This window comes from Nitrosomonas communis, assembly GCF_024102715.1.
Lineage (GTDB): Bacteria > Pseudomonadota > Gammaproteobacteria > Burkholderiales > Nitrosomonadaceae > Nitrosomonas > Nitrosomonas communis_B.
This window is the reverse complement of the sequence record NZ_JAGFJM010000140.1, coordinates 57672-98873: the sequence shown is the minus strand read 5'-3', so window position 1 is coordinate 98873 and position 41202 is coordinate 57672. Positions and strand designations below refer to the sequence as shown.

General features: G+C 47.9%; 31 protein-coding genes and 2 tRNA genes (1 of these 33 cut by a window edge). 12 read left to right on the top strand and 21 right to left on the bottom strand.

Annotated elements, in window-relative coordinates; translation table 11 throughout:
- The 14 genes from J5I83_RS13820 to ftsY form a co-directional block, all read right to left on the bottom strand.
- A partial coding sequence (locus J5I83_RS13820) for a condensation domain-containing protein (protein WP_304057156.1) occupies positions 1-1756 on the bottom strand: 1756 nt, incomplete at its 3' end.
- Positions 1757-1762: 6 nt separating this feature from the next.
- Positions 1763-5134: an amino acid adenylation domain-containing protein gene (locus tag J5I83_RS13815; RefSeq protein WP_304057153.1), complete on the bottom strand. Its 3372-nt coding sequence runs from the start codon at positions 5132-5134 to the stop codon at positions 1763-1765.
- A gap of 37 nt (positions 5135-5171) precedes the next feature.
- Positions 5172-9764: an SDR family NAD(P)-dependent oxidoreductase gene (locus tag J5I83_RS13810; protein WP_304057150.1), complete on the bottom strand. Its 4593-nt coding sequence runs from the start codon at positions 9762-9764 to the stop codon at positions 5172-5174.
- Positions 9764-15082: a non-ribosomal peptide synthetase gene (locus tag J5I83_RS13805; RefSeq protein ID WP_304057148.1), complete on the bottom strand. Its 5319-nt coding sequence runs from the start codon at positions 15080-15082 to the stop codon at positions 9764-9766. Before J5I83_RS13805 ends, J5I83_RS13810 begins: the two co-directional genes overlap by 1 nt.
- Before the next feature lie 100 nt (positions 15083-15182).
- Positions 15183-15863, bottom strand: a complete 681-nt coding sequence (locus J5I83_RS13800; protein WP_304057161.1) for a 4'-phosphopantetheinyl transferase superfamily protein — start codon at positions 15861-15863, stop codon at positions 15183-15185.
- A complete protein-coding gene (locus J5I83_RS13795) occupies positions 15850-16587 on the bottom strand; it encodes a thioesterase II family protein (RefSeq protein WP_304057146.1) in 738 nt (245 codons plus the stop codon). Before J5I83_RS13795 ends, J5I83_RS13800 begins: the two co-directional genes overlap by 14 nt.
- An 11-nt stretch (positions 16588-16598) precedes the next feature.
- Positions 16599-16814 (bottom strand): MbtH family protein, encoded by a 216-nt coding sequence (locus J5I83_RS13790; RefSeq protein WP_304057143.1) that lies wholly within the window; start codon positions 16812-16814, stop codon positions 16599-16601.
- A 303-nt stretch (positions 16815-17117) separates the two neighbouring features.
- Positions 17118-17627, bottom strand: a complete 510-nt coding sequence (locus J5I83_RS13785) for an RNA polymerase factor sigma-70 (RefSeq protein ID WP_304057141.1) — start codon at positions 17625-17627, stop codon at positions 17118-17120.
- A gap of 100 nt (positions 17628-17727) precedes the next feature.
- Positions 17728-19050: a DUF2325 domain-containing protein gene (locus tag J5I83_RS13780; RefSeq protein WP_304057139.1), complete on the bottom strand. Its 1323-nt coding sequence runs from the start codon at positions 19048-19050 to the stop codon at positions 17728-17730.
- Positions 19051-20218: 1168 nt separating this feature from the next.
- Positions 20219-20311, bottom strand: a tRNA-Ser gene (locus tag J5I83_RS13775).
- Between the two features lie 137 nt (positions 20312-20448).
- Entirely contained in the window at positions 20449-21297 is an 849-nt protein-coding gene (gene rpoH / locus J5I83_RS13770) for an RNA polymerase sigma factor RpoH (protein WP_304057137.1), read from the bottom strand.
- 167 nt (positions 21298-21464) lie between these two features.
- Positions 21465-22373, bottom strand: a complete 909-nt coding sequence (gene ftsX / locus J5I83_RS13765) for a permease-like cell division protein FtsX (RefSeq protein ID WP_304057134.1) — start codon at positions 22371-22373, stop codon at positions 21465-21467.
- A complete protein-coding gene (ftsE, locus tag J5I83_RS13760; protein ID WP_304057130.1) occupies positions 22370-23023 on the bottom strand; it encodes a cell division ATP-binding protein FtsE in 654 nt (217 codons plus the stop codon). The genes ftsX and ftsE overlap by 4 nt, the downstream gene beginning before the upstream one ends.
- Before the next feature lie 38 nt (positions 23024-23061).
- Positions 23062-24045, bottom strand: coding sequence for a signal recognition particle-docking protein FtsY (gene ftsY, locus J5I83_RS13755; protein WP_304057127.1), 984 nt, complete (start codon positions 24043-24045; stop codon positions 23062-23064).
- A 341-nt stretch (positions 24046-24386) separates the two neighbouring features.
- Between ftsY and alr the strand changes: the two genes are divergently transcribed.
- Positions 24387-25505, top strand: coding sequence for an alanine racemase (gene alr / locus J5I83_RS13750; protein ID WP_304057124.1), 1119 nt, complete (start codon positions 24387-24389; stop codon positions 25503-25505).
- Between the two features lie 10 nt (positions 25506-25515).
- Here the strand turns inward: alr and J5I83_RS13745 are convergent, their stop codons facing one another.
- A complete protein-coding gene (locus J5I83_RS13745; RefSeq protein ID WP_304057122.1) occupies positions 25516-26313 on the bottom strand; it encodes a peptidyl-prolyl cis-trans isomerase in 798 nt (265 codons plus the stop codon).
- A gap of 177 nt (positions 26314-26490) precedes the next feature.
- Positions 26491-26796, bottom strand: coding sequence for a YciI family protein (locus tag J5I83_RS13740; RefSeq protein ID WP_304057119.1), 306 nt, complete (start codon positions 26794-26796; stop codon positions 26491-26493).
- Between the two features lie 382 nt (positions 26797-27178).
- On the opposite strand from J5I83_RS13740, the gene J5I83_RS13735 reads away from it, so the two are divergent.
- Complete coding sequence (locus J5I83_RS13735; RefSeq protein WP_304057116.1) at positions 27179-28126, top strand: DnaJ C-terminal domain-containing protein; 948 nt, start codon at positions 27179-27181, stop codon at positions 28124-28126.
- Positions 28127-28471, top strand: coding sequence for a chaperone modulator CbpM (locus tag J5I83_RS13730; RefSeq protein ID WP_304057114.1), 345 nt, complete (start codon positions 28127-28129; stop codon positions 28469-28471).
- Positions 28472-28498: 27 nt separating this feature from the next.
- Here J5I83_RS13730 and J5I83_RS13725 read toward each other — a convergent pair whose 3' ends face one another.
- The 4 genes from J5I83_RS13725 to J5I83_RS13710 form a co-directional block, all read right to left on the bottom strand.
- Positions 28499-29443: an alpha-L-glutamate ligase-like protein gene (locus tag J5I83_RS13725; protein ID WP_304057112.1), complete on the bottom strand. Its 945-nt coding sequence runs from the start codon at positions 29441-29443 to the stop codon at positions 28499-28501.
- Between the two features lie 3 nt (positions 29444-29446).
- A complete protein-coding gene (locus tag J5I83_RS13720; RefSeq protein WP_304057109.1) occupies positions 29447-30973 on the bottom strand; it encodes an inactive transglutaminase family protein in 1527 nt (508 codons plus the stop codon).
- 19 nt (positions 30974-30992) lie between these two features.
- Positions 30993-31562 carry a RimK/LysX family protein gene (locus tag J5I83_RS13715; protein WP_304057158.1) on the bottom strand — a complete coding sequence of 190 codons (570 nt, stop codon included), beginning with the start codon at positions 31560-31562 and terminating at the stop codon, positions 30993-30995.
- A 93-nt stretch (positions 31563-31655) separates the two neighbouring features.
- A tRNA-Gly gene (locus J5I83_RS13710) sits at positions 31656-31729 on the bottom strand.
- A gap of 59 nt (positions 31730-31788) precedes the next feature.
- On the opposite strand from J5I83_RS13710, the gene thiS reads away from it, so the two are divergent.
- The 5 genes from thiS to J5I83_RS13685 all read left to right on the top strand — a co-directional run bounded on the left by thiS (position 31789) and on the right by J5I83_RS13685 (position 35967).
- Complete coding sequence (thiS, locus tag J5I83_RS13705; protein ID WP_304057106.1) at positions 31789-31992, top strand: sulfur carrier protein ThiS; 204 nt, start codon at positions 31789-31791, stop codon at positions 31990-31992.
- A 72-nt stretch (positions 31993-32064) separates the two neighbouring features.
- A complete protein-coding gene (locus J5I83_RS13700) occupies positions 32065-32856 on the top strand; it encodes a thiazole synthase (protein WP_304057103.1) in 792 nt (263 codons plus the stop codon).
- 45 nt (positions 32857-32901) lie between these two features.
- Entirely contained in the window at positions 32902-33579 is a 678-nt protein-coding gene (gene trmB, locus J5I83_RS13695) for a tRNA (guanosine(46)-N7)-methyltransferase TrmB (RefSeq protein ID WP_304057100.1), read from the top strand.
- 290 nt (positions 33580-33869) lie between these two features.
- A complete protein-coding gene (locus J5I83_RS13690; protein ID WP_304057097.1) occupies positions 33870-34400 on the top strand; it encodes a RimK/LysX family protein in 531 nt (176 codons plus the stop codon).
- A gap of 301 nt (positions 34401-34701) precedes the next feature.
- A complete protein-coding gene (locus J5I83_RS13685) occupies positions 34702-35967 on the top strand; it encodes an NAD(P)/FAD-dependent oxidoreductase (protein ID WP_304057094.1) in 1266 nt (421 codons plus the stop codon).
- 38 nt (positions 35968-36005) lie between these two features.
- Here J5I83_RS13685 and J5I83_RS13680 read toward each other — a convergent pair whose 3' ends face one another.
- Complete coding sequence (locus J5I83_RS13680) at positions 36006-37679, bottom strand: DNA mismatch repair protein MutS (RefSeq protein ID WP_304057091.1); 1674 nt, start codon at positions 37677-37679, stop codon at positions 36006-36008.
- A 348-nt stretch (positions 37680-38027) separates the two neighbouring features.
- Between J5I83_RS13680 and J5I83_RS13675 the strand changes: the two genes are divergently transcribed.
- The 4 genes in view from J5I83_RS13675 to J5I83_RS13660 are tightly spaced (each overlapping or abutting the next) and all read left to right on the top strand, a layout consistent with a single transcriptional unit that may run on beyond the window.
- A complete protein-coding gene (locus J5I83_RS13675; protein ID WP_304057089.1) occupies positions 38028-39182 on the top strand; it encodes an efflux RND transporter periplasmic adaptor subunit in 1155 nt (384 codons plus the stop codon).
- Positions 39179-39850 carry an ABC transporter ATP-binding protein gene (locus tag J5I83_RS13670; protein WP_304057086.1) on the top strand — a complete coding sequence of 224 codons (672 nt, stop codon included), beginning with the start codon at positions 39179-39181 and terminating at the stop codon, positions 39848-39850. The genes J5I83_RS13675 and J5I83_RS13670 overlap by 4 nt, the downstream gene beginning before the upstream one ends.
- On the top strand, positions 39847-41049 hold the full coding sequence (locus J5I83_RS13665) for an ABC transporter permease (protein ID WP_304057083.1): 1203 nt from the start codon (positions 39847-39849) through the stop codon (positions 41047-41049). Before J5I83_RS13670 ends, J5I83_RS13665 begins: the two co-directional genes overlap by 4 nt.
- Positions 41050-41202 carry the start of an ABC transporter permease gene (locus tag J5I83_RS13660; RefSeq protein ID WP_304057081.1) on the top strand. It continues 1047 nt past the right edge of the window, so the window shows 153 of its 1200 coding nt (coding positions 1-153); its start codon is at positions 41050-41052; its stop codon lies beyond the right edge, outside the window.

The following is a 41202-nucleotide window of genomic DNA, read 5'->3' as shown; positions in this document are numbered from 1 at the left end:
ACGCGCCGCCTGCCTTGAGAGTGGCAAGCAGCCCCACGATCATGTCGATCGAGCGCTCCAGCGCGATCCCCACCCGGCTTTCGGATTGAATGCCCAATGCGATCAGCCGGTGCGCCAGCCGGTTTGCGCGCCGGTTCAATTGCGCATAGCTGAGTTCCGTGTCGCCAAAAATTAAGGCCGTTGCGTTCGGTCGCAGCATCGCCTGTTGTTCGATTAGGCGATGTACCGGCTCTACCGAAGTATAACGTTGCTCATTGACGCCCCAGGCCTTGAGCTGGTCCCATTCTTTTTCGTTCATGAAAGCTACATCACCCAGGCACTGCCCGGGCCGATCTACCAGTTGCGCCAATTGCTCCAGCAAACGCAGATAATGTTCACTCATGCGCACGATGGTCTGTGGCTCGAACAGTTCGGCTGCATAGGTAAAACGTGCTTCCACCCGGCCGTCTGGCCGCTCCACGGTATCCAGTGTCAGCTCGAACTGCGCGCCTTGTTCGCCGAGTTCGTATTCCTCCACTGTCAATCCCGGCAGTTGCACCAATGTGTGATCATCTTCACGCAAATGATTGAACATCACCTGGAACAATGGATTCAGGTTCAGGTTGCGCTCCGGCTGGAGCGCTTCGACCAGTTGCTCAAAGGGCAGATCTTGATAAGTTTGCGCCCCCAGGGCGGCATCCCGGGTTTGCGCGAGTAGCCGCTCCAGCGGCATGCGCCCGTCGACCCGGTTACACAATACTTGCGTATTGACGAAGAATCCCACCAGGTTTTCGATTTCCACGCGCTGGCGGTTGGCGATTGGCACACCCACCCGTATCTCGCTTTGCCCGGTGTAACGGTATAACAACGCCTGAAAACCTGTCAGCAGCCCCATGAACAGCGTAACGCCATGTGCCTGCATCTGCCGCTGCATGCGCACCATCAGCGTCGATGGCAGGATAAAGTCGTGATGAGCCGCACGGTAACTGCCTGTGGATGAGCGAGGATGATCGGTCGGCAATTGCAATACAGGGTGAGTTTCACCCAGCTGGCTACGCCAGTAGGCCAGTTGTCGCTCTTTCTCGCCTGCTTCCAGAAAGGAGCGCTGCCAGATCGCATAATCCACATATTGAATCGAAAGCGGTGGCAAAGCTATCTGCTGCCCTTCACTAAGCGCACGGTAACAGGCGGCGAATTCGTCGATGATAATGCGGTTGGACCAGGCATCCGAGATAATGTGGTGCATTACCACCACCAGATGATGTTCTTCCGGTTCGACCTGCAGCAGAACTACGCGCAATAAGGGTCCTTGGGTGAGATCGAAGGGCGTGGTATGAATGCGGATCGCTTCTTCCCGCACACGGGCTGCGCGCTGTGCTGCCGGCACAGTACGCAAATCGATCACGGTCAGTTTAAATCGCCCTGCCGCTTCGATGATTTGCTCGGGCAGACCTTGTACATTGGCACGGAACACCGTGCGCAGTGCTTCATGCCGCGCCACCAGTATCTGAAAGCTCTCTTCCAGCGCCGCCCGGTTCAGCCTACCCCGTAACCACAAAGCACCGCCTAAGTGATAGGCCGTGCTCTGGGGATCCAGTTGCCATAAGAACCAGTGACGCTGCTGCGCGTAAGAGAGAATATGACGCTTCTCAACCGGCTGTTGAACGATGGGCAGAAGCGAGAAATCGATGCCTCGCTCCTTCAGTGCACTGAGAAATACCTTTTGTTTCTCGGGGGAAAGTGTGGCAAACCGTTCGGCAATATCCTGTTTGTTCAATTCTGATTAATTCTCCAATAAATCGAGTAATTCAGCCATTTCCGATAACTCACTCTGTTCCCTGATTTGCCTGGAAACTGACATGTATTCTTCCTGGATCACTATCGCGATGGCTTTCAATACAGGCTGTTCAAAAAATAGCCGCAGGGGGACGGAAATGGATTGGCTAAGCTGCAATTTTTGTTGAACTTGCAAAACGGCAAGAGAATGTCCGCCCAATTCGAAGAAATTGTCGTTGCGCCCCACCCGGCCCATACCCAGCACTTCTGCCCAGATATTGGCGAGGACTTGCTCCACTTCCCCTTCGGGCGCGGCATAGTCGCCTTCGCTGACAAATTCCGGTTCCGGTAAACGGCCACGGTCCACTTTGCCGTTCGCATTCAGGGGCAGGCTGTCCAGCACCACGGTCGCCGCGGGCAGCATGTAATCGGGCAAGCTCTGCGCGAGCGCTTCCCGCAATGCAGCGGGTGTCACCACATGATCCGCGTGCAGCGAGACATACGCCACCAGTCTGATGCCGTTCGTCCCTTCCCTGGCGACCACCACCGCTTCCCGCACGGCCGGCTGCTGCAGCAGTTGCGTTTCGATTTCGCCCAGTTCGATGCGGAAACCCCGGATCTTGACCTGGTGATCCACCCGTCCGAGATATTCGATCTGCCCATCCTCCCGCCATCTGGCCAGGTCACCAGTACGGTAGAGCCGCCCGCCCTGACTGTCGAATGGATCGGCGATAAAGCGCTGCGCAGTCAGTCCAGGCCGGTTCAGGTAGCCGCGTGCGAGCAGTTCGCCACCGATATACAGTTCGCCCGCGATGCTGGGCGCCACCGGCATCAGATTGGCGTCAAGCAGATAAATATGGCGGGCAGGCAGCGGCTTGCCGATGGTGACGACCGGTTCCTGCTGATCGCCTTGCGCTGCTTCGCCACAATCGGCTACCGTTGCGGTTACGATCGCTTCGGTCGGCCCATAGGTGTTCAGCAAAGCCACTCCCGATAGGCCTGCCTGCCGCCAGGCCTTGATGCCTTCGGGTGACATGGCTTCGCCCCCGGCGTGCATTTGGCGTAACGCACCGTAGTCACGCGGCCCCTGCCGGGCAAAATCCTGTACCAGCAAGAACCAATAGGCGGTGGTCAGATCGGCCACGGTGATCTGTTTGGCGATCAGTTCCTGGTAGAACGTCTCGCTGTCCCATAGCGCCGGACCGCGCAAGACGATTGCGGCGCCCACGCATAAAGGCGGGAAAAGCTGCTCGATAAAGCCATCGAAATTGATGGTGGAAAATTGCAACATGCGATCGGCGCTGCCCAGTTTGAAGAATTCAACGGCGATCAATGCATGTTCCACCAAGGCATGATGCGCCACCGCCACCCCTTTGGGTTGACCGGTGGAGCCGGAGGTATAGATGATATAGGCGAGATGCTCGCCGTGTACCGCAACCACCGGATTGTCCTCGGGCCAGTCGCTCACATCCAGCGTGTCCAGCAGCAGCACGTTGCCATGGGCAGGACGTGGAATATGCGATTCGATTGCCTGCTGCGTCAGCAGCAATTCGATGCCGCTGTCCGTCACCATGTGCTGCAACCGTTCACGTGGATAATCCGGGTCGAGCGGCACATAGGCACCGCCCGCCTTGAGAATGGCGAGCAGTCCTACGATCATGTCGAGCGAGCGCTCTACCGCTATCCCTACCCGGCTTTCAGGCTTGATCCCTAATGTGATCAGCCGGTGCGCCAACTGGTTCGCGCGCCGGTTCAGTTCTGCATAGCTCAGTTCCGTGTTGCCAAAAATCAGTGCTGTCGCCTCCGGGCGCAGCATCGCCTGCTGTTCGATCAGACGGTGCACCGGTTCCACCGAGGCATAGCGTTGTTCGTTGACGCCCCAGACCTTGAGCTGAGCCTGCTCTGTTTCACTCAGGAGAGTAATGTCACCCAAGCAACGTGCAGGCTGATCTGCCAGTTGCGCCAATTGTTCTAGCAAACGAAGATAATGCTCGCCCATGCGCACGATGGTCTGCGGCTCGAACAACTCGGCTGCATAGGTGAAACGTGCTTCGACCCAGCCATCTGGCCGTTCCACGGTATCCAACGACAGCTCGAACTGCGCGCCTTGTTCGCCAAACGCGTATTCCTCCACTGTCAAGCCCGGCAGTTGCCCCAGTGCACGATAGTCTTCGCGCAGATGATTGAACATCACCTGGAATAATGGATTCAGATTCAGATTGCGCTCCGGCTGGAGCGCTTCGACCAGCTGCTCAAATGGCAGATCCTGATAAGCTTGCGCACCCAAAGCGGTATCCCGGGTTTGCTCGAGCAGCCGCTCCAGCGGCATGCGTCCGTCGATCCGGTTACACAATACTTGCGTATTCACCAGACAACCAACCAGATTTTCAGTTTCTACCCGATGACGGTTGGCGACCGGCACGCCTACCCGAATGTCGCTTTGGCCGGTATAGCGGTACAACAATGCTTGGATGCCCGCCAATAACCCCTTGAACAGCGTCATACCCCGCGTTTGCATCTGCCGTTGCAGATGCTCAATTAACGAGGATGGCAGAATAAAGTCATAGTAAGCGGCACGATAGTTGCTCGTCGATGGACGGGGATGATCGGTCGGCAATTGCAATACAGGGTGGGTTTCACCCAACTGGCTACGCCAGTAGGCCAGTTGCCGTTCTTTCTCGCCTGCCTCCAGAAAGGAGCGCTGCCAGTTCGCATAATCCGCATATTGAATCGAAAGTGGCGGCAGTGCTATCGGCTGCCCTTCGCTAAGCGCACGGTAACAGGCAGCGAATTCGTCAATGATGATGCGGTTGGACCAGGCATCCGAGATGATGTGGTGCATCACCACTACTAGATAATGCTCTTCCGGCGCCACCCGGAGCAGGGCCACACGTAATAATGGACCTTGAGTGAGATCGAATGGCGTAGCGTGGATACGGTTTACTTCCTCCTGTACACGGGTTGCACGCTGTGCTTCCGGCACATCGCTCAGATCGGTCACCGTCAGTCTGAATCGCCCTGCCGGTTCGATAATCTGCTCGGACAGACCTTGCGCATTGGCGCGGAACACAGTGCGCAACGATTCATGCCGTGCCACCAGCATCTGAAAACTCTCTTCCAGCGCTTGTTCATTTAGTTTACCTATCAGCCGCAAGGTACCGCCTAAATGGTAAGCGGTACTGTGCGGATCCAGTTGCCATAAAAACCAGTGCCGCTGCTGCGCATAGGACAAATAGGTGCGCTCATTCGCTGTCCGGCGTGGAATAACGGAAGTCTGCTGCAGCGGATTGCTAGCGGCCTGCAGCCGTTGCGCAAGCCGCTGCCGTTGCTCTGGCGTAAGACGAGCCCGCCGCTGCGTAAGATCGATATTGTTTGTCATAAAGATACGCCGTTCATGTTTCAGTGTAGTCAACTGTCTAAGTACATTCTATTTCGTCGAGCAGCTTTGTTTCGACCAATGCCGCCAAACCAGCGATGGTAGGCGATCGGAAAAAATCGGCTGGATGCAGCTCAACTGAGAAACGGGTGCAAACCCTGGAAAGCAGTTGTATTCCCAGCAGCGAATCACCGCCCAATTCGAATAAATTATCGTCCACACCAATGGCATCTATGCCTAACAAGCTCTGCCAAATTTCGGCGATGTTCTCTTCCAGCTCGTTTTCAGGTGATTTAAATGCTGTCGGCAAGGCAGGCCGCGGAAATCTTGCTGCCTTGACGGGTGCCGTAAAGGTGAAGGGTTGCGCCACCAGATCTTGCTGGGTTTGACTCAGCCGGGTAGGCAAATCAATCGTAGAGACGATTACTTGAGGATAATGCGGACCGTTCACGATCCGCTCGAATACTTCCGCACCCGCTTGCGGTGTAATCCCTACGCCTTCCGGCATATCCATGTTTGCTGCCATGCCGACTTCACGCCAGCTATCCCAATTGACTGAGATGACAGGATAGGCCGACTCGCGATAGGCAGCACGCGCGACCGCATCCAGGTAAGCATTGGCAGCACAGTAATCAACTTTACTGAGTCCACCTGCGATCGTGGCCAGCGATGAACATAGCAGTATGAAATCGAGCGGATCATCTTTGAATACCGCTTGCAATGCGCGCATTCCGCTTACTTTGGGCGCAAAAACGCGTGCCATTACTTCTTCTGTTTTGGTCGCGATCAAACCGCTGCTGACTTCTCCCGCGGCATGAACCACACCATCAATGGTGCCAAACAATTGCCGCGCCAGCGAAACGGCTGCTTTTAATTCACCCTGCTTGGCTATATCCGCATTCACGACCAGAACTTCGGCCCCCAATGCTTCCAGCTGCCTGATTTTCTCCAGCTTACGGCCCAATGCGCTGTCTTTGCCGCTCCCTGACAGAATCTCCGGCCAGCGTTCGCGTGCAGGCACAGGAGAACGCCCCAGCAGCACGAGCTTCGCCTGTTGAGTGCGGGCCAAATGTTCCGCCAGTGTCAGACCGACGCCGCCTAATCCGCCAGTGATCAAATAAACCCCGCCTGATTTGAGGCGATTCTTTACGATTGTGGAGTGTTGCATTGGTTCGAAATATTGAACCCAGCGGTGAGGACCCCGGTATGCAACTACAGTTGTTGCAGAATCCGATTGCGACTCGGCCAGAATCTGCCTGGCCAGCCGTAACCGGGCCATACTATCTCCCACCTGCAGGTCGATATCAATCAGATGGCAAGCAACGTTTGAATATTCCTGCGGAATGACTTTGTATGGTCCGTAGAGCAAAGCTTTATCCGGACATAACGTTTCATTACCCGTGACATCCTCCATTTGATTCGTCACCATGGTAATGCTGATTTTTTTAACTGAAGGAACAAGCGCCTGGGTAGCCTCCAATGCTCTTGCGAGATAGAACAGGCTGTAAAAATCACTTGCCAGATTGTCTGTCTGTGAGACAGCTTTATCTTCCGTACTCAGGCTCCAAAGATGGAAAATATGGCCGACTGTGTTACCGTCGTCACGGATGCTATGCAGCAATTGATGGAAATCATGCGGATTGTCAGAGCAAAGCTGGTAACGGTGCGCATTGATCCGCCGGAAAGCAGCGCCTGAGGAAACTACAATAGGTTCAACCCCAAACAAGCGCAAATGTTCGATCAATGCAGCACCGGCTACCTGCTCATCGCTGAAAATCAGATAAGCATCGACTGCTTCCGGAAAAAAGCTTTCAAGGCTGATTTGCTCAGCGCGCCGCCACGACGGCAGGTAAAACCAATCATTTATTGACGACAGATCGGTCTGTTTTGCTTCCTTTGCACGCGCTGCGAAAGAGGCACCCGTTTTGGCAGCGTCCTGCCCGTCATCAGCTTTAATCCAGTAGGACTGGCGCTCGAACGGATAGGTCGGCAATGGCACGCGATGGCGGCGTTCATGCGCATAAAAATGCTGCCAATCGATAGTCAACCCGTTTAACCAAAGCTTGCCTAGGCTGAGCGATAGGTGCTTCTGCGCCGAATGGCTTTTGCCGGGATGGGGTAAGGATGACAGGATGAGTTGCTCTGGCTTTGCCGAAGGATGGCGTTGCGCCAGCGTCGTCAGGGTTTCTCCGGGCCCTACTTCCAACAAGATTTGTGCAGGATCATGCAACAAAACATGCAAACCATCATTGAAGCGCACTGTTTCGCGCACATGCCGCCCCCAGTAGTGCGCATCCGTCGCTTCCTGCGGCGTTATCCACTCACCACTCAAATTAGAGAAAAACGGAATCTTGGGTGGATGCAGCTTACTCTTGGCAATTTGCTCAACAAATGCAGGGAGCATCGGCTCTGCCATCCGGGAATGAAAGGCGTGTGAAACATGCAGCCGCCGGTATCCCACTTGATCATTCGCCAGCTTTTTCTCAACCGCCTCGATCGCCGCAAGCGGGCCGGATAACACACAAAGCACCGGTCCATTGACGGCTGCCAGATCACAATCCTCGAACTGATAGGAGGCAAGTTCCGCTTCGGACAGCATGACGGCCAACATGGTGCCCGTCTCCATTTGTTGTAACAAGCGCCCACGCAAGGCCACCAAGCGCAAGGCATCCTCCAGAGAAAACACCCCTGCCAGACAAGCCGCCACATATTCCCCTACACTGTGACCGATCATCGAGGCGGGCTGGATACCCCACGCTATCCATAGTTGCGCCAGTGCATATTCGATGACGAACAATGCAGGCTGCGTGACTTCGGTCTGCTCGAGTCGCGCTGAAGCCGCTGAGCGATTGGCTTCATCCGCGCCCGGATAAAGAATCGTGAGAAGATCGAAAGCAAGGTGTGGCTGTAATAATCGCAGACAATGGTCGAATTCCTGACGGAAAATGGGTTCGCGCTGATAAAGATCGCGCGCCATGTCGATATGCTGCGCACCTTGCCCTGGAAACATAAAAGTTACGGGACGATTCTCGGCTGCTATCTGCTGAATCAGGAAGCGATCGCTTTCCCGGTTTTGCAATAGTGTCATGGCATCTTCGTGATCATGACAGAGCGCAATCGCCCGATGAGAAAACTGTTTTCTGCCTACCTGCAGGGTATAAGCCACATCCGCTAATGGTTGCTCTGGATGGGCGGTAAGGTGTTGTTGCAATCGTTCCACCGCGTGCTCCAGCGCTGCTTGACTGCGTGCTGATAGCATCAATAGTTGCCAGTCACGTGCAGGTCCAGAAGATTCATTTGAAGGTGCTTCCTCGACGATCATGTGCACATTCGTGCCACCGATACCGAACGAGCTGACGCCCGCACGCCGTGGTGTTGAACTCTCTGGCCAAATCTTGCATTCGGTGTTGACGTAAAAGGGACTGGAAGCAAAATTGATCTGGGGATTAGGCTGCTCAAAATTTAAACTCGGCGGCAGCATACGATATTTCAAGGAAAGAGCCGTCTTGATCAGACCGGCGACGCCAGCAGCCGCATCGAGGTGCCCTACATTGGTCTTGACCGAGCCGACACCACAAAAACCACGCCGATCCGTACTCTCACGGAATGCTTGCGTCAAAGCGGCAATCTCGATCGGATCGCCGAGCGTGGTGCCGGTTCCATGCGCTTCAATATAGCTGATCGTGTCGGCAGAAATACCGGCGATCGCCTGGGCAGCCAGGATGACCTCCGCCTGCCCCTCTATACTCGGGGCGGTGTAACCCGCTTTGGCCGAACCATCATTATTGATCGCCGATCCCTTGATGACTGCATGAATGGTATCCCCGTCTGCCAATGCATCCGCCAGCCGCTTCAATACCACGATACCGACGCCGCTGCCAATCACCGTGCCCGCTGCCTTGGCGTCAAAAGCCCGGCAATGCCCATCGGGGGAAAGAATGGCGCCAGGCTGGTAGTAATAGCCATCTTCGTGCAGAAGATTAACCCACGCGCCGCCGGCAATGGCCATATCGGCCTCATGATTAAGCAGAGCGCGGCAAGCGACATGCGTCGCCGCAAGCGAGGTAGAACAGGCGGTTTGCACGGTCATGCCCGGGCCGCGTAAATCGAGCTTATACGCGACCGTCGTCGTCATCGAGTCCTTATTGTTGCCGTTCATGAGTCCCTGCAGCGAAGAAATATCCTGTTTGTCCATGCTGCGTCCGCCGGACAGCAGATTCAGCAGTAAATAGGTATTCACGCCGCAGCCAGCATAGACACCGATGGGATCGGCATAGCGCGAAGGATCGTAACCCGCATCTTCTAAGGCTTGCCATGCCACTTCAAGAAAGAGCCGGTGCTGTGGATCGGTTTCCGCCGCTTCACGCGGGGTATAACCAAAAAAAGAGGCATCAAAGCGATCGACGTCCTCCAGCCTTGCAACGGCCTTAATGTAGCAAGGATCATTCAGCGCTTCACTGGGCACACCACGCGCGCGCAGCGTATCGTCGCTCAGGAAAGCAATCGATTCGACCCCCTCTTGCAGATTGTGCCAAAAGGACGCGATATCATTCGCACCGGGAAAACGGCACGCCATTCCGATAATCGCGATATCGATATTTGTACTTTCCTGCATGTCATCCACCTTATCCATCAATGTATCCTCTCTTGTTTTCGTTGAATGAATGTGCTGCGCTGCCGCTGCGCACGTGCCCGGTGACGTGATAAGGAAGCTGCGTTCTTGTCACCTTGATTGCCTTGATTCAAAAATTTGGCCAGACTGGCGACAGTGGTGTATTTAAACAAATCGACTATGGCAATCTGTCTATTAAAACAGGCTTCCAGTTTTTGCTTGATTTTGATCAACAGCAGCGAATGCCCTCCCAGATCAAAAAAGTTATTGTGCAAGCCAACTTGCGGGATCTCGAGGGTTTCGGCCCAAATTTCTGCAATGGTTTGCTCTATTGCATTAACAGGCGGAGCGTAATCGGGCTGATCAAATTGTTCTGGGAGTGGCAGCGCTTTCCGGTCCAGCTTGCCGTTCGGATTGAGCGGCAGCCCATCCAGGAAAATAAATTGACTGGGGATCATATAGTCAGGCAATGCAGCAGCCAGTGCAGTTTTTAACAATGACGCGCTCAGTTGTGTACCGCGATGGGGGACGACATAGGCCAATAGACGAAGGCCATGACGCCCCTCTTGAGCGATCACGGCAGCTTCACGCACTCCTACCAAGGCAAGCAGACGTGCTTCGATCTCACCCAGTTCGATACGGAAGCCACGTAGTTTGACCTGATCATCCAGGCGGCCAAGGTATTCGAGCTGTCCATCGCCGCGCCAGCGTACTAAATCACCCGTCCGGTAAAGGCGCCCACCCGCCGCATTAAAAGGATCAGCTACAAAGCGCTCGCTGGTCAACGCCGGGCGATCGAGATAGCCGCGTGCCAATCCCGCTCCCCCGATATAGAGTTCACCGGCTGTACCCGCAGGGACCAGGTTGAGTTCACTATCAAGCACATAAAGAGTGCGTGCGCCCACGGGCCGGCCAATCGGGGCAAACTCACCCATGGTTTGCATCCAGCCCTCTTCATCGACTTGACTAGGCAAATTAACCCATGCCGTCGGTGTAATCACCGTTTCAGTCGGACCATAGGCGTTCACTAGCCTGGCATGTTGGAACAGTGTCCTGGCAGCGGTTACGTCGGCGGCATACCACGCTTCTCCCCCGACAATGCAAGTCCGGATCCATTGCTGATCGCGCTCGATCTGCGGCAATAACATACGCAAATAAGCCGGAGGAAGATGCAGAACCGTGATCTTGTGGTATTCGATCAGCTCAACAAAACCCTCACCCGCCAGATCATGAGTCGAAGAAAGCACCAATGTCGCCCCCTCGGTCAAAGGTGAAATCCACTGTTCTGCAGCGGCATCAAAATTCATGGAAAAAAACATCAATTCACGATCGCTTGGCCGGATATCATAGATTTTCTTGATAGCAACCACATGCATGGTTAACGGGCCATGCGCAACCGCTACCCCTTTGGGCCGGCCAGTCGATCCCGAGGTGTAAATCACATAGGCGAGATTGTCGCTGTCTAGTGCAATGTCAGGATTCACCTCGCTTGACGTGCTCAGATCGAGCGCATCGAGTTCCAAGACTTGGGTACTTTTGCAGGCAGGTAATTTCGCGCGCAAATGGGACTGCGTCAACAACAGACGAGTACCACTGTCTTCGATCATGTATGCCAGGCGTTCGCTAGGATAGTCCGGATCGAGCGGCACGTAACCGGCGCCAGCCTTCAGAATAGCGAGAAGCCCTACGATCAATTCTACGGAATTGCGCTCGATCGCGATTCCCACACGCATTTCGGGTTTGACGCCCAAACTGATGAGTCGATAGGCAAGGCGGTTCGCCCGGCGATTGAGTTCTGCATAGCTCAGCTCGATATTCTCTGAGATCACCGCTATCATGTGCGGGCAAGCCTCTGCCTGACGTTCTATCAGACGATGCACCGGTTGATCGATCGAATCGATTTGCCTAGAGCTGCCCCATGCTGTGAGCTGCCGCTTATCGGTTGCATCCAGCAGATCAATATCACCAATCGCCATGCTGGACTGCATTGCCAATTCATGCAAAATCCGCAAATAGTGGTGCGCCAGACGTTCGATAAAGGAAGCAGCAAACAAGTTGGTGGCGTATATGATGCTGGCGGTCACCTGTCCATCGGGTGATTCGACCGTTTCGAGCCTCAATTCCAATTGAGCTGCTTGCTCAGGAAGCGTGTAGTCGGTAACCGCCAAACCGGTGGATTGCTGCAGGTTACGGTAATCTTTCTGTAAATGATTGAGAGTAGTTTGAAAAAGGGGGTTATGGCGCAAATCCCGCTGCGGATGCAGCGTTTCGACCAATTGTTCGAAAGGCAAATCCTGGTGTGCCTGTGCATTGATCGCATCTTCCCGCATCCGGTCCAGAAGCTCAACAAGCAACAGGCGGCCATGCAATTGACCCTGCATAACCTGGGTATTGATGAAAAAGCCGATCAAATCAGTCGTTTCAATACGGTGGCGATTGGCGATGGGCACGCCCACCCGGATAGTCGATTGGCCGGTATGGCGGAACAGCAATGTCTGAAACGCCGTTAGCAACGTCATAAACAGTGTTGCGCCGCAATCAATCGCTAGCTGATGTAGCTTTTCCAATATCACCTGTGGCAGATCGAAACTATAGCGTGCCGCGGGGTAGCTCGTGGCGGGCTGCCGCACTCGATCGGTTGGCAACATCAAAACCGGATGTGATTCACCCAGATATTTTTGCCAGTAAGCGAGCTGCTTTTCCTTTACACCCGCTTCGAGCCACTTTTGTTGCCAGACTGTGTAATCCGCATACTGGATGGGTAAAGACGCGAGCTGGGCAGATTTTCCTTTTATATAGGACTGATAATAAGCCGCAAACTCATTCAGCAAGATTTGCATGGAAACACCATCGGCGATGATATGGTGCATAACGATGACGAGGATGTTTTTCTGCTCTCCCATCCGGATCAACGCCACGCGCAGCAAAGGACCTTGCGTCAAATCAAAGGACGCCGAAACGATACGTTGTGCTTCTGCAGCAGCTCGTTCTTCGCGCTGCGAAATATCCCAGCTCAGTAAATCAATATCCGTTATTGTTAAGGATGATGCCGGTTGTATCACTTGCTCGACCGTGCCTGCGTCATTGACACGAAATAGCGTACGCAGCGATTCATGCCGTTCAATCAATGCCTGGAAGCTTGCATGAAACGCTTGTCTATCCAACATGCCCGACAAACGCAAGGCATGCTGGATGTGATAAGCGGTACTGTCAGGATCGAGTTGCCAAAGAAACCACAGACGTTGTTGGCCATAAGATAATGGCAGCGCATTAACGGCTTCCCGCATTGGTACAAGACGATAGGCGCCGGCCTCTGGCAAAACTTCCTTCAATGACAACAAGCGTTTGATTTCCTGCGCACACTCACACAACCGCGGGTACTGAAACAAGCTGCGTGGCAGAAAGGAAACGCGCCAACGATCGGCAATGTGCGCCACAACTTGTACCGCTTTCAGCGAATTGCCGCCGATGGCAAAAAAGTGGTCTTCACGCCTGAATCCCCTGCGCTGCAACACGGCCTCCCAGATGGCTGCCACTGCACGCTCAGTTTCATCTGCGAACATCCCCGAAAGCAACTTGCTGCCACCATGAACAAAATGACCATATTCGTAAATGGCGTAAGCATCGAGTGTGCGTTCGCGCCAACCTTGGCGACAGGCAGCGCGTTGCAACTTGCCGCTCGATGTCTTGGGCAGCGCGCCCGGATTCAACAGCACTACTACGGATAAGGATTCATGGCAATTGGCGCTGACTGCTTCACTGAGCGCTGTCACTAACGCCTCAGCGGGAACGAGTTTCTGCATGTTGCGAGATACTTCGACCGCAACACCGATTCCTTCACCATCTAACTGCTCGACCGCAAATGCCGCTACCCGGCCTTTACGCACGGCTTCCACTTCTTCCTCAATGATCAGCTCGATATCCTGGGGATAGATATTTTGCCCTCGAATAATAATGAGATCTTTGAGCCGCCCCATGATGTACAACTGCCGCGCATGAATAAAACCAAGATCGCCAGTGCGTAACCAACGTGTGCTTTCATGCTCGACAAAGGCTTCTGCGGTTTCCTGCGGACGCTGCCAGTAGCCTTTCGCAAGACTGGCTCCATCGGTCCAGATTTCACCGACGCAACCATCCGCCAAAGGAATCCGTTTTTCAGGATCGACGATTTTTACCGCATGATTGGACGCAGGAAAACCACAGGCGACGATCGGTATGCCCTGTGCCACCATTTCTGCTTGCCCTTGCGCCAGTTTCTCGGCGGAAAACGCTTGCGCTTTCATTCCCTCTCCGCGCACGCCACCGGTCACGAATAGCGTCGCTTCAGCCAAACCATAGCAGGGATAAATGGTGCCGGCGGGAAAGCCAACCGCACTGAAACGCTCGACGAAGGCGCGCATCGTGTCTCTGCGCACAGGCTCTGCGCCCGAAAAGGCGACACGCCAGCTCGATAAATCGAGTCCCTGTAATTGTGAGCTTCTCACCCGCTCCACGCATAGCTGGAAGGCGAAATTGGGTGCGCCACTGACCGTGGCGCGATAGCGCGAGATGACTTCCAACCAGCGCACGGGTCTTTCAATAAAAAACTGCGGCGTCATGAGGATTGCCGGAATGCCCCGGTGGAGTGGCTGCAATAATCCGCCAATCAACCCCATATCATGGTATAGCGGCAGCCAGCTGACGAAGATGTCGTCAGCAGTAATCGACATGCCTTCTTCGAACGCCCGTGCGTTGATCATCAGATTATGATGGCTGACCATGACCCCCTTGGGAGTGGCAGTCGAGCCTGAGGTATATTGCAGAAAAGCGATTTCATCTTGCTCCGGCATACGTACATGCCATGCAGATGCTCCACTTTGCATATCCTTTTGCATAATCGTGTCGACCGCCAGCATAGTAGCGCTAGCCAGTTGCACGATCGATGCGTCGCTGATCAGCGGCAGAATCCCGCTAGTCGTCAGAATGCACTGTGCCGTGGCATCAGCAGCAATCGCAAGTAATCTTGCTAGATGCTGTTCCCGTATCGATTCTGGTGGAAAAACCGGGACCGCGATCATGCCAGCATAGAGGCAAGCCAGGAAGCCGATCACGTAATGCTCATCGTTCTCCATCAACAATAGCACCCGCTCACCTTGCTCGAATCGATCCTGCAAAACAGCAGCGACAGCTCTGACATACCGATCAAGCGAAGCATAATCAAATTGTCTGTCGATCAGCTTGTCACCATCCGCACTCACGACAATTAACGCTGTATCTGCCGGACGTTTACGTGCCAGTGTTTGTAGATGGTTAACGATGTTGTCAGGGTAACTGCGAGAGGGAATCAGTCTTGTATTCATGATTTACACCTAAAAATAAATGCGTGCTTTACCGAAAAAAATTTTTTGGCCCAACTCTGTATTACATCCTTCATTTTTTATGAGTTGATAGATTGAAAAATCAGAACAGGAAAGGCTGATACAGTGGTCGCGATCCGCTATGACGTGTCAGCGCCAATGCGGCAGCATAGTGATCAGGTGCCTCAATCGACCAGGCATCGACTTTTGCCCATTCGGTTTGATCATGAATAATGGAGTAACTGCCGTCATTGTTTGGCAACACGGTAATGGCTTGCAGGTATTCGGCAATCCCAAATCCCAGTGCTTTTAATACCGATTCCTTCACCACCCAGAGCTCAATGAAATTGCTGCTCGACCAAATCCCCGAGGCCTGTTCTATCGTTGAAAGCACATGCGCATCCAGATGGGCGACATCACGATAACGCTGCTCGATGTCGATACCTACTTCCCCTTGGGTCGATAGCGCAATCAGCGCAAATCTGCCGGCATGAGTCACATTGAACGCAATGCCTGCATGCGTTGGCAAACATGGTTTACCAAAGCCATTTACTTCGATGCGCAACGCTTCAGGCGATGATTGCACACGCTCTGCCAGCAAACGGCGTAATGCCGCCCGTGTCGCAACAGCACGCACCCGATCCTCAGATTGATGAAAGTGGCGTGCACGCGCCTTTTCTTCTGCGCTCAACAATGCCCAGTCACTGGCAAGCTCAGTCGAATTGAAATCGAACTCAAGCAACCAGACCTCGATGCCAGCAGGCAGCGTTCTAGGCAGTTGCATGCGCTTCACAAGGCACTCCATTCAAACTTTCTGCCAAACGTTGAACCAGAATAGACAAAAATGCTTCTTCGGACTGGCGAAGAAAGAAATGGCCGCCATCGAACCAATTTAGCGAAAACGCCTGCGTGCCTGCCAACTGCCAGTCATCGAGCTTCGATGCTTCGATCTCATCCGCGCGTCCGCCAAAAACATGGATGGGAATAGACAATGGCGGTCGCTGTGCGTGCCGGAAGCTTCCGCATACACGGTAATCTATCGCCAGCAAATCCAGCGTCATCGCTAGCAATTCCGGGTTATCGAATACTGCTTCCGGCGTCCCGCCCTGTTTACGCAAATCAGCGATGAATGCCGCTTCGCCCTGTATTTTGCTATACCGCTCGCCATCCTGACGATTGGGAGCGGCGCAACCTGAGACGAGCAGTGTGGCAGGAAGCAGTAATTTGCGGGCAGATAGACTTTGGGTGATGCCATAAGCCAGCAAAGCCCCCATACTATGACCAAAGAAGGCATATTGCTCTGGTAATCTGGGTATCAGCTCGTCACATAAGCTTTCTATCAATGACGCATAGCTTTCTTGAGCCAATTCACCCAGTCGGCTGCCACGCCCCGGCAATTCGACGGGTTGCACCGTTATCCAGGAAGGTAGTAACCGTCTCCAGCGCAAATACATGGTGGCACTCGCGCCTGCGCAAGGCAAACAGAACAATATCAATGATGCTGGCATGAACGAAAGCGCTATTGGATATTATCCATAAAGCACCGCAAACTGAGCGGACGCATATCCGTCCAGACCTTCTCGATATGATCGAGACAGGTCTTTTTATCGCCCAGCACACCTATATCACGCCAACCACCCGGAATCGCTTTCCATTCCGGCCAAATAGAATATTGTTCTTCATGATTGACCAAAACACGGAACACACCATCTTCTCGATCAAAACAACTCGTCATAGCCCAAACCTCAAATTTACGAATAATTGGTTTTTTTACTTCTTACGAATAAGAATGCTTCTTATTCAAACTAGACGAATCGGCTTACTAAGAATACAAAAAAATATCAAAAAAATTTTTGCAAGCATCATAAACTTATTGATTAAATGAATTGGGTTCGCATCCAGCGGAGCTGATTCAGTCTTGGATTATCAGCAAAAAGTAACCACGTCTCGATGAATGCACGATGATTCATGGAAGCTTGATGCAGAAAATAATCTAATAAAAATACCGGCAGCGTCTTTAGCCTGCCAGTTATTAAGATTAGAGCGCATTTCTGCAATGGCTTGTTGCTTCACGAATAAGAATGTTTGCCAATGAAGTGGAAATATTCAACTCATCTGCAATCATCCGGTGGGTATATCCTTCTACCCGATAAAGTTCAAACACTCGTTTTGTGCGCTCAGGAAGCTTGGCTAAGGCTTCAACTACCAGATCAAGATGTTGGCGATTGATTGCAGTAGTTTCAGGTGTCCCTGTCAGCGCCGGAATATGCAATCCCTCCTCGTCTGTTCCAAAAAGTTCTGACTCGAATGCGTCACGTCGATAATGATCAATAGCTAAATTGCGCACAATCCGGAAAAGATATGCCAATGGCTGCCTGACTTTCTGTGTGGCCGGCATTTCAGAAATCTTGATATAAGCATCTTGCACGACATCTTCTGATCGTTCCCAATCGCCTAAAATTTTATAAGCTGCCCGACGTAACTGCACTTGATTTGCGATAAATAACGCATCTAATTCGTGCGTCCATTTTTCTACTGGTATCATCATAAGCCTTTATTTTTTTTATAATAATGTTAATAAAAATGATTCTGGTAATTATTCTCATTAATTAATTTGCTTATCATCCTGGATAAAAATTTAATGACTACTATTCGATATTTTCCGCCGATAACTCGAAAGCTGTGCCATTCAAACTTACCTGGCCTGAAGATAGGCGAGTAAGCGCAGAAGCAAAGCTGGAAATACCTTTTCCTTTGAATAACAAGCAGGGTTTACCATTACGTTTGCAAAGACGTTTTAACTGGTAATAAGCAGCATGGCTGACGCAATCTGTTGGACAGATAGCAGCATCAGCGCTGTTGATCATTTCCGGCAATCGAGAAAGCGCATCTTGCTGGCCACCATCATGGTGAATGAGGCGGATACCCATCTGTTCCGCCAACAGGCGATATTGAGGCAATTGCGCAACACGCCCACCGACACAAACCACACAACAATTCTTTATCTTAGGTGTGCTATGGGTATTAAGATAACCATAAGAAATCTCACAGGAATTATCTGATAAAAGGAGCGTTTCCAATGCCTCGCGTTCGGTGGCCAATACCTTGCACTCATGAGCCAGGGTCGTTATCTGACTATTGGCATCTTGCAGTAATTGCGTGAGATGACTAGCTTGCCTGGCAGTACTCTTTAATTGCTCATTTTCCAGAGTTAACTGCACCAAGCGTTGCCCCATTTCAGTAATGGTTTTACCAGACTCAATTGCAGCCAGACGAGTTTGCAACGTAGCCACCTCTTTCTGATTCCGACGTAGACGCTCGCTCTCAGCCAAAGCTTCCTGCAGCCGCTGGCGCAGTTTTGCTTCGATCCGTGCATGATGTTGTTTCTGGAGCTGCATGGCTGTTTCCAATTCAGCATAATCTTTTTCCAGTTGTGCTAATCGGCGCGTATCCGCAGCCTGACCTGCTCCCATCTGGTGAGAATGCATGTGAATATCGGCATAGATTTTCCCTCTGGTTTCATCGCTGACGCGCTTATGCGTCAGCGCAGCCCACAAAGCACCAGCAATTTCTCCATGAGCAAAGCACTCTTTCCACAAAGTGAATACTTCGGTATCTGTCTTGGCTGACTCAAAGCGCGTAAGCGAAATCTGATACTTCGAGTCAAGGTGCTTTTGAATTGCTTCGGATACACGATTACGTGTCGCAACACGTTCTACCATTTCGACATGCAACAAAAACGCGTCGTTTATTGATGCTTCAAAGCGAAATCGCCGAGCAAAGCGTATTAAGTCATCTTTCGATAGGCAGGTACCCACAATCGGGCAGCGATTGGCTTCTTTAAGCTCCCAGATCTTGCTGCGTTTGATCGGCAAAGATTTAGAATCCAATGGTGGAAGATGGGACAAAATCTGATTATCTGCCGGCAAAAGGTCAGCTATCGGCAGTGTTGGTAAGAAGGGTGAATTCATAGCAATGTTTCCTCCATCGAGGTTGGCCGCAAGCATAAGCAGTACAGGAATGATGATCGATAAAGTATCGTCAGTTGGAGTGGATCAGCTTCCATACTGAAAAGCGATGAAAAGGATCATCAGGTGTATTTCAGCGACTTCTATCTGAGAGTATTCTCGATAATTGGTTATCAGCGATTGGGACAGTCAGCATGACCAATGCATACGCAATAAGCTCATCTTGCCAATGTGTGCACACTATTACCCAGAATGGTGATATTGATTGCCTAAAGATGAATGCAGGGAAAAAATTATACCCAGTGATGCAGCGGTATTCGTTAAATCTGGCTTTACGTACCAGTAAGATATCTTTGGTATCTTCTAAACGAATGTCATTGATCTTGCCATGTTCATGCATCTGGCCTAGAGTAAGCGGTCTCGGTAAACAAACCTCCCAACACCGATTTGAAATCGCTGAGGAATAATATCTGTCGCTGTCAGCCAACCCTCTTTTTTTGTACATAAAGCCATCTCCCAAGCATTAAGTGATGGCTGGCTGGCAGGCGATTGCGCACTGCTGGCTGGCTGTAAGGAATTTCGTTTTACTGAGAAATCATTGCGATAATGATGTCATATGCATGAATATTAATATCACACTGATTCTTTCAATCACATCTGATATTTAACCTCAGATGCAAAGATCTCTTCTGGAAATACAAATGATAATGATTATTATTTGCTTTGTAAATAATAATCAATTTAGATGCTTCGCTAGAAAAATCTGGATTCAATATACAATATACCCTCACGTAGGCAGTCTGGGGCATGCACCGCGCCTGCATAGTGCTGTCTGTGCCTTTGTCCCCACTTATAAACAAAGTCCAGATAAAAATTCAGTGTCGGGTCAGTGCTGACTCAAGTGCTGGGTTGACCGATTGGAAACCCGCACCATTGTTTGGGATGCAGGGTATGCTGGGTTTCTTGCTAATTTTATTTTTTGAAAAATGGGAAGTGCTTCCCATACCTTGTTAGCGCAAGTGCGGGTGGTGTTAAATTTTGCATCCTCCAGGCAGTTAAAAAAATGCATGAAGGGAGGGGTAAAAACTCTTGAAGTAAGAACTATGGTAAGAACATGACAAGCTTAATACCATCTTTTTACAGATAGATCATGCACTTATCTTTACAACAATGGCGGAGAGGGTGGGATTCGAACCCACGTGCCGGGTTACCCCAACCATCTGATTTCGAGTCAGCGCCGTTATGGCCACTTCGGTACCTCTCCGCTTCCAAAGTTCAAAAATGTGAACCGCTATAGTTTACCAGTTTATATTCGTTTTATTTATAGCAAAAGTGTAAATCTTGCCCATTCGATCTATTTTGTATGTTTATTATGATTAAATACAGTTTTTAAATAGAAAATCAGATATCAACAGTAACTACATTTCTTATTTTCTGAATTGCCTTAGCTTCAATTTGCCGAACTCGCTCAGCTGATACACCCAATTCTGCAGCCAATTCATGAAGTGTCGCAGTATCTTCTTCTCTTAACCAGCGGGCTTCAATAATATGACGGCTACGATCATCAAGATTTGCTAGTGATTCTTTAAGTCTTTCATGGCATAGCCTGGAAATCTGCTCATTCTCAAGCACTTGCGCAGGATCTATTCCATCAGTCAAGTAATTAATTGGACTACAGCTTTCATCGCCATCATCAGACAGTGGCTCCAATGAAATATCACGACCATTGAAACGCGTCTCCATTTCTACTACTTCTTTAGATTTGACTCCTAACTGTTTTGCTACAGCAGCAACCTCTTCCTGATTCATGGTATCTAATCCTTGCTTCATACTCCGCAAGTTAAAAAATAGCTTACGTTGCTGCTTGGTGGTGGCGATTTTGACTAATCTCCAATTTCGCATGATAAACTCATGAATCTCTGCTTTAATCCAATGAATGGCGAATGATACAAGACGCACGCCGCGCTCCGGATCAAACCGTTTCACTGCCTTCATTAATCCAATATTTCCTTCCTGTATTAAATCAGCATGAGGTAGTCCATAACCTAAATAGCCACGCGCTATCGCAACGACCACCCTTAGATGGGATAGCACTAATTGATGAGCGGCTTTTATATCATTTTCATCTCTCAAACATCTCGCCAAACGAATTTCTTCCTCTTTGGATAATATCGGAAAGCGGCTGACAGTCTGAATATAACTTTCAATACCCCCCCCCACTATCGTCGGCAACGCTAAAGTAGTTGTCATGTTTTCTCCTTTAACTTTTATCAACATATTATTTATTTTAGCACTCATGCAATGGGAGTGCTAATACTTCCTGAAGTTTCCAGATTTGATAAAAACTCACGTTTTGAGTTGAAAAAAGTATAAGGTGCTTGGCAGGGAACAGCCTTACCAGCTCAGAATCAACATACTTATTCTGGTTCTATGTGGGAGAGGTGTTGTGCCACTGATAATCTCGCTCCCAACCATCCCAGTAATGCTGAAAAAACAAGCAAACTAAGACTATCTTGCAAAGAAAGGTGACTTAAATGAAAATCCGTTGCATAGAGTTGTGTAAGCTCTATCAAGCTTTCATTGATCGTCTGGATGCTTAAAGCAATGAAGAACCAAGCGGCGGCTGCACCTGCTATGCCTTGTATGGCACCAAAATAGAGGAAAGGACGCTGTATATAACTATCTGTAGCGCCTATCAATTTCGAGACTTCAATTTCATCCCGTTTGGTCAGTATCTGCAAGCGAATGGTGTTAAAGACTACAATAATCAGGGCAAAACTTAATAAAACAGCAAGCATTAATACGGCAAGTTGACCCAATCTGAGCAAGGCATCCAATCTTCTGGCCCAATCTGTATCGACCTGCACATGCGCTATCTCAGGCCATTTTTTTATGGTGGTGCGTATGTTCTCAAGATCATCAGGTGAAATTTGCTGCGTATTGATGATAAAAGCATCTGGTAATGGATTGCTTATTAGATTACTTGCAATATCAGCCAAACCACTTTCTTGCTGCAACTGCTGCAAGGCAATTTCTTTGGAAATAAATTGAAAACTGGCAATAGATGGGAATTCCTCTAATTGTGAATTAATATTCTCAATATCTGCTTGCGTTGCATTCAGCTTAAGAAACAAACTCAATTGCGGCATCTTAACAACATCTTCAGAAATAGTCTGCAAATTGCCTAACAGCGTATAAATACCAAGAGGCAAACTAAAAGCAATACCAATTACGACGATACTCAACAAGCTGGATAATGGTGTATTTACCAGTTGCCTGAGCGTCTGGCTTAGCGCCTGCCAATGTTGGGACAACCATGAATTCATACGACCAGCTTTCCTTGATTAAGTGTGAGAGTACGATATCGAGTGTCATTTAATAACGATGTATCGTGTGTGGCTATTAAGACAGTAACGCCTACTTGGTGAAAAGATCTAAATACCTCCATAATGCTTTGCGCATAATCAACATCAAGATTCGCAGTAGGTTCATCAGCTATTAAAATTGATGGACGATGTACTACTGCCCGGGCAATACATAATCGCTGCTTCTCGCCACCCGATAATGTAACCGGGTAAGCATTTTCTTTTCCTAGCAAGCCAACTTTATCCAGTGCAGCGCGCACTCTGCCGGCTGCTGTTTTTTTCTCAAAACTGCGTATTTGCAGTGGCAGCATAACATTGGCAAAAACGGTACGATCATACAGAATTTTCTGATCTTGAAAAATTAAACCAAGACTACGCCGCAAAAAAGGAATTGCATTTTTCTTAAGCGCATTAATATTCTGGTCACTTACCATGATACTGCCATATGTAGGACGCTCAATTGCTGCAATCAGCTTTAACATAGTACTCTTACCAGCGCCTGAGTGGCCGGTTAGCAACACTAGTTCACCTGGATGAATTGTGAAAGCAACATTTTTTAAAGCTTCAAACCCATCTGGGTAACGCTTGGAAACATTTACAAAACTAATCATAAACACCTAGCACAAACAAGAATTTGGTAGTTAAAAACCTAATCAAATAATGCTTCGACAAATTCCTGTGCATCAAACGGTCTTAGATCCTCTAGCCCTTCTCCTATCCCGATAAAACGTAAGGCAGGAGGGTTCTGTGAATATTGGGCAGCAATGGCAGCTATTACACCACCTTTAGCTGTTCCATCCAATTTAGTAAGAACTAAACCAGTTACCCCCAGCGCATCGTCAAAAGCTTTCAGCTGACTAATTGCATTTTGACCTGTATTAGCATCTAACACTAACAGGATCTCGTGCGGCGCATCTGGCATTGCTTTAGTGATAACACGTTTAATCTTTTTAATTTCCTCCATTAGATGCAATTGAGTAGTCAGACGACCAGCAGTATCGGCTAGCACTATGTCGATATCCCGTGCTTTTGCTGCATTGATTGCATCAAATATGACGGCTGCAGGATCACTCTTTTTCTGAGAATCGCTTTCCTGTGCTATTACTGTAATACCATTACGCTCACCCCAAGCTAATAATTGCTCTCGTGCAGCAGCACGAAACGTATCTCCCGCAGCTAACAATACTGATCTCCCTTGTGATTGGAAATAGTGGGCAAGTTTCCCAATCGTAGTGGTTTTACCAACACCATTTACCCCAGCAATCATGATAACAAATGGTTTCTTTGTCGTAACGTCAAGTGGTTGCGCCATCGGCGCAAGCAAACCAACCAAAGCTTCCTGCAGCGCTTCTTTTAGTTGTTCTGCGTCATTCAGCGTATCCCGCTTAACTTTTTTACGTAGTTCCTCTAGCAACCAGCTAGTAGCATTTACGCCGGCATCTGCTGTAAGCAAGACAGATTCAAGCTCATCATAGAGCGCTTCATCTATTTTGCCGCTACCAAATAAACCAGCTAATTGCTTACCAAGGTTTTGCCGGGTTCGAGTAAGTCCTTGCCTGATTTTGCTTGTCAAACCCTCTGGCTTGGAATTTTCTTCTGTTGAATTTTTTTTTGATTTAAAAAGACTGAACATTCTGGTAGGCTGTAATTATTCTGAAGACGCTGATTTTATTCCAATTATGCAAATTTGGGTGCGTTAGCAATAAAAAACACATGCTATACCCTTAAGACATCACTTGAATAATCAGCGAATTTTGGGCATTAAAGACTAAGTTATTTTATGAATATGAATACAGATTTTCTAGTACATTCTAATCATATGCTACCTCAAAATGTTTCTCTAATCTCGAAGCTGGCTGATTCCTGACATAACGTCATGACCAGATAAATATACTTTTTACCTTCATATACCTGAGCACCCTTCTGCTAAGCAAAAAAATTTAAGTAATCATTATCTTCCAATAAATAATCCCAATGCCTCGCCCAATCCATGCGCTGATTGACTTTTCAGCACTTGAGCACAATCTTTGCATCGTACGTCAACATGCGCAGAATGCACGAATCATGGCGGTAATCAAGGCAAATGCTTATGGGCATGGGTTGCTCAATACCGCAAGCGCCCTAAAGTCGGCAGATGCTTTTGCTGTTCTTGAACTCGATGCTGCTGTCCGCTTAAGAGAAGCAGGTGTTGATCAACCTATTCTGCTGCTTGAAGGCTTTTTCTCTCCCGCAGATTTAGCAATCATTACCCAGTATCACTTAAGTACGGTCATACACCATTATGAGCAACTGGCAATGCTCCCTACATCAAAACAAGAAAACAAAATAAATATATTTCTTAAAATTAATACCGGCATGAACCGACTTGGCTTCAAACCCGCACAGGGATTAGCTGCTCTTGAAAAACTAAAAGTTAACCCGCTCATCGGTCAAATTACATTGATGACACATTTTGCCAGCGCAGATGATTTGTCTCAGCAAAACGAGGTCAAGCAGCAACTCAACGTTTTTTTTACAACTTTTGGAAAATATCACCTGCCATGCTCACTGGCGAACTCTGCAGCAATTTTACGATATCCAGAGACGCATGCTGACTGTGTGCGCCCCGGCATTATGCTTTATGGCGCATCTCCGCTGATAGATAAAACTGCTACAGAACTGGGTTTGCGCCCTGTCATGACAGTATCAAGCCAAATAATTGCTATACAGCATCTTGGCCCAAGAGATAAGGTTGGCTATGGCGGTCAATTTCAGGCTCAGCAACCAATGCGTATTGGTGTCGTTGCCTGTGGCTATGCAGATGGCTATCCGCGGCATGCGCCTACGGGGACCCCTATCCTCGTCAATGGACAGCGCACTCGTATAATTGGGCGTATCTCCATGGACATGCTAACTGTTGATCTTACTGGAATTGAAAATGCTCAAGTTGGGAGTCCAGTGATCTTATGGGGAAGCGAGTTACCAATAGAGGAAATCGCAAGTTCTGCAGGCACAATCAGTTATGAATTGTTTTGTGCTTTATCTTCAAGAGTTAAAACAATAATAGTAACAAATGAGAATCAGCAAAGCCGTTTAACTTCACTGATTCCCTAGCAAAATAGAATTACTCGACTTTGGCTTTATTACGCAAATCTTGAACCATTGCTGCAAAATTACGTTGCAATACACGCTGCTGCATGTTCGTTTTTACTTCTTCAAATGGAGGAGTTACTGTAGGACGAACATCTTCCAGTCGAATTACATGCCAGCCAAAAGAGGTTTGTACCGGTTTTTCAGTTGTATTGCCTTTCTTCAGGCTTTGCAGGGCATCTGCAAAAGGTTTGACGTATGCTGCAGCTGCGCTCCAACCTAATTCACCACCATTGTTTTTACTGCCGACATCAATTGATTTCTCTCCCGCCAATTTCTCGAAAGAAGCACCTTTTTTCTTAAGAGAAGCGATGATATCCTTGGCTTCTGCCTCAGTCTCAACAAGAATATGACGTGCTTTATATTCCTTATCACCCATTTGGGCTTTCACAGTTTCATATTCCTTTCGTAAAATATCATCACTTACAGTGTTATTTTTGATGTAATCAGCTTGGTATGCTCTGACTAATATCGCTTGACGGGCAAGCTCGATCTGGGTTAGCACATCTGGATCACGATCAAGTTTCTTCTTAAGAGCTTCTTGTACAATAATCTCTTCAGCAATGAGATTCTCGCGCAGGGCATTTCTCATTTCAGAAGAATCAGCCTGACCTTGCGCAACAGCAGCCTTGACCATAAATTCAAGCCGTGTTTGCGGAATGACTACTCCATTCACTTTTGCTACGGCAGCAGTCGATTGAGCATGTAGAGAAACGGCAGTCAAACTCGTGATACACACCGATATTAACAATAGAAATTTAATTAAGCGCATGCAACTTCCTCTAAGTAAATTAAAGTTGAGATAAATTTATTCATACAAGACTACGCCCTAACATTGCGATCGCAAGCGTGATTCTTGGTATATTATAAGCACAGCTAACATAAAATATCCGATAATCATTAAAGACAATTTTTTAATCTCTTATCCTGGTTAAATTTTTAAATTGATCTAATCTGGTAATACTTTCTTGAATGGCTTAACGGTTATTTTTGAAAAAACCCCTGAGATAACATAAGGATCTGCTTCTGCCCAAGATTGGGCTGCTTCTAGCGAAGCAAACTCCGCCACAATTAAGCTTCCTGAAAATCCAGCTGGCCCAGGGTCTGGATTATCGATTGCCGGATATGGTCCTGCCAGGATGAGCCGCCCTTCATTTTGTAATGCTTTGATGCGTTCCAAATGAGCTGGCCTGGTTTTCATACGTTTCTCGAGGCTATCTGGCACATCTTCCCCATTTATCACATAAAGTCTCATCTTATATTACCTGCTTTGTTGGTTTATCTTATTTATTAACTATTTAAATTAACCTATTTTTTTGCTGTTTAGATTAAAATTTGAAAGATGTTACTTTGTATCGGGAAACTTATTTCCCTCATAATCTTTAAATCGAATCAACCGTTAATTAAATAAAGACTGCTTCATATAAATTCAGAGATAGATTATGAAAATCTTTCAGAATTCAATTTTTATGTTTAATGTTGCGTTATCAATGCTGAACAAGTTAAAAAGTATGGTCGAATACTTCCTTAATTTCACTGCGGAAGATTTGGCTTGAATATAAATAATATTAGATTTAAATTTGATTCTAATCAGAAAATTCAGCGAATTACAAAAGATAAATTGGATATGAAGTAAAGTGGAATTTAAAGATTACTATAATATTATGGGCATCGAACGAGATGCGACGCAAGCTGATATTAAACGCGCTTATCGCAAGCTGGCGCGCAAATATCACCCAGATGTTAGTAAAGATCCTGACGCAGAAACCCGCTTCAAAGAAATTGGTGAAGCATATGAAGTACTTAAAGATCCCGAGAAGCGAGCAGCCTATGATCAGTTAGGCACTAATTGGAAAGGTGGCCAGGAATTTCAACCTCCTCCTGGATGGAATCAAGGCTTTGAGTTTCATGACAGCAGTTTCGCACAAGCAGATGCATCACAATTTAGCAGTTTTTTTGAAGCATTGTTCGGTAACCGTTTCAAAACAAGCAGCAAACATCGTGGTTATGATTTTAAAGTACGTGGTAAAGATACTCACGCCAAGATACTGATTAATCTTGAAGATGCTTATCATGGATCAACCCGCACCATCACACTCCAGCATACCGAAGAAGGTCCTCATGGACGGCCGCAAATCAAGGAGCGCACATTGAATGTGCGCATACCCAAAGGAATACGTCAAGGCCAGCTTATACGTCTCACCGGCCAAGGTAGTCCAGGCGCAGGTAAAAATAATGCAGGAGATCTCTATTTAGAGATAGCATTTCAACCGCACCCTTACTATAAGATTGAGGGAAAAGATGTGTTTCTCGAGCTTCCAGTGACACCGTGGGAAGTCGCCCTGGGAACAACAATCAAGGCACCTACCCCCGGAGGCATCGTTGATTTGAAAATACCACCCGGCACCCAATCCGGACGCAAGCTGCGTCTGAGAGAACGGGGTATTCCCGCTCAACCGCCTGGGGATCTGTATGTCATTTTACAAATTGTTTTGCCGCCAGCAGACAATGAGCAAGCTCGGATGCTATACCGGGAAATGGAGCAAAAACTGGCATTCAACCCACGTATTGGATTGGGAGTCTAAATGACAATAAATCATAATATCATTGAGGGAATCATCATTGCAGATGATACGGAATTCTCTCCTGGCGAATTAAGTAGTATTTGTGCAGTCAGTACAGAGTGGATCACTGCTTTGGTTGAAGAAGGAATTCTGGAGCCATTGAATATCTCATCCAAACGGTGGCGTTTCAATGGGGCTTGTGTGCAGCGCATTCAGCTTATTCAGCGCTTACAACGCGATCTTGATATTAATCTAGCTGGTGCTGCGCTAGCGCTTCAGCTTCTTGAAGAAATCGCTATATTACGCACTCGTCTAAGCATACGAGAATCGAGCGTCACTGGACCAACTGATTCCCAGCACGGATAAGCACAATACTGATCAAAAAGAAGGTTGCTATAGCCGTACAAAAAGATCTTGTGCAAGGCATGCCCGTTCTTGTGCCGAAGCAGGGATTTCAGCAAGTCGATCAATATATTCAAGCCGTTTTTGTATGCCCTTTCCATTGGCAATTTGGATGGATAAGCCAGGCCTTGCATTTAACTCCAATACCAACGGACCAAGTTCACGATCCAATACAACATCAACCCCAAGATAACCTAATCCGACTAGCTCATAACACTGTGACGCTAATGTTAACAACTTATTCCAATGAGGAATTTGAAAGCCACTGATAGCAGCGCCAGTGTCAGGATGCTGTTCTACAGGACGGTTTTGCCAAACAGCATGTATCGTTAACCCTGTTGCCAAATCAATTCCCGCTCCTACTGCGCCTTGATGTAAATTTGCCTTGCCGTCTGACATACGCGTCGGCAAGCGCACCATTGATGCAACAGGTATTCCTCTAAACACCACAGTACGAATATCTGGCACTCCACGATAACTAATTGACTCGAATAAAGGATCAAACTTTACCCGATACTCTATCAGCGCTTGATCAGGTTGACCGCCAAGGCTATACATGCCACTTAAAATATTGGATATATGATATTCCAGCTCTTCCTTGGTCAGCAGGCTACCATTATTATGTTGATAGCGATCATTGATCCGGCCGATGATCACATGAATACCGCTTCCTCCTGATCCATGTGCCGGTTTTACCACAAAGTCTTTATGCTCGCTTACGATAGTGGGCAAATTAGCGATGTCGTGCTCAATTTCAATAACACCATACAACTCGGGTACTGCAATTCCAGCAGCAATTGCAAGCCGCTTGGTACGCAGCTTGTCATCGACCAATGGATAGAGAGAACGCTCATTGTAGCGCAGAATGTATTCAGCATTCCGCCGGTTTATGCCAACAACGCCCGCTCGCCTGAGATTTAGCAAGGTTCTGAACATTTGCTAGCGTTTGGCTAATGCCTGGAAGCGCCAAAGCTCTGTCAAACGATATCCAGAGTACCGGCCAAATGACAATGTAGCCGCCAACACAACCAGCAGTAATTCAGGAAAAACAAATAATAAATGCTGTAGTGCATCGATATTCATCACCAGATAACCAATCGTTGCCACAAGCAAACTTCCTGCACCCTGTTTAAATGCTTCCAAAGGCCCAGCCTCATCCCATGTGAGCGACATCCGCTCTATCGTCATCGTCATGATAACCATTGGAAACAAGGCAACTGATAAGCCCATCTCCAATCCGAGTTTATGCATAATTACACTAGTGCTAGCCATGAGAAGCACGACCATAGTCAGCACGGAAGCTAATCGTGGAATGAGTAACAACTTCAGCCGATCAACATAAGCACGTAATAACAGCCCTAATCCGACAATTAAACAAAACAGTATTAACCCCCACGCCAATTCTGTCTCCCGGAGAGCCAGCGCAATCAATACCGGCATAAAGGTACCAAAGGTTTTAATGCCAATGAGATTACGCATCAAAACAACGACAAACGCCCCCAAAGGCACCATCAGTAATATCTTATATACATTCTGACTTTGTACTGGCAAGGAATACAGAGAAAATTCCATGATGTGCGACCCTTTTAGCGCCGCACGTGACTCTGCAATATCCACCAATTCCCGTAGTGTTTTTGCTACAGAAAATTGGAGGCTCATTTCACTTCCCCCCTCGACAGAAAATGGTTTCTGATCGCCAATTTGCCATATTACAAAATTAGCAGGCAGACCTTCCTTCCCATCCTTTATATTGAGCGCGCGCCATTGGCTCCCATCGTGAACCTGTATCCAAGATTCCAGTTCAGAATAACGCTTGCCGTCTTCTAGACGAAGACCTTGAATTATCCTAGTAGGAATGCGCGCACCCGCTAAAATCCAGCTAATACCTTTAGCAGGATTACGGGAATTACTAATATGTTCAAGCAGTAATCTTAGCTCGGGAGCTGGGGAAGCAGCATTTAATTGCTGAATGACTTGCTGTGAAAAAGAAACTGTATCCGCAGATTGCTGTCTTGCTTTATCAAGTAGTCCTTGGATGACTGACCGGAAATTCTCGGGATACTCTGGTACTGATGGATAAGGTGGTCGTTTACCTGGATCAGATACTTTTTCCACATCCTCATAAATCATGGCACGATAGAATAGCATCTGCTTCCCCTGCGCACGTCGCTTCGCCCACAAAGCTGTACGCCCACTATCGTCTTGTTCAATGGCTAATCCATAATTAGCGCCGATGAAATCCTCGGCAATAATAGTATAACTAGGCGAATTGAGAGGAAGCGGCAAGCTCACTTTTACGCTGGTGTCCGGTTTTGCACGAAAGCTGATGCTCGCTTCCACATTCCAGACTTCTGCCTGCTCAGAGGGTGTTAAAGGCAATCCCAATACAACGACTTTATAGGCAGCCAAACCTAGTCCTATAGCACACAACACTATGATTAACAGTAGTAAATGAAGTTGTCTCATTCAGGGATAATCAACTCATCTAAGGGGTCACATTTTTTCTTTTTTTCTTCACGTGACCGCAATCAGCTTTACTCAGATGAGTGTGCGCCGGATCAATCAGCGCAACATTCGCAAGTGCTTTACGGCCAAGCAGAATGGGATAATTTAACGCCCGTCGATCAATCAGATTAAATTCAACGTTACGCACCTCATTTGCTAAACAAATATCCATCGTAATAATATGGCGTTCTTGTGAAATGCCGCTATGTTGTTTAATTTTATGTGAACGAACAATGGGACGCTCAATTTCAATAGTCCGGTCTGGTTTGCCCTTTTCAGTTCCGAAATCAAGAATAAACCGCACCCAATCTTTATTCCCTTTCTTGAATATGTGAATGTCACGCGCACTCATGGACGAAGTATTTGCACCAGTATCCAGACGGGCAAGCATTTTCAGGCCCCATGGCTCCAGTCGGATGGATTCTATCCATCCGAGGATCTGTTGTAACTCAGGCTGATCAGTTTTGTCATCGCTTAGTACTGAACCGCTTGCCATCAACAAAACGGTTGCTAAAAAAAAGAAAAGCCGCCCTCTTATGATTTTAATCATCAAACGATCCGAGATTACCTGCTCAAATAATAATATTATATTATCAATAAACCGCTCTCGACCACGCTTTTATTATCAATCAGTGAGTAATAATGGAGCGGGTGAAGGGAATCGAACCCTCGTCGTAAGCTTGGGAAGCTTCTGCTCTACCATTGAGCTACACCCGCGTGCTAGAATTATTACTTAGCAAAAATTTTGAGTTTATTCTACACAAGTCATATTTCAAATGTTACAACTCACCATTAATGGTCAGCCCCAGCATTTTGACAAGCCGCTGAACGTTCAGCAACTATTAGAGTGCATGTCATTACAGAATAAACGTATCGCTGTTGAACGCAATGGCGAAATTGTCCCTCGCAGTCAATTTGCCGTGCAAGCACTATCTGATGGAGATCGATTAGAAATTGTTGTGGCCGTAGGCGGGGGTTAATTTTTGCATTACTAATATCAAGTATTTCGCTATTCTAAACACAGCCTACTATTTTCATTACAGATTGACTCCATGGATGATTTCATTATTGCCGGTAAACGTTACGCTTCCCGACTTTTGGTTGGTACTGGTAAATATAAAGACTTCAACGAAACCCGCACTGCCATTGAGGCGAGTGGCGCACGAATTATAACGATCGCTATCCGCCGGACCAACATCGGCCAGAATCCCAATGAACCCAATCTGCTCGATGTCTTGCCACCTTCTCAGTATACATTGCTACCGAATACTGCTGGCTGTTATTCAGCTGATGAGGCTATCCGTACTTTGCGGCTTGCAAGAGAACTGCTTGATGGACACTCTCTGGTAAAACTGGAGGTACTCGGTGATCCGAGGACACTGTTCCCCAATGTAGTAGAAACCATTAAAGCTGCAGAAATTCTTATCAGAGAGAATTTTCAAGTAATGGTGTATACCTCGGACGATCCCATTATTGCTAAGCAACTGGAAGAAATTGGCTGTGTCGCAATTATGCCGTTAGCCTCGCTAATAGGCTCAGGAATGGGCATTCTCAACCCGTGGAATTTGCAGATTATCATTGATAACGCACGAATCCCTGTGTTGGTCGATGCTGGCGTAGGCACTGCATCTGACGCAACCATTGCAATGGAATTAGGTTGTGACGGTGTGTTAATGAATACCGCGATAGCTAATGCACAAAATCCGATTTTAATGGCTTCAGCCATGCGTAAGGCAGTAGAGGCAGGCCGCGAAGCTTATTTAGCTGGTCGTATGGCAAAAAAACCTTACAGCGCAAGCCCAAGCTCACCAACTGAAGGTATCTTACCAGCAATGATCAAGTGATTTTCATTTCGTATTATTCAAATAAATTTAAATACCTGTACTATTTTGTTATCCTCACGCGCTATTCGTAGCTATACGCTCCGCCAAGGCCGTATTTCAAACGCCCAGCGCAATGCTTATGAAACACTGCTACCGGAATACGGCATTCCTTTTTCGGCAAAACAATTAGATTTTGAACAGATTTTTAGGCGCAGCGCTCCTAGAATCCTGGAGATAGGCTCTGGCATGGGAGAAGCTACGGCTACAATTGCACAACAGCATCCTCAAAATGATTATTTGGCAATTGAAGTTCATACGCCGGGTGTTGGTAGCCTGCTTGGTCAAATCAATATGCTTGAATTATTGAATTTACGCATTATCCAACATGATGCAGTCGAAGTTTTGCAGCACATGCTCCCGGCAGATTCGCTCAATGGAGTCCATATTTTTTTCCCCGATCCCTGGCCTAAAGCACGTCATCACAAGCGCCGGCTAATCCAACCAGCTTTTGTTTCTCTTTTATGCAGGCATTTGAAGCCTGGTGGTTACCTTCATGTTGCCACCGATTGGAAAGATTATGCTGAGCAGATTCTTCTTGTTCTTAGTAGCGAAGATTTACTCACCAACACAGCGATCGATTATGCGCTACGTCCGCAATATCGCCCACTCACAAAATTTGAACAGCGTGGTTTACGATTGGGACACGATGTGTGGGATTTAATCTTTACCAGAAAACAGCATTAATCATGGTAAATGCGGAATAAAACAACGAATAGGCTGTCTGAATTTTTGTTTCAATAATTCTGGAGTAGAAGAGTAATAATGATTATTCTTACTCATCATCGCAGAATGTTGGCTTCTTAATGAGTGCTTAATTTCCCGGAACTCTTTCGAACGGCCAGACAGTGTATTTGTTTTTTATACTACAGTAAAATTTCACACAAGTTAGTTGAGAATTGATTCGAGAAATGTTAGTTTAAAAAAGGTATCGATAAAACTATCATCAAATATTAAATTATAGGTGATTATGATTTATGAAAATACCAAAATTTATCAGCAATTATTATATTCTAGGTCTGTCAGGTGTCATGATAGCGGTAATGGGGTTAACTGCATTTTTTCCCTCACCTTGGCAAGACAAGTCTATTTACGGTTATATAGAACCAGTGATTCTCTATCCTGACGAAATTTCATTAATTGCTAAACTAGATACAGGCGCTGTGACATCTTCACTTTCGGCTAAAGACATTCATATTTATGAAAAAGACGGTAAAGACTATGTAAAATTTAAAGTTTCTCATCCAGCTATCGATGAAACACCAGAATATGATCTGCCTGTTAAACATATTGTCAAGATCAAGAAACGTGCAAGCAAGGAAAAATCAAACAAATCTGATTTGCGCCCAGTTGTGAAGATGCCCATTTATTTCGACGGAAAGTCCTATAATATTATGGTTAACCTCATTGACCGCTCACACTTCTCAACACCGATGCTTTTAGGGAGAAAAGCGCTGGATAAATTTAATGCTATTGTAGATAGCACAGCCCAAAACACCATTCAATAATTCACTAGTGCAAGTATCTTAGAAGTCTTAGCATTTCTCAGAGTCCAGTTTTCATAAAAATACTTACTCATTTTCAGAAAAGTGAGTATCTCGTTATCTGGATCATTTATGGTTACAAGGCGGTGCCTTCCTAGATGCTGTCGCACTATAAATGTTTGTCATCTTCAACCAGATCTGCTGGCGCTCCAGTAAGGCGAAGGGGGAGCGTTTATAGATGATCATGTACAGTATTCTTTTTAATATTCCTACAGTGCTGCGAAATTCCACAGGTTAATTAATTATATATGTGCATTCAATTGTTATGAGAATTGCAATAATTGGCGCAGGTTGCTCTGGCCTTACTGCCATAAAGAATTTAGTTGAAATTGGCCTGAAAGATATTATCTGCTTTGAGAAAAATGACCAGATTGGTGGAAATTGGATATTTGCGGCCAATAAGAGTCATAGCAGTATTTGTGAAACGACACATATCATTTCCAGTAAATCGATATCGCAATTCAGCGATTTCCCAATGCCTGATGATTACCCTGACTATCCAAGCCACCAGCAGGTACTTGCGTATTTCCAGGCCTATGCCAAGCATTTTAATCTGGAAAAATATATTCGGTTTAATACTGCCGTACTGCATACCGAAGAAATCAGAAAAGAGGGCTGGCGACTATACCTGAATGATGGCAGTCAAATCGATGCTGATTACCTGCTCGTCGCAAATGGTCATCACTCAGTAGCGCGCCACCCTTCCTGGAAAGATGATTTTACAGGACAATATCTACATGCTCATGATTACAAATCTAATCGCGAGTTGGAAGGCAAGCAGGTATTGGTAGTTGGCGCAGGAAATTCTGGCTGCGACTGTGCTGTTGAAGCCAGTCGAGTGGCTGCGCGTGTGGATATCAGTCTCCGTTCACCGCAGTATATTATTCCTAAGTTCTTTATGGGAAAGCCAACCGATTCTTTTGCTGCGTCGCTTCAATGGTTACCACAAAATGTCCAAGACTGGTTCCAGAAAATCGCTCTTCGCATACAAATTGGCCGTTACCGTGATTATCAATTACCCGAACCAAATTTCTCACCAACCCAAGCACATCCCACCATCAACTCTGAATTACTCGACAAAATTCGACATGGGAAAGTACATCCACGTACAGGGATTAAACAAGTCTTAGGCCAAGCTGTATTTTTTGCAGATGGTTCTTCTACCCGATACGACGTGATCATAGCTGCCACCGGCTATAAAATTAACTTTTCTTTTTTTGAGCCAACTTTCATTAACTGGGAAAATGCAACCACTATCCCACTCTATCTGCGAATGTTTCATCCGGAGCATTCCCGCCTGGTTTTTATCGGATTGATTCAGCCACAAGGCTGCATATGGCCGCTTGCCGAAGTCCAAGCAAAGCTGGCAGCTCACCTGATTACTAATAAAATACAACTTCCGCCTAATTGGCGCGAGCAGGCATACCTTGAAGGCACACATACGGCACAGCAATTTATCCCGCACCCACGCCATTCTATTGAGGTACACTACCGACCATACTTAAAAAAGCTGAAGCAAATACTGCAATAGGTAAGTGAATAAATTCCTTAGCTGTTGAATCCCTTTGATTATTTATGCGAGTTGTCAGGATTTTCCTGCAGCGCTGCAAGATGCTTTTCCACATCCTCCTTGCTGAAACCAATAGCACTCGCCACGCGATCGGCGTGACTCTCACGTGATATTCCTGAGATTAATCGATGAGTTGGACCTGCTGGCAGAAACTCGACTTGCAGATAACTGCCTATACCCTCGTTTTGTAAACGCTCGCACAGCTCGTGGTTATGGGTAACCAGTATCGTTGTTGCGCCAAGCTTATGAAAACCCTTGAGCACATACTCGGAAAGCGTCATTTTTTCTTCAAAGGTGGTTCCCTCCGCTAACTCATCGAGGACAACCAGACTCAGTGAAGTCGAATTGAAAAAAATCTCACGAGTTTGCTTCAGTTCATGCGCAAAGCGCCCCATCCCCTCCTCCAGGCGTCCTGGCTCCGGTACCTGATAAAAAATATGGTCAGCCGGCGCCAGTCGCGCGGCAACTGCTGGAATATAGCCTCCCATCTGTCCCAATAACTGAATCTGCACGATTGTTTTGCAATAGGCCGTTTTTCCACCACTATTCGGACCGGTAATAATCAGCAGACGGTTAGCCGCATCCAACTTAATATCGTTGGGTACATAGTCTGGTTGTGCTCTGGCAAGCAATGGATTTTTTGCCTTCGTAACGGTAAGCACATGTTGCCCGGCCGTAACGATTTCAGGCAATGCCATTTCTTCACCGGCAGATTGCGCATAGCGACGCCAAGACAGCAATTCGTCGATCATGCCAAATGCTTCCAGCGCTTTAGCCAGATCAGGGCTTTGCCGGAAAAGCTTTTGCAAGGGGTAAATCACCTCATTCCGATCAGAAGAACTAACTGTCTGCATAATGATGGGAATAATCGGTACTGTCAGTATCAAGATACCATAACCGATATAGGTGGCGCCCAACTCGACCAGCATGTTCTGGAAGAAATAAAGCAAACCACTTACGATGGATAGAAAAATCAGCGTTGGCAACCATTTGAAGACAGACGGTCGAAAGCGGGGAATGGGCAAGTGACGCGGCTTCTCTTCCTTAGTTTTGAACTTGCCATCAATAACATAGATGGGGCCATACATCAAAGCATAGGTTCGTGAATCGCCAAAATCACGAATGGCCTGAATCAATTCTTTTAAATAAGTGCTTTGCACGGGCGGCAGTAAACTAGCCTCTTCAACCAGATTAACAGCGAATTCAGTACCTTCAATAAACTGATGATAACCATAACCGCCAAATTCAAGTTTTCCTGTTTTACTTTTTGGATTATCCGTGGTGAAGCCGCCTGCAAATTCTCCATAGAGGAGATAGTAAAGTGATTCTTCCCCCGACACCAATCTTTTGATGAAAGCATCAAGAGCAGCGAACAGTTCGGGGTTGGAAGCTAATTCACGTAATGCCTCCTGTTTTTTTTGTAACAATTGTGTGTCATGAGTAGGTCTAGCCAGTGAGCGATAAAGCACAGATTGCCCAATCTGGGCTTGCGCCCGATTGATTTCGTCAAATAAAGCATCAGCTTCTATGGCATTAAATGTCCTGCTATTCAGCGCGCCGTAATCAGATTCAGTCGGCTGCGTACCCCGTATGCCTGCAGGCTGTTTGCCAGTCGATAAAATAAACGGCTCACGCCAAATGGGAATGGAATTCGATTCTGTTGCATCATTCATGTTTTTTCCCCGATTTTGACAAAATAAACTTTCGTAATAACTTACATGCTCCTAACTTTATCTGATTTTCTTTCAAGATACGGTTAGATTTGAACTTGATAGCTCACCAAAAAAACTGATCAACACCCCGTCAGCATCCACTAGACCATAAACCAAGCATAAAAATGGTATCACCGGAATAAAATTAATTCTTGGAATCTGACGCATCTATGCCGCACATGCATGGCATAATCGAGCAAAGCGATCTCCGAGCGATCAATGATTACTTTACCTTATAAACATTGATAACGACATTTTGAGTACAGTTGCCTCTTGAGCTATCAAAAAATCGGCTCAGGCATTCCTATCATGCAAATAACAAAAAAATTGCCCCGTTTACTTATTGTCTTCTTTATAGCCACACTGTTGGCTTACGCAGGCTGGTACTTAACACGCAAACCACCCCCGGAAGTTGAGCTTGCCACGATTTCGCGCGGCACAGTGGAAGCCACTATCGTCAATACGCGTGCAGGCACGGTCAAGGCTTGCCGACGCGCCAAACTAGCCCCTGCTGTTGGAGGGCAAATCGTCAAACTACCAGTGGATGAAGGCGATCGTGTCAAGCAAGGGGAAATTTTGCTAGAGCTATGGAATGCCGATCTGGTAGCGCAACATGAACTTGCCAGACAACAATTGGCGACCGCCAAAAGCCGGCAACGCGAAGCTTGCATCATGGCTGAAAATGCGCAACGTGAATCAATTCGTACGCAGAAACTCGTTACGCAGGGATTTGTCAGTCCACAACGGGCCGAAGACGCCGATGCCAATGCCCAAGCCCGTCAGGCAAGCTGTGCAGCGGCAGCAGCAGAAGCCAAGCGTGCACAGGCACAAATCGAAGTCACGCAAGCCAACCTGGATCGCACTATACTATACGCACCATTTGCTGGCATCATTGCTCAAGTCACAGGTGAATTGGGTGAATACACGATGCCCTCCCCGCCGGGTATTCCTACCCCCCCTGCGATTGATTTGATCGATGACGCCTGCTTGTATGTCAGCGCACCCATGGACGAAGTGGATGCCCCTAAAATAATAATCGGACAGGAAGCGCGCATCACGCTGGATGCGCTGCCTGGTCAGACCTTTGCCGGTACAGTGCGCCGTATTGCGCCATATGTCACAGAAATTGAAAAACAAGCACGGACGGTAGATGTTGAGGTCAATTTTACAGAAAGTTCAAACTACGCTTTGTTAGTTGGTTACAGTGCTGATGTTGAAGTGATCATTGACCGGCATGAACATGTCTTGCGTATTCCAACGCAAGCTATCCGCCAGCAGAGTAAGGTGCTGGTATTGGGTCAGGGCGACCACCTGGAGGAGCGTACGCTGGAAACAGGACTGGCTAACTGGGCATTCACGGAAGTCATCAGCGGTTTGAAAGAAGGGGATCAGGTATTGATGTCCTTTGATGATGAGGATATTGCTGCCGGTGTAATTGTCGTACCGAAAACAACTCAGTCATGATTCAATTTTCAGCTATTACCCGCATTTTTCATATGGGTGATCAGGAAATTCATGCGCTTGATCACATTGATCTGGAAATTTCCTCAGGTGAATACGTATCCATCATGGGCCCTTCCGGCTCGGGCAAATCTACCCTGCTCAATATAATGGGGCTACTCGACAAGCCGGACAGCGGGCGCTATCAACTCGACGGCAGAGATGTCACTGATTTAACCGAAACCGAACAGGCACAGGTGCGCCGCGAAAAAATTGGCTTTGTCTTTCAATCCTTTCATCTGGTGCCTCGTCTTACTGCAGCAGAAAATATCGAACTACCATTAATTCTGACAGGCATTTCCCCTGCTGAACGCAAAGCACAAGTAGAAGAAGCGCTACATGCCTTTGATTTGAGCGAACGTGCGCAGCATCGGCCGGCTGAATTATCTGGTGGCCAGCGCCAGCGGGTAGCGATTGCACGCGCGACTATCCTGCGCCCCACCGCACTGCTGGCGGATGAGCCTACCGGTAATCTCGATCATCGCATTGGTTCAGAAGTGATGGCGCTGCTGGAAGATTTGCATCATGCTGGCACCACGCTCATTGTGGTGACACATGATCGCGAACTGGGGTCACGCGCCCACCGCCGTATCGCCATGCGCGATGGTCAGATCGTGGCAGATGAACAATGAAGCTACGGGACACCTTGCAATTTTCGTTCAAGACGATCACAAGCTACCCTACCCGCTCCTTTCTTATCATCCTGGCGATGGCGCTGGGTGTGGCCGCAGTTGTCATTCTGACCGCACTGGGCGATGGCGCGCGTCGTTATGTAGTTCATGAATTCTCTTCCATCGGCACCAATCTGATTATCGTTTTACCTGGCCGTGCTGAAACAGCTGGGAATTTCCCAGGAGCAACCATGGGGCAGACACCACGTGATCTGACGCTGGAAGATGCACGCTGGCTCGGTCAGCTCCCCCAAATCCGGCGCTATGCTCCCCTCAATGTAGGCGCTGCGGAACTTGCTGGCGCCAGCCGCTTGCGGGAGGTGACGGTGCTCGGCAGCACTGCGAACTTCTTGCCTATCCGTCATATGCAATTGGCTCAAGGCAGCTTTCTTGCAACTGGATCAGAATTTAGTGCGCAAATCGTCCTGGGAGCAAAATTAGCTGAAGAGTTTTTCCCTGATGGCAATGCCGTCGGCCAGCGGGTCAGGCTGGCCGACCGACGCTTCATGGTCTCAGGCGTGCTTGCCAGACAGGGAGAAACACTGGGGTACAATTCGGATGAGATTGTCATTATTCCGATTAATCATGCCCAAGCACTATTCGATACCACCTCGCTCTTTCGCATCCTGCTCGAAGTCAGAAACCGGAATGATATTTCATCTGCCAAACAAGCCATTCGTGAAACATTGATTCAACGTCACGATGGCGAAGATGATACTACTGTGATAACTCAGGATGCCGTCTTATCCACTTTCGACCGTATTTTGCGGGCACTGACGCTGGGCGTGGCCGGCATTGCAGCAATCAGTCTGGCGGTAGCCGGTGTTCTGGTAATGAATGTGATGCTGGTGGCAGTCAGTCAGCGTACGGCTGAAATCGGCTTACTCAAAGCAATTGGTGCTCCTGCAAGTGATATTCGCCGCTTATTTCTCACTGAAGCTGCCTGGTTATCCCTCACTGGCGCCATCTTCGGTTTTATCTTGGGCCATTTGGGTAGCTTACTGATACGCCTGGCCTATCCACAACTGCCCGCCTGGCCGCCTGTCTGGGCCAGTCTGGCCGGTATTGTCGTTGCGCTGGCAACCGGCATCATTGCCGGTTTGTTGCCTGCCGCGCGTGCAGCGCAGCTAGACCCTGTCAAGGCACTGAGTGGTAAATAAATGAATATCTTCGATACATTCCATTTTGCCCTCGATGCGTTGTCTGCCCACCGGCTTCGCACATTGTTGTCTGCATCAGGCATTGCCATCGGCATTGCGGCTGTCATCCTGCTCACTTCGATTGGAGAAGGCATTCAACGTTTCGTACTAGCT

What these genes read in the sequence shown, in the direction of transcription:
- J5I83_RS13815 (WP_304057153.1), bottom strand. Translation starts at nt 5,134, where the DNA reads ATGACAAACAATATCGATCTTACGCAGCGGCGGGCTCGTCTTACGCCA.
- J5I83_RS13810 (WP_304057150.1), bottom strand. Translation starts at nt 9,764, where the DNA reads ATGGATAAGGTGGATGACATGCAGGAAAGTACAAATATCGATATCGCG.
- J5I83_RS13805 (WP_304057148.1), bottom strand. Translation starts at nt 15,082, where the DNA reads ATGAATACAAGACTGATTCCCTCTCGCAGTTACCCTGACAACATCGTT.
- J5I83_RS13800 (WP_304057161.1), bottom strand. Translation starts at nt 15,863, where the DNA reads ATGCAACTGCCTAGAACGCTGCCTGCTGGCATCGAGGTCTGGTTGCTT.
- J5I83_RS13795 (WP_304057146.1), bottom strand. Translation starts at nt 16,587, where the DNA reads ATGCCAGCATCATTGATATTGTTCTGTTTGCCTTGCGCAGGCGCGAGT.
- J5I83_RS13790 (WP_304057143.1), bottom strand. Translation starts at nt 16,814, where the DNA reads ATGACGAGTTGTTTTGATCGAGAAGATGGTGTGTTCCGTGTTTTGGTC.
- J5I83_RS13785 (WP_304057141.1), bottom strand. Translation starts at nt 17,627, where the DNA reads ATGATGATACCAGTAGAAAAATGGACGCACGAATTAGATGCGTTATTT.
- J5I83_RS13780 (WP_304057139.1), bottom strand. Translation starts at nt 19,050, where the DNA reads ATGAATTCACCCTTCTTACCAACACTGCCGATAGCTGACCTTTTGCCG.
- rpoH (WP_304057137.1), bottom strand. Translation starts at nt 21,297, where the DNA reads ATGACAACTACTTTAGCGTTGCCGACGATAGTGGGGGGGGGTATTGAA.
- ftsX (WP_304057134.1), bottom strand. Translation starts at nt 22,373, where the DNA reads ATGAATTCATGGTTGTCCCAACATTGGCAGGCGCTAAGCCAGACGCTC.
- ftsE (WP_304057130.1), bottom strand. Translation starts at nt 23,023, where the DNA reads ATGATTAGTTTTGTAAATGTTTCCAAGCGTTACCCAGATGGGTTTGAA.
- ftsY (WP_304057127.1), bottom strand. Translation starts at nt 24,045, where the DNA reads ATGTTCAGTCTTTTTAAATCAAAAAAAAATTCAACAGAAGAAAATTCC.
- alr (WP_304057124.1), top strand. Translation starts at nt 24,387, where the DNA reads ATGCCTCGCCCAATCCATGCGCTGATTGACTTTTCAGCACTTGAGCAC.
- J5I83_RS13745 (WP_304057122.1), bottom strand. Translation starts at nt 26,313, where the DNA reads ATGCGCTTAATTAAATTTCTATTGTTAATATCGGTGTGTATCACGAGT.
- J5I83_RS13740 (WP_304057119.1), bottom strand. Translation starts at nt 26,796, where the DNA reads ATGAGACTTTATGTGATAAATGGGGAAGATGTGCCAGATAGCCTCGAG.
- J5I83_RS13730 (WP_304057114.1), top strand. Translation starts at nt 28,127, where the DNA reads ATGACAATAAATCATAATATCATTGAGGGAATCATCATTGCAGATGAT.
- J5I83_RS13725 (WP_304057112.1), bottom strand. Translation starts at nt 29,443, where the DNA reads ATGTTCAGAACCTTGCTAAATCTCAGGCGAGCGGGCGTTGTTGGCATA.
- J5I83_RS13720 (WP_304057109.1), bottom strand. Translation starts at nt 30,973, where the DNA reads ATGAGACAACTTCATTTACTACTGTTAATCATAGTGTTGTGTGCTATA.
- J5I83_RS13715 (WP_304057158.1), bottom strand. Translation starts at nt 31,562, where the DNA reads ATGATTAAAATCATAAGAGGGCGGCTTTTCTTTTTTTTAGCAACCGTT.
- thiS (WP_304057106.1), top strand. Translation starts at nt 31,789, where the DNA reads ATGTTACAACTCACCATTAATGGTCAGCCCCAGCATTTTGACAAGCCG.
- J5I83_RS13700 (WP_304057103.1), top strand. Translation starts at nt 32,065, where the DNA reads ATGGATGATTTCATTATTGCCGGTAAACGTTACGCTTCCCGACTTTTG.
- J5I83_RS13690 (WP_304057097.1), top strand. Translation starts at nt 33,870, where the DNA reads ATGAAAATACCAAAATTTATCAGCAATTATTATATTCTAGGTCTGTCA.
- J5I83_RS13685 (WP_304057094.1), top strand. Translation starts at nt 34,702, where the DNA reads ATGAGAATTGCAATAATTGGCGCAGGTTGCTCTGGCCTTACTGCCATA.
- J5I83_RS13680 (WP_304057091.1), bottom strand. Translation starts at nt 37,679, where the DNA reads ATGAATGATGCAACAGAATCGAATTCCATTCCCATTTGGCGTGAGCCG.
- J5I83_RS13675 (WP_304057089.1), top strand. Translation starts at nt 38,028, where the DNA reads ATGCAAATAACAAAAAAATTGCCCCGTTTACTTATTGTCTTCTTTATA.
- J5I83_RS13670 (WP_304057086.1), top strand. Translation starts at nt 39,179, where the DNA reads ATGATTCAATTTTCAGCTATTACCCGCATTTTTCATATGGGTGATCAG.
- J5I83_RS13665 (WP_304057083.1), top strand. Translation starts at nt 39,847, where the DNA reads ATGAAGCTACGGGACACCTTGCAATTTTCGTTCAAGACGATCACAAGC.